General features: G+C 44.5%; 42 protein-coding genes, 3 tRNA genes and 1 riboswitch (1 of these 46 running past the window's edge). Of the genes, 38 read left to right on the top strand and 7 right to left on the bottom strand.

Annotated elements, in window-relative coordinates; translation table 11 throughout:
* A protein-coding gene (locus I2I33_RS08730; protein WP_087420735.1) for a hypothetical protein crosses the window boundary here: on the bottom strand, nucleotides 1–424 show its 5' portion. The gene continues 239 nt to the left of window position 1, outside the view; the window shows 424 of its 663 coding nt (coding positions 1–424); its start codon is at nucleotides 422–424; its stop codon lies beyond the left edge, outside the window.
* An 11-nt stretch (nucleotides 425–435) separates the two neighbouring features.
* On the bottom strand, nucleotides 436–753 hold the full coding sequence (locus tag I2I33_RS08725) for a TusE/DsrC/DsvC family sulfur relay protein (RefSeq protein WP_087420736.1): 318 nt from the start codon (nucleotides 751–753) through the stop codon (nucleotides 436–438).
* A 272-nt stretch (nucleotides 754–1,025) separates the two neighbouring features.
* Here I2I33_RS08725 and I2I33_RS08720 point away from each other — a divergent pair, with 272 nt between their 5' ends.
* Complete coding sequence (locus I2I33_RS08720; protein ID WP_087420737.1) at nucleotides 1,026–3,680, top strand: ATP-binding protein; 2,655 nt, start codon at nucleotides 1,026–1,028, stop codon at nucleotides 3,678–3,680.
* Between the two features lie 501 nt (nucleotides 3,681–4,181).
* Here I2I33_RS08720 and I2I33_RS08715 read toward each other — a convergent pair.
* Nucleotides 4,182–4,255 (bottom strand) — tRNA-Asn (locus tag I2I33_RS08715).
* A gap of 227 nt (nucleotides 4,256–4,482) precedes the next feature.
* Here I2I33_RS08715 and I2I33_RS08710 point away from each other — a divergent pair.
* The 21 genes from I2I33_RS08710 to ribE all read left to right on the top strand — a co-directional run bounded on the left by I2I33_RS08710 (nucleotide 4,483) and on the right by ribE (nucleotide 35,212).
* Complete coding sequence (locus I2I33_RS08710) at nucleotides 4,483–5,052, top strand: RNA polymerase sigma factor (RefSeq protein WP_087420738.1); 570 nt, start codon at nucleotides 4,483–4,485, stop codon at nucleotides 5,050–5,052.
* A gap of 175 nt (nucleotides 5,053–5,227) precedes the next feature.
* On the top strand, nucleotides 5,228–6,388 hold the full coding sequence (locus tag I2I33_RS08705) for a FecR family protein (protein ID WP_087420739.1): 1,161 nt from the start codon (nucleotides 5,228–5,230) through the stop codon (nucleotides 6,386–6,388).
* Nucleotides 6,389–6,489: 101 nt separating this feature from the next.
* Entirely contained in the window at nucleotides 6,490–9,939 is a 3,450-nt protein-coding gene (locus tag I2I33_RS08700) for a SusC/RagA family TonB-linked outer membrane protein (RefSeq protein ID WP_229128242.1), read from the top strand.
* Nucleotides 9,940–9,950: 11 nt separating this feature from the next.
* A complete protein-coding gene (locus I2I33_RS08695) occupies nucleotides 9,951–11,444 on the top strand; it encodes a RagB/SusD family nutrient uptake outer membrane protein (protein ID WP_087420741.1) in 1,494 nt (497 codons plus the stop codon).
* Nucleotides 11,445–11,461: 17 nt separating this feature from the next.
* Nucleotides 11,462–12,154, top strand: coding sequence for a DUF4843 domain-containing protein (locus tag I2I33_RS08690; protein WP_087420742.1), 693 nt, complete (start codon nucleotides 11,462–11,464; stop codon nucleotides 12,152–12,154).
* A 16-nt stretch (nucleotides 12,155–12,170) separates the two neighbouring features.
* Complete coding sequence (locus I2I33_RS08685) at nucleotides 12,171–13,715, top strand: PKD-like family lipoprotein (RefSeq protein ID WP_162613750.1); 1,545 nt, start codon at nucleotides 12,171–12,173, stop codon at nucleotides 13,713–13,715.
* A gap of 289 nt (nucleotides 13,716–14,004) precedes the next feature.
* Nucleotides 14,005–16,659 carry a zinc-dependent metalloprotease gene (locus tag I2I33_RS08680; RefSeq protein WP_195666792.1) on the top strand — a complete coding sequence of 885 codons (2,655 nt, stop codon included), beginning with the start codon at nucleotides 14,005–14,007 and terminating at the stop codon, nucleotides 16,657–16,659.
* A gap of 27 nt (nucleotides 16,660–16,686) precedes the next feature.
* Entirely contained in the window at nucleotides 16,687–19,287 is a 2,601-nt protein-coding gene (locus I2I33_RS08675) for a zinc-dependent metalloprotease (RefSeq protein WP_087420745.1), read from the top strand.
* A 223-nt stretch (nucleotides 19,288–19,510) separates the two neighbouring features.
* Nucleotides 19,511–20,431 (top strand): ABC transporter ATP-binding protein, encoded by a 921-nt coding sequence (locus I2I33_RS08670; protein WP_087420746.1) that lies wholly within the window; start codon nucleotides 19,511–19,513, stop codon nucleotides 20,429–20,431.
* A 21-nt stretch (nucleotides 20,432–20,452) separates the two neighbouring features.
* On the top strand, nucleotides 20,453–22,747 hold the full coding sequence (locus tag I2I33_RS08665) for a Gldg family protein (RefSeq protein WP_087420747.1): 2,295 nt from the start codon (nucleotides 20,453–20,455) through the stop codon (nucleotides 22,745–22,747).
* Between the two features lie 482 nt (nucleotides 22,748–23,229).
* Nucleotides 23,230–25,308, top strand: coding sequence for an alpha-L-fucosidase (locus tag I2I33_RS08660; protein WP_087420748.1), 2,079 nt, complete (start codon nucleotides 23,230–23,232; stop codon nucleotides 25,306–25,308).
* A 12-nt stretch (nucleotides 25,309–25,320) separates the two neighbouring features.
* Nucleotides 25,321–25,641, top strand: coding sequence for a 50S ribosome-binding protein YggL (locus tag I2I33_RS08655; protein WP_087420749.1), 321 nt, complete (start codon nucleotides 25,321–25,323; stop codon nucleotides 25,639–25,641).
* A gap of 213 nt (nucleotides 25,642–25,854) precedes the next feature.
* Nucleotides 25,855–27,891: a M13 family metallopeptidase gene (locus tag I2I33_RS08650; RefSeq protein WP_087420750.1), complete on the top strand. Its 2,037-nt coding sequence runs from the start codon at nucleotides 25,855–25,857 to the stop codon at nucleotides 27,889–27,891.
* Between the two features lie 361 nt (nucleotides 27,892–28,252).
* A complete protein-coding gene (locus I2I33_RS08645) occupies nucleotides 28,253–28,993 on the top strand; it encodes a DUF169 domain-containing protein (protein WP_087420751.1) in 741 nt (246 codons plus the stop codon).
* The gene (locus I2I33_RS08640) at nucleotides 28,993–29,319 is read left to right on the top strand and encodes a hypothetical protein (RefSeq protein WP_087420752.1); all 327 of its coding nucleotides are present in this window, start codon (nucleotides 28,993–28,995) and stop codon (nucleotides 29,317–29,319) included. Before I2I33_RS08645 ends, I2I33_RS08640 begins: the two co-directional genes overlap by 1 nt.
* A 2-nt stretch (nucleotides 29,320–29,321) precedes the next feature.
* Nucleotides 29,322–29,996 (top strand): ABC transporter ATP-binding protein, encoded by a 675-nt coding sequence (locus tag I2I33_RS08635; protein WP_087420753.1) that lies wholly within the window; start codon nucleotides 29,322–29,324, stop codon nucleotides 29,994–29,996.
* Nucleotides 29,977–31,287 (top strand): MutS-related protein, encoded by a 1,311-nt coding sequence (locus I2I33_RS08630; protein WP_162613751.1) that lies wholly within the window; start codon nucleotides 29,977–29,979, stop codon nucleotides 31,285–31,287. The genes I2I33_RS08635 and I2I33_RS08630 overlap by 20 nt, the downstream gene beginning before the upstream one ends.
* An 83-nt stretch (nucleotides 31,288–31,370) precedes the next feature.
* Nucleotides 31,371–31,492: riboswitch (FMN riboswitch) on the top strand.
* Nucleotides 31,493–31,585: 93 nt separating this feature from the next.
* A complete protein-coding gene (gene ribD, locus I2I33_RS08625; RefSeq protein WP_087421283.1) occupies nucleotides 31,586–32,692 on the top strand; it encodes a bifunctional diaminohydroxyphosphoribosylaminopyrimidine deaminase/5-amino-6-(5-phosphoribosylamino)uracil reductase RibD in 1,107 nt (368 codons plus the stop codon).
* Between the two features lie 82 nt (nucleotides 32,693–32,774).
* A complete protein-coding gene (locus I2I33_RS08620) occupies nucleotides 32,775–33,422 on the top strand; it encodes a riboflavin synthase (protein ID WP_087420755.1) in 648 nt (215 codons plus the stop codon).
* A gap of 63 nt (nucleotides 33,423–33,485) precedes the next feature.
* Nucleotides 33,486–34,739, top strand: coding sequence for a bifunctional 3,4-dihydroxy-2-butanone-4-phosphate synthase/GTP cyclohydrolase II (locus tag I2I33_RS08615; RefSeq protein ID WP_087420756.1), 1,254 nt, complete (start codon nucleotides 33,486–33,488; stop codon nucleotides 34,737–34,739).
* Between the two features lie 11 nt (nucleotides 34,740–34,750).
* Complete coding sequence (ribE, locus tag I2I33_RS08610) at nucleotides 34,751–35,212, top strand: 6,7-dimethyl-8-ribityllumazine synthase (protein WP_027202226.1); 462 nt, start codon at nucleotides 34,751–34,753, stop codon at nucleotides 35,210–35,212.
* A gap of 207 nt (nucleotides 35,213–35,419) precedes the next feature.
* Here the strand turns inward: ribE and I2I33_RS08605 are convergent, their stop codons facing one another.
* Nucleotides 35,420–35,611 carry a hypothetical protein gene (locus I2I33_RS08605; RefSeq protein ID WP_087420757.1) on the bottom strand — a complete coding sequence of 64 codons (192 nt, stop codon included), beginning with the start codon at nucleotides 35,609–35,611 and terminating at the stop codon, nucleotides 35,420–35,422.
* Between the two features lie 188 nt (nucleotides 35,612–35,799).
* On the opposite strand from I2I33_RS08605, the gene I2I33_RS08600 reads away from it, so the two are divergent.
* The 8 genes from I2I33_RS08600 (at nucleotide 35,800) to I2I33_RS08565 (ending at nucleotide 47,020) form a co-directional block, all read left to right on the top strand.
* Nucleotides 35,800–36,357, top strand: a complete 558-nt coding sequence (locus I2I33_RS08600) for an RNA polymerase sigma factor (protein WP_087421284.1) — start codon at nucleotides 35,800–35,802, stop codon at nucleotides 36,355–36,357.
* A 112-nt stretch (nucleotides 36,358–36,469) separates the two neighbouring features.
* Nucleotides 36,470–37,636: a FecR family protein gene (locus tag I2I33_RS08595; protein ID WP_087420758.1), complete on the top strand. Its 1,167-nt coding sequence runs from the start codon at nucleotides 36,470–36,472 to the stop codon at nucleotides 37,634–37,636.
* 71 nt (nucleotides 37,637–37,707) lie between these two features.
* Nucleotides 37,708–41,082, top strand: a complete 3,375-nt coding sequence (locus tag I2I33_RS08590; protein ID WP_087420759.1) for a SusC/RagA family TonB-linked outer membrane protein — start codon at nucleotides 37,708–37,710, stop codon at nucleotides 41,080–41,082.
* 17 nt (nucleotides 41,083–41,099) lie between these two features.
* On the top strand, nucleotides 41,100–42,602 hold the full coding sequence (locus tag I2I33_RS08585) for a RagB/SusD family nutrient uptake outer membrane protein (protein WP_162613753.1): 1,503 nt from the start codon (nucleotides 41,100–41,102) through the stop codon (nucleotides 42,600–42,602).
* Nucleotides 42,603–42,622: 20 nt separating this feature from the next.
* Nucleotides 42,623–43,408 (top strand): DUF4843 domain-containing protein, encoded by a 786-nt coding sequence (locus I2I33_RS08580; protein WP_087420761.1) that lies wholly within the window; start codon nucleotides 42,623–42,625, stop codon nucleotides 43,406–43,408.
* Between the two features lie 18 nt (nucleotides 43,409–43,426).
* The gene (locus I2I33_RS08575) at nucleotides 43,427–44,902 is read left to right on the top strand and encodes a PKD-like family lipoprotein (protein WP_087420762.1); all 1,476 of its coding nucleotides are present in this window, start codon (nucleotides 43,427–43,429) and stop codon (nucleotides 44,900–44,902) included.
* Nucleotides 44,903–45,495: 593 nt separating this feature from the next.
* Complete coding sequence (locus tag I2I33_RS08570) at nucleotides 45,496–45,993, top strand: hypothetical protein (RefSeq protein ID WP_087420763.1); 498 nt, start codon at nucleotides 45,496–45,498, stop codon at nucleotides 45,991–45,993.
* On the top strand, nucleotides 45,983–47,020 hold the full coding sequence (locus I2I33_RS08565; RefSeq protein ID WP_087420764.1) for a hypothetical protein: 1,038 nt from the start codon (nucleotides 45,983–45,985) through the stop codon (nucleotides 47,018–47,020). The genes I2I33_RS08570 and I2I33_RS08565 overlap by 11 nt, the downstream gene beginning before the upstream one ends.
* 65 nt (nucleotides 47,021–47,085) lie before the next feature.
* Here I2I33_RS08565 and yidC read toward each other — a convergent pair whose 3' ends face one another.
* From yidC to I2I33_RS08550, 3 genes are all read right to left on the bottom strand, one after another.
* A complete protein-coding gene (yidC, locus tag I2I33_RS08560) occupies nucleotides 47,086–48,936 on the bottom strand; it encodes a membrane protein insertase YidC (protein ID WP_087420765.1) in 1,851 nt (616 codons plus the stop codon).
* A 59-nt stretch (nucleotides 48,937–48,995) separates the two neighbouring features.
* The gene (locus I2I33_RS08555) at nucleotides 48,996–50,603 is read right to left on the bottom strand and encodes a CTP synthase (protein WP_370818997.1); all 1,608 of its coding nucleotides are present in this window, start codon (nucleotides 50,601–50,603) and stop codon (nucleotides 48,996–48,998) included.
* A 187-nt stretch (nucleotides 50,604–50,790) separates the two neighbouring features.
* Complete coding sequence (locus I2I33_RS08550) at nucleotides 50,791–52,650, bottom strand: DUF349 domain-containing protein (RefSeq protein WP_087420766.1); 1,860 nt, start codon at nucleotides 52,648–52,650, stop codon at nucleotides 50,791–50,793.
* A gap of 147 nt (nucleotides 52,651–52,797) precedes the next feature.
* Here I2I33_RS08550 and I2I33_RS08545 point away from each other — a divergent pair, with 147 nt between their 5' ends.
* The 8 genes from I2I33_RS08545 to I2I33_RS08510 all read left to right on the top strand — a co-directional run.
* Entirely contained in the window at nucleotides 52,798–53,670 is an 873-nt protein-coding gene (locus I2I33_RS08545) for a lysophospholipid acyltransferase family protein (RefSeq protein ID WP_087421285.1), read from the top strand.
* A gap of 97 nt (nucleotides 53,671–53,767) precedes the next feature.
* A complete protein-coding gene (locus tag I2I33_RS08540; RefSeq protein WP_087420767.1) occupies nucleotides 53,768–54,775 on the top strand; it encodes a glycosyltransferase family 2 protein in 1,008 nt (335 codons plus the stop codon).
* A gap of 68 nt (nucleotides 54,776–54,843) precedes the next feature.
* Nucleotides 54,844–55,413: an RNA polymerase sigma factor gene (locus tag I2I33_RS08535; protein ID WP_027202215.1), complete on the top strand. Its 570-nt coding sequence runs from the start codon at nucleotides 54,844–54,846 to the stop codon at nucleotides 55,411–55,413.
* Nucleotides 55,414–55,440: 27 nt separating this feature from the next.
* Nucleotides 55,441–55,827: a hypothetical protein gene (locus I2I33_RS08530; protein WP_087420768.1), complete on the top strand. Its 387-nt coding sequence runs from the start codon at nucleotides 55,441–55,443 to the stop codon at nucleotides 55,825–55,827.
* A gap of 23 nt (nucleotides 55,828–55,850) precedes the next feature.
* Nucleotides 55,851–56,312, top strand: coding sequence for a hypothetical protein (locus I2I33_RS08525; RefSeq protein WP_046451355.1), 462 nt, complete (start codon nucleotides 55,851–55,853; stop codon nucleotides 56,310–56,312).
* Between the two features lie 103 nt (nucleotides 56,313–56,415).
* Nucleotides 56,416–56,505 (top strand) — tRNA-Ser (locus I2I33_RS08520).
* A 20-nt stretch (nucleotides 56,506–56,525) separates the two neighbouring features.
* Nucleotides 56,526–56,599, top strand: a tRNA-Pro gene (locus tag I2I33_RS08515).
* Between the two features lie 245 nt (nucleotides 56,600–56,844).
* Nucleotides 56,845–57,671: IS256 family transposase (locus I2I33_RS08510; protein WP_195666791.1), on the top strand; the 827-nt coding region annotated here is incomplete at its 3' end.

The raw sequence follows: 57,671 nt of genomic DNA, 5'->3' as shown, positions 1-57,671 counted from the left end.
CGCACGATAAGTCTCTCAACTCTTTTTTGGCTAGTCGCTTAATGAATAAAGCCAACCCGCAAACGGCAGCAATAAAGATGATTGCAGCCAAGATCATGACGATGAGGTTTGTTGCGTTTTCAATAGGAATTTGAAAGTTGAAAATAACCGCAAGCGTGAAAAGAAGGTACACGGCTATAGCCAAGAAGTTTCCTATATGAAAAAATATACCTGCCGTGTAAGTGGGCAGGTGTAAGTATGCTGATTCTTTTTGCATAGGTGACATAGCTCCGATACAAGAGTAACAGACTGCTTGGGTAATATTCCCTGACTTTTGCGAAAGGTCCTTGGGAGAACCGTGTTTTAAAAGTCGTACAAAATATCCCCCCAGTAGTACTACACAAAAAAGAAGTGCAGCTAACGAGGTCCAAATATACCAAGACATGGTCGTGGGTATTAGACGCACCCGTCGGGTTTCGGTAACCCGGCCACCCGACACGCTCCTCGGGCTGGTCCTAATGGGAACAATTCATAAATGTCTTTCAATTTTAATCCGGTCTCTTTGCAGATGGTACGAACCATCGGGGCATTTCCCTTTTCTTCAAAATTATCACGAATGATTTTGATAATAGCCCAATGTTTGTCATTTAATTCTGTGATTCCATCTGCCTCGGCAAAGAGTTTTGCCACGTCTTCATTCCAGATTGAAGGATCGGTGAGGAAACCGTCTCCGTCCACTTCGAACGTCTTTCCTTGAATTTCTAGTGTTGCCATAATGTTTATTGGTTTTAGATTGATTTGCAATATAATAAATATTTGAAAAAACAACAATGATTTTTGTTGTGGATTGAAGAAATATATGCGATAGGGGGCTTTCCCGCGTGGGAGTAAGGAGTTGGAGGAATGATTCGGGAATTATATTTGAATATTGGATGTATTTTAGGTGTAAATATTGCAAAATAGTTGTATTTGTGCGTGTTTTGTGATAAAAATATTATCTTTACATTTGAAAATATGCGTAGGGTCCCGGAAAAATATATTGGCGTATGAAAGTCTTTTTATTATTTATATTATTCTTTTTGAGCGGGGTGTTGGGATATGTTCAACATGCTGAAGGGGAGACTGGTACACCTCCCGAGATTAGGCAGGTTTTGTTTGTCAGCTCGTATCATTCGGAGCAAATCTGGGGACGCAAGGTGTTGAATGGGGTGAGAAAACAGCTTGACCGAGCAGGGTTTAATGTGGATTTGAGGGTGATTTATCTGGATTCCAAACGACTGACCAATACGGAGGTGAGGAATTCCTTGTTGGAAACACAGTTGCGGGAGGTTAAGGGGAAGTTAGATTTGATTATTGTTTCGGATGAAGAGGCCAATAACGCCCTTTTCTCCCTGGATATACCTTTGGTAAAGGAAACGCCTATCGTGTTTTGTGGAGTTATGCGATATTCGAAGAAACTTGGCTTTGATCAGGTGACGGGAGTTATTTGTGATATTGATTATGAAAAAGTGTTTCTGTTGGGGCGGAAATTATTCCCGGAGGCTCGAAAAGTTTACGTGTTTTCGGATCAATCGGGAGCGGGGCAGGCACATGAGGTTTTGGCTCGGCGGCAATTAGCCAAATATAAGGATCGTTTCCCGGTTATTTTTGCAGGCGACACGATCTCGGGCGTGAATAGTTTTTTAAAGGAGTTGCAAGAGGTTTATCCTCTTTCTTTTGTTATCTTGACCACTTGGCAACAAGGTAAACAGGGAGTGTATCTCGATCCGGATATTTATTATTCCATGTATGCTCATGAATGTCCGGTTCCGATTTTGACGGTGATGGATAACGGTTTGGGAAAGGGAATTTTTGGGGGAATTGTGACGTTTGCCGATCAGATGGGGTCAAAAGCCGGAAAAATCGGGGTGAGAATTTTGAATGGCGAGCAGGCGAAAGTCATACCGATAGATACGGTTCATCCTATTCCGGTTTTTGATGAAAATCAATTGAAACGTTGGCGGGTAGAACGTAAGAACCTTCCGGCTAAAAGTTTGATCGTTAATGAACGGGATGCTTTTTGGCGGACTTACGGAAATTATATTCTGATTGCGGGAATTGCCTTTATATTATTATTGTTACTTGTCCTGTTTCTGGTGTTATCTCACTTGAGATACCGGAAAATGTTGCATCGAAGTATCTTTTTAGAGAAAGCGGCACAGCAGATGGCCGAGATGTTGAAGAAAAAGACTGAAATATTGTCTAATACATTGTCTTCAATGAGTGAAGGTATTTTGGTGGTGGATAAGGAATTGCGGGTGATCGAGTTAAACCATGCCTCGGTGGTCGGTTTGGGATGTGAAGGAGATGTGATTGGTAAACCCTTGAAGGAGGTTTGCGAGATCAACCGGAATCGAGTCGGGGAAGGAATTGAAGATTTCGTGCAGAAGGTGATGAGGGAGAGAAAGCGTCGGGACTTGGCGTTGAACACGGTCTTAATCTCGTGCGGGGCTCCCGTGCAGCAAGTGACAGGGAGTGTTTCTCCCTTGTTGAATGAAAGCGGGGAGGTGAACGGTGCAGTCATTATGTTGCGTGATGTTACTCGAGAGTGGCAGCAACAAACCTTCTTACGTATTTCGATAAATGCCTTGCGAGCTTACTCTTGGTGTTATGACGTGGATAATAATCTCATGACGGTCGGGGAGGGTTTCCCGAAGGATGAGACTTTAAATCGGGATTTGAGTACGATTGAGAAATATATGTCTCATATTCATCCGGATGACCGGAGGGAGTTATCGGTCTGTCTGGAAGGGATTGCCAAGGATGAACTGAAAGAGTTTGTTGTTGTTGTTCGAGTGGATTACTTGTGCCCCGGGGAGTATCGCTGGTTGGAGAATCGTGGAATTGTTGAAACCGTGGAAATGAGTAATGGGCGGAAGGCGAAATACGTGTATGGAATGGGGATAGATATTAATCGTTACAAGATCGTGGAGGAAGAAATGGCGATAGCAATGCGCAAGGCAGAGGAATCCGATCGGTTGAAATCCGCTTTTGTGGCGAATATTTCGCACGAGATCCGGACTCCTTTAAATAGTATTGTTGGTTTTGCCAATTTGATGGTGGAGGAAGGGTTACCCGAGGAGGAGAGAAAATTGAGCAGTGATATGATCACGAGTAATAGCCGGGCGTTGTTGGGATTGCTGGATGACGTGCTTGATTTGTCCCGTTTGGAGGCCGGGATGGATAAGGTATTTCTTAGTGTTTGTGATTTACATTTTTTGGTCCATTCTATGTTGGATGTCGGGCATTTAAATATGGCACAAGGTGTTGAATTGGTGAATGAAGGCCCCCGGGAAAAATTGTTGGTTATGACGGATGAGGTGAAGTTGACAAAGGTATTTATGAATTTAATCGGGAATGCCAAGAAATTTACAGTACGAGGACATATTGCCGTCGGGGCCGAGATTACCTCTGATGGTACATGGGTTGAGTGTCGGGTAGAGGATACGGGGATAGGTATTTCTCCTGAAAATCTGGAACATATTTTCGATCGGTTTTATAAGGTGAATGAGTTTAAGCAAGGTACTGGGCTCGGGCTTTCTATTTGCGAGGCTATTATAGAACTTCTGGGAGGCCGGATCTGGGTGGAGTCAACTCTAGGCAAAGGAACGACGTTTTATTTTAGAATTCCTTACCGGAGGCCGGAAGAGGAGGATATATGATTAGCCCTGTGAGAATCGTGGTGGTAAGGTTGTGGTTTCGCTTTTATTTCGGCCTCATTGCCTGTCACTTTCGTATCAAAGACACTCGCTGAACGTCTTTGATACGTCTTTGATACGAGAATGATACGTCATTGATCCCTGTCTTCTGCCTGAATTCAACGGGTTTTGTTGGTGTTTTTATACTGAATTCTAGTGGACTTACTTTTAATGTTTACTTTTAAAGTGGTTAAATACAATGATTTATTATTGAAGATGAAGTGACCACTTTTTGAAGGAGAGGTGACCACTTTGGTGACCAGTTGATAGCAAATGAAGTGTAAATGATGGCAAATATGGTATTTTAATATCTTGTTTGTCTGAATGTGTTTATGATTTTGGATAAAGTAGCTAAGTTGTTTTAAAACAGGTGTTTATTTAATGGACGGTTTGAATTTTCGCATGAAAATCGAAACTTGCGAGCATGAAAAAAGCCAGTAGAAATACTGGCTTTCAGCTTCTTAGCTCCTCAGGTAGGACTTGAACCTACGACCTACGGATTAACAGTCCGCCGCTCTAACCAACTGAGCTACTAAGGAATTTTCTCAAAAGCGATGCAAATATAGGGGTTTTGTTGAATCCTGCAAAATAAAAAAGGGGAAAAAACAGGTTGATTAGCTAAAAAAAATATAGTAGTAGACGGGAGTTTTGAGAATCAATGAATTGTATTTCGTGGCGTAAAAGGAGAATAGCGTATTTTGTTTTTGGAGAGATGTGAAAAGTGTTGAGTTTTTTAATATATTTGTAAAACATAGAAACGGAAGTGATGGTAGATATAGAATCAAATATACTTCAAAATTTGAACAAGGGTAAAGAAAGTGCGCTGAAAGAGGTTTACCGTTTGTTTTTTCATGCGTTATGTGCGTTTGGAACCCGTTTCGTGAAAGATGATGCGGTGGTGGCTGATATAGTGCAGGAGGTATTTATAAAAGTGTGGGCTAGGAGGACGGATTTTCAGGCTATTTATTCATTGCGTTCGTTCATGTATCTTTCTGTTCGCAATGCTTGTTTAAATTATAACCGGGATCGTGTGAAGGAGAGGAAAATTTCTTTTAATGACGCGGAGTCGGAAAAGTTTGCGGAGGAGCGGGAGGACGTTTTTATGATAGAGGAGGACGTGCATCGCCAGATTCGTAACGAAGTGGAGCGTCTGCCGGAGGCGATGCGGAAAGTTTTTAATTTGACATTACTAGATATGTCTATTCCCGAAATTGCGGAGGCCTTGGATATTTCGGAAAATACGGTGCGTAATCAACGGGCACGGGCCAGGGAAATTTTACGGGCTAGGTTGAAAGACAAAATATTCTTTTTGTTCTTATTATGTGATATTTATTAATCACGATACTCTGAATTGTATTTTTATGGTGGGTTATGTAATTGGCTTCTTTGGCCTACCATAAGGATTTGTCGGTGTTGCAAAATAACAAAATGCTTTTTTTCTCGAAAAAAACTGCATCGGGACTAGTATGCTTTGACAATTTTCGTGTTATAACGATAAAAAGAAGTAGATTATGTCAGAAGAAAATTTAAAGATAGCGGATATTCTTTTTGCCTATATTAAAGGAACGATTTCCGAGTGCGAGCTGGAGGAGTTGACCAAATGGGTGGAGGCTGCGGAGGAGCATCGGGAATTGTTTCAGCAAATAGTGACTTCGGTATCTTATCAGGACAAGGAAGCCGTGTATCGCCGTTTTGACTCGTATTATGATTTTGACCGCTTGCGGGGAGCTATCCGGGGGAGAAAGCGGGGTATGTGGAAATATGTTGCTGCGGCTGCTGTTATTGCATTGCCTTTACTGGTCTCGCTTTTATTACAGATCAGGCAGGAGGGAATTTTCCCGGAAGAGCGTATGCGGGAAATTTCTTTACTACCGGGTAAATCAATGGCAACGTTAACCTTGTCGGACGGGAGTTCCAAGCTATTGAGCCCGGAAAATTTTGATTTGATGGATGGTTCGAAACGGATTGTAAATGATCCCGGCGGGCTGAATTATCAAGTTGAAGATACGAGTGAGTGCATGGAGACGGCATATAACGAAATAACGGTTCCCCGGGGCGGAGAGTATAAGGTGACGTTGGATGACGGAACACGGATATGGGTGAACTCGGAAAGTTACATCCGTTTCCCGGTTGTATTTCATGGTGATGAGCGTCGGATTTGGGTTTCCGGGGAGGTTTTCTTGGAAGTTACGAAAGATTCCGAACGTCCGTTTGTTGTAAACACGGAAAAGTTGGATATCAAAGTTTTGGGAACGCAATTTAATGTCCGGGCTTATCCGGATGAGAAATGTATTCAGACGACTCTTGTGGAGGGATGCGTACGGGTGGATAACTCATTGGGGAAAGTGGCAGTGTTGGCTCCTTCCGAACAATTGTTGTATAATGCCCAGAATGGAAAACATGAGGTACGGGAGGTTGATACCGAATTGTATGTATCTTGGAAAGATGGGGTCTATGTGTTTGTTTCTCAACGATTGGAGGATATTATGTTGCTAATATCGAAATGGTATGATGTTGATGTATTTTACCAGAATTCCACCGTAAAAGATATTATATTTTCAGGACGCTTAAAACGTTACGAGAATGCGGAAACTTTGTTAAAAGTGTTCGAACGCTTGGGGGGAGTGAGATTCTCCATTCAAGGTAAGACCGTTATTGTCGAAGACGAGTAAAAAGTGAATGGAAAGAAGGTGCAACTGCTTTCCATTCATGTACGAACCTCGACCGGGTGCAACCGGACGAGTATTGTTTAATCATATAATAGTACAAATGTATGAAAAAAATTCGAGGATGTTATCCCCGTTCGTCGGGGGTGCGAAAAATCTTATTGACTATGCGTTTTCTAGCTCTTTTTCTTTTTTGTACGGCTATGCATTTATCTGCATCAGTACATTCGCAGAATGTCGTGTTTAGTTTTAACTTGAAAAATGCCACGTTTGAGGATCTCATGAAGGAGATTCGTCAACACAGCGACTATTATTTTATCTATAAGGATAGCGAGGTGGCTCAGGTGACAAAACTAAATAAACGGTTTAAATCCGTGAGTATCGACGAAGTTCTTGAAGAATGTCTGAAAGGAACCGGTTTAACTTATTCTGTCGAAGACCAGTTGATTATTATTAAAAAGAATCAAATTGTGGCCGTGCGGGATACCACTGTGAAGAACGAGGTCCGGTTGATTAAAGGAAGGGTTGTGGATGAGATGGGAAAACCGTTACCGGGTGTGACTGTCGTGATAAAGGGGACTAGTACGGGAGTGGCAACGAGTGCGGATGGCCTTTTTGGGGTAGCTTTACCTGCGGATACCGCCACGCTGGTGTTTACCTTTGTGGGGATGGAGACACGGGAGGTTAAAATATTGCCATTGAAAGTAGGGGAAGTGCGTAAAGATTTGCGCATCGTGATGAAGGAGGATAAGATCGCTTTGGAAGACGTGGTGGTGACCGGCTACGCGAATATCAAGAAATCGAGTTTCACGGGAACGGCCACGCAAGTGAAGCGGGAGGACATTTTGAAAGTGGCGGGTCGGAACGTGATCGATGCCTTGCAGGTGTTTGACCCGTCTTTGCGAATCATGAAGAATAATTTGATGGGATCGGACCCGAATACCTTGCCGGAGTTCTACGTGCGGGGGCGTTCAGGTATTACTGGGGTGAAGGAGTTGGATGCATTAGAGGCTTCCGATGTATCGCAGTTTGCGATAACCAATAACCCGAATACTCCGATATTTATTCTGGACGGGTTTGAGGTATCCGTGGAGAAAGTGTATGACTTTGACGTGAACAGGATCAAGGATATTACGATATTGAAGGATGCTGCCGCCACGGCCATGTATGGTTCTAGGGCTTCTAACGGGGTTGTCGTGATCGAGACAGTTGCTCCCCGTCCCGGGCGCTTCGTGGTGAGTTATAATGGTAATTACGAGATCACGGCTCCGGATTTAAGTAGTTACAATATGATGAATGCTCGCCAGAATCTGAACACAGAATGGGCGGCCGGAATCTATGCAAGCGATCCCGAGAAAAGTAATTATGAGCGAGATAAGGCATACCAGTATGGCATTTATTTGGATAAGAAGAATGTGATTCTGGCGGGAGGTGATTATTACTGGTTGTCACAGCCGTTAACGACGATGTTTAATCACAAGCATAGTGTTTATATCGAAGGAGGGTCTGATGCGATCCGGTTTGGTATCGAGTTGCGCTATGATAACCAGAACGGTGTGATGAAGAGATCTTTACGAGATCGTATCGGTGCCGGCCTGACACTGGAATATCGTTACAAGGGTTTCCAGATGCAAAATAAGATTTCCTATGACATCATGACTTCGAAGGCTTCGCCTTATGGTTCTTTCGGGGACTATACGAATAAGCATCCTTATGAATCGTGGAAAGACAAAAACGGAAAGTTAATCAAGAAATTGCCACAACGTAATTATGGTGAAAGTTTTATCAATCCTTTGTACGAGGCAACGTTGGGAAATTTTAACAAGAGTAATTACAAGGAGTGGACGGATAATCTCGCATTGAATTGGTACGTGAATGATTATCTATTAGTGAAGGGGCAGTTCGCGATCAGTTATAAGTTGGATAAGACCAAGGTGTTTACGGATCCGGAATCGGCCAAGTATGGAGATGGAGTGACAGCATTCTTGCGGGGAGAGTTGACAGAAGCTTCAACAACAACGACCCGGTGGAATACGAACGTGTTTGCCGCTTATAACCGATTGTTCGGGTTGCACAATCTGAATTTCTCTTTAGGATTCAACGCAACGTATTCTAATATCTCGTATTCCTATTCTCATTATCGAGGTTTTCCGGATGCTCATCGGCATTCTCCAGCGTATGCTTACGAAATCGTGACGAAACCAACGTTTACCGACAATAAGACCCGATTGTTTGGAGTGTTCTTAATGTTGAATTATAGCTATAATGATATTTACCTGGCCGATTTCTCGTTCCGTTACGATGGGTCTTCCGAGTTCGGAACGGAAAATAAATGGGCTCCTTTCTGGTCTGTCGGTGCTGGTATAAATGTGCATAATTACGATTTCTTGAAAGGGAACGAGTGGATCAACCAATTCCGGATAAAGGGAAATGTGGGACAGACCGGTAAATCGAATTTCCAGCCTTATATGGCACGAAATACTTACGAGGTCTTGTTAGACGACTGGTATCAGACGGGTATCGGGGCAAATCTGATTTACATGGGGAATGATGATTTGACTTGGGAAAAGCAATTGTCGTGGAATATCGGTACGGATATAATCACGTGGAATAACCGGGTGACTCTGGGCTTTGATTATTATTATAAAAAGACCATTGATTTGGTGACAGAAGTCTCTTTGCCGACATCTTCCGGTTTCACGAAGTACACGGATAATATGGGTGAGATCCTGAATGAAGGGGTTGAACTTGATTTGAACGTGCGAGCTTATAGTGATAAGGATTGGGATGTTATCGTGTTCGGTAACTTGGCTCATAATAAGAATAAGATACTGAAGATTTCGGAGTCGTTGAAACAGTATAACGAACGGATTGACGAGTATTTCCAGAATTATTACTCGATATATGGTACGCCTTCAGAGGATTCGAAGTATGCCAAGCCGTTTATGAAATATGAAGAAGGGAGTTCCTTGACAGCGATTTATGGGATGAAATCGATGGGAATTAACCCCGCTAACGGTCAAGAGGTTTACGTGAAACGAGATGGGACCCTGACATACACGTGGGAATCGAATGAACAGCAAAAGATAGGGGATACCGAGCCGAAGATTCAAGGGGCTTTCGGGTTGAATGTCCGCTATCGGAACTTTACATTTTACACGACCTTCCTCTATGAATATGGTGGTGACGAGTATAACACGACTTTGGTGAATAACGTGGAGAATGCCAATTTGATCAAGTATAACGCTGATAAGCGGGTGAGTTCGGATCGTTGGCAGAATGTCGGGGATGTTGTTCCTCTGAAAGACATAAAAGACCGTTTGTACGTGACCCGTGCAACTTCTCGTTTTGTGCAAAAGAACAATAATGTGGTCTTTAATTCTCTTTCTGTGGGCTATGACGTTGACCCTGTATGGTTGCGGAAAATACACCTGAGTTCGTTGAGGTTACAGTTCAATATGAAGGATATTGCCACGATGTCAACGATCAAGCGGGAAATGGGGTTGAACTATCCGTTTGCCAGGACATTTACGTTTACTTTGAATGCTAGTTTCTAATACTGAAGATTATGAGAAAGTTATATTTAATATTATTGTTGCCGGTCTTTTGGCTGACATCGTGTAACAGTTTTCTAGATGTTTCGGCAGATAATGAATTGTTACAAAAAGAGATTTTTGGAGACTATAAAGGGGTGAGAATGGCGGTGAACGGGGTGTATCGAACTCTCTCATCGACGAGTTTGTACGGACAGAATCTGACGTGGGGATTTGCCAGTGCTATTGGGCATAATTATCAATCCAGTAGTCAGTACTATTTGCCTTACGGGTTGTATGAAGCGGCCTCTTTCGATTGGGAAAATGCCTCTGCTCAAAGTTTAACAGAAAGTATTTGGTCAAAGGGATATAACGTGATCGCTAGTTGTAATGATATTATCCAGCAGGTGATTGCAAAAGACACCAGCTTTTTCGGCCAGGGGAAAATGGAGAAAGATATGATCTTGGGGGAGATGTACGGAGTGCGTGCATTGGTACATTTTGATCTGTTCCGTTTGTTCTGTCCGGCTCCGGTGACAAAGCATACTGGACAGGCAATACCTTACGTGACGAAATATCCGGATTTGCAACCGGGTTATCAAAATTCTCCGGCTTTTATGGATTCTGTGATCATGGATATGACACGGGCCCAGAGTTTATTGGCGGTTGTGGATACCGTGTTTAATCGGCGACAAAATACGAGTATATATTCTAGGGTACGTAGTCTGGATCGTGGTCTGGTTGATTCTCCGGATGACTTTTTCCTGTACCGGGCAACCCGGATGAATTACTTTGCGGCAAATGCTTTACTTGCCCGGATGTATATGTATAAAGGGGATGAGGAGAAGGCTTACGAGAATGCCCGTCTTGCCTATGGTTTCCATTTGCGATGGTTCCGTTGGACGGGTAATTCTAATCAGGGAAGTGTTTCTAATATAAACTTTCTATACCCTAAACGTTATAATGAACTTTTCCTTTGTTTTTCGAATAACGATGTGGTTGATAACGTGGAAAACATATTAAAAGGTTATTCAAGTGCCTTACGGATGAAAAATATGGATGTCCTTTTTGCCGGGGATATGGATGATTATCGTTACACGGGTTTCTACAATAAGACAACCCTTGCGTATGGAGCGCAACGATATGCCACGTGGTTGAGGCTTTCGGGGGCTACTTTTAAAGAAGTATTGGATCAGTTGCCTTTGTTACCCGTGATTCGGGCTTCGGAGATGTACCACATACAGATTGAATATTTACTGAATAAGGGGCGTAAAGGAGAGGCTATCGAATTGTTTAATTCTTTGAGAACAAGTCGTGGAGCCAAGACTAGATTGACTTCTGATATGTCACCTGACGATCTACGATTGAAATTGATGTATGATATTATCCGGGAAACGTTGACTGAGGGGCAGACATTTTTCATGTTCAAGCGTCTGAACCAGGATATTTTTAACGGTAGTGATAATATTAAGATGACCCCGGAAAAGTGGGTGATTCCTATTCCTTATAGTGAATCGGCATATCAATAATTAAAAATCGAATAGTTATGAGAAAGATATATTTGTTGTTAGGATTTATACTTGTTCTGGGGGCCTGTTCGAAGGATGATATAAAAACATACAGAGGTGATAATTATCTTCAGTTCGTGAAGGTGGTAACGGATTCATCCGTCTGTTCGTTCTTGGCTTACCCGAATGATAATGAATTGGAATTTCCCGTGGAAGTGGAGGTGATCGGTTTGCCTTCTGATAGAGAACAGGAATATAAAATCAGCGTGGATCAGGCAAAGTCAACTGCCACGACTGCTAATTACAGGTTGCCGGACAAATTCACGATGAAGCCCGGTAAAGTTCGAGACACGTGTAAAATTACGTTTGTTAAAACAGCGGAAATATCAACTGTTGCGTTACGGTTGACTTTAAAACTGGAACCTACCACTGATTTCCTGTTGGGACAAACCGAATGTCGCTCGGCAATTATCTATGTCTCTAACGTGGTGGCGAAGCCAAATTGGTGGACAGATAACGTGACGCGGAATTATCTGGGTGCGTATTCGGATAAGAAATACCGGTTGTTTATTCAAGAGACGGGTAAAGCGGATATAGATAGTGATAATATAGAAGAACTTCGTTATAACACGATTATATTCAAACATTACCTGCAAAAGAAGAAAGATGCGAACGAGATGGTTCGTGAAGACGACGGAACGGAGATGACCGTGGCATTAGTAGTCGGATAATTAAAATTGAATGTTTATGAAAAGATTTATATTGTTCTCCCTGTTCGTGAGCTTTTGGTTTAGCGCATGTTACGAGGATAAAGGTAAATACAGCCTGATTGATTATAATGATGTTACACTGGATGTCGTGACTTCTTTGACGAAAAAGACGATTATTCTGGGAGATACGGTGCGTATTGTACCGAAGATGACGTGGAAATATCCCGATCGGGACACGTTGGCATACGATTATCGTTGGGAGATGGGATTGGGTAATGTCGTTTCGACGGATCGGAATTTCGAGTATATTCCCGCGAGTTGCGGGCAGTTTGATGTGAATTTCTATATGACGGATCGGAGTAGCGGGATCGAGTTCCATGATAGTCACACGGCGATAGAGGTAAGATCTCCGTATAAGGTCGGATGGCTTATTCTGGCAGAAAAGGACAACAGGACAAGTTTGAGTTACATCCGGCGGGATAGCTGGCAGGATGAGGATAAAAAGACACATTACGAGTGGGTGGCTTATCCGGATGTGTATGCGACGTTGTACCCCGATAATCCGTTAGGTACAGGGCCGTTGAAGTTGGAAAACGTGATGACGGGAGGTGAGGCGGATGAAGTGATGGTCGTGCAGCGTACCGGAGGTTCCTATTACTTGAGCGGGATGGATTTCACGAAGGTGATGGCTCTTCACGAGGAATTCCCCGGAAGTGCATACCCTACCGGCCTTGACCCCGTGGAGGTACGTAATGGCGGATGGCAAGATTTCGTGTTAAGTGCTAATGGTGAAGTTTACTGGAGGAGGAATACGGGTTCCGAGATTCAGCACGTGACAGCTTTTATCGATATTCCGCTTTATTTTTCAGGAACGACGGATGGAGGACGAATCACTCAATTCTTTGATTTGGACACGAAGGATTGTGGTGCCGTGCTGATGTATGATGAAGGCAATAATCGTGTGGTAGGTCGATTGACCAGCTTTAATAGTAATTCGGATAGTGGACCTGTCGAGTTTGTTTATACTCCGGATGATCCGGGTGTGGTAAAACTGACGGATCTGACCGGGTATAAGATTATGCACGTGGGTGATTATGGTGACGGAAGTGGGCTTAATATTATCCTGAAAGAGGAGAGTTCTGGAAACTATTACTATCAAAATATGGAGATTGACAATTGGGATGGGTTCAATATTTTTGATTGTACTCAGGAGCTTTTTGCCGGTAGCAGTGTTATCTCTGACAATACGGTATATTTCCGGATTCGCCCTAGTTCTTATCTTTTCATGGGTGAGGGCAGTAAGTTGTACTTCTATGATGTGAACACGAAGAGCGTAAAGCTATTCACGGATTATACAAGCGGTAATATCGTGGAAATATTGCAGGATGCAAATGCCGGAGAAATCGGTGTGGCACTGGATGATGGAAATTTCTATATCTATAAATTGAGCACGGAAGTGTTGGCGGATGCGAATCCGGGTGAGAAAGGGCTGTTATTCCATGTTTCCGGCTTGGGACGGATTGTAGATATTGAATGGAAATGGGGAGGCTCTTATAATTGGGCGTTCAAGCGTTACGAGTAAAAGTTTTCTTAGGCTTGAGTGTTATGTTTTCTTGAAAAGAGGCTGGCTGAAAAGTCCTTTTTTAAACTCCCTCCCTCCTTCGGAGTACTCCCTCTATAAACAGAGGGAGAGTTAAGTTACTCACCATCTTTGGGAAGAGTTACAGCTCCTCCTCTGTTTATAGAGGAGGTGGCCGAAGGCCGGAGGAGTTTTTAAACAACAAGTAGGATTTTGAGGATGTCCTCTTGGGAAAACCATGTCAAAAGTGAAGGGTGTGTAGCTATTATATGTAAATTAAAATGAGAAGATTATGAGAAAATTATCAGTGAGTTTTTTCTTCATCGTGCTGTTCCTATTTACCTGTGGTGTGCAGGACGGGTTCGCTCGGAAAAAGAAAAAAGGCGTGAAAGAGGTGGAAAAAGAGACACCTTATCAGAAATTATTCAAAGGTAAGACCTGCGAAACGGTAAAAGGATTACTGACTATTCATAAGATGGATGGGAAAGTATATTTTGAGATCCCCCGGAATCTGTTGGAAAAAGATATGTTATTAGGATCAACGATTTCCGAAACGACCAATAATTTGTTCGGGAGCGTGGGAGAGAAACCGACCGACCCCTTGTGCGTGCAGTTTACACAGACGGATTCGATCATTAGTCTGCGGCAAGTGAATCATGGTTACACGACGGAGTTGGCAAACGTGGCACAACGGATTCGGGAGAGTATGAAACCTGCCGTGATGTACAATAGCGGAATATTGGCCTATAACCCGGATAGCACGGCAGTAGTTGTTGAGATGACTGAATTCTTCCTACGGGATGACGAGCAGTTGACTCCTTTCTCTGCATACGCTCCGGCAACTTGGGGCGGGAGATGGATCGTGAAAGAGTTTAAAAAGGATAATTCCCAGTTGGGTCGGATAAAAGCGTTTGAGGATAACGTGAGTGTACAGACGTCTTTGAGTTACGAGGTCAATCTGCGGGACGGGAGGTATTATTACATCTATAAACTTCCGTTCACCTCTTTGATGACACGCAGTTTTATCCTCTTGCCGGAGGAACCGATGCGTCCCCGGATGGCGGACCCTCGTATCGGGATATTTTATCAGGGAGTGTCGGATTTTCGGAATGGGGATTCCGGATTGAAGAATATATATTATGCTCAACGCTGGCGGTTGGAGCCGTCGGATGAAACGGCTTTCCGGATGGGGCGGCTTGTGGAACCCAAGAAACCGATTGTTTTTTACGTGGATAATGCTTTTCCGGAAAGCTGGAAAAAGTATATCAAGGCCGGGGTAGAGGAGTGGAAGGATGCGTTCGAGAAGATCGGTTTTAAGAATGCAATCGTGGCAAGAGATTTCCCGGTGGATGATCCGGAGTTTGATCCGGATAACGTGAAGTATTCTTGCGTGCGTTATTCTCCTTCACAGGTGGCGAATGCCATGGGCCCTTCATGGACGGACCCGAGGACCGGAGAGATTCTGAATGCTTCTGTTTATTTGTATCACAATTTGATCCAGTTGGTGCATGATTGGCGCTTCCTGCAGACTTCTCCGGCAGACCCGGATGCTCGTAAGGTAATTCTGGATGAGGAGGTATTGGGGGATTGTATCCGTTACGTGGTGTCCCATGAGGTGGGTCATTGTCTGGCGTTAATGCATAATATGTCCGGTTCTGCGGCGATCCCGACAGATTCGTTGCGTTCGCCTTCGTTTACTCAAAAATACGGGACGACGTATTCGATCATGGATTATGCCCGGAATAATTATGTCGCTCAACCGGGGGACAAGGAACGAGGAGTGAAACTGACCCCGCCTAAATTGGGTTTGTACGATTATTTCACGATTCAATGGCTATATACCCCTCTGTTAGATGCCAAAAGTTCGAAAGAGGAAGTTCCTACATTAAGCCGTTGGATTACGGAGAAGTCGGGAGATCCGGTTTATCGTTACGGGAAACAACAGATTTCGTCAAGACTGGACCCCAGTTCGGTAGAGGAAGATTTGGGAGACGACGCGGTTAAATCGGCTACTTACGGGGTGAAGAATTTAAAGTACGTGTTAGCGAATATGGGTGACTGGGTGGCACGAGATGATCCGGACTACACGTTCCAGCAGAATATGTACAATGAAATCGTGTTCCAGTACGTGCGTTACGTGAATCACGTGTTGTTGAATATCGGGGGAATATATTTGAACGAGCGGTATGATGGGGATGAATTGCCGAGTTACGCGGTGGTTCCGAAAGAGAGACAGAGACAAGCCGTCGATTTCCTGTTGGGGCAAATGAAAAACTTGGCATGGTTGAACGCTCCCGGTATGCAGCAAAAATTGCCTCTGATGAGTAATATCTCGACCGAGTTGGAAGAGAAAATATTCGGGGCGTTATTATCCCGGAGATGGGCGGTAACTTTGAGTGCGGTGAAGGATGATAACAAGGATACCTATTCCACGAGAGAGTTTTTGACACACGTGCAGGACTTCGCTTTTGCTCCTACCCGTCAGGGAAAGACGCTGACCACGCAAGATAAAAAGATGCAGATGAAGATTTTAAGGCAGATGCTACTCTTCACGGACTTGGGGAAAAAGGGGATGTCCGGGGATCCGTTGTCGTTGGCTGACGGGTGCAAGATGATCGAGGTGCCGGAGCAAGTGAAGTTGATGAGCCGGGAACGGTATGGCGAGTTGCCGTTGGAAGTGCTGGGAGGTTTCTCGAACGTGGAGGCGGTACAGCCTTGCGCGGAGGCCCCCGTGACAAAGTTGCCATTGAATATGTCGGAAAGACAAGGTTTCGGCTATTGGGTGAACGTGAATTCCAATATGGTGGTCGAGCCGTTGGATCATCTGTATTTCGATATGTTGAAACGGATTCAGGTGTTACTAAAGAGCAAGGCAAATACGGGATCAGAGGATACCCGCCAGCACTATCGGTTGTTGTTGTACAAGATAGAACAAGCATTGAAATAGGTTTGATTTTCTAATACGCGAAAGAATATGAGAAATATATTATATATCTGTTTTCTTTCTTTTTTCCTGTTCGGTTGGGGTGTACAAGGACAAGCGAAGAAAAAGAATAAGGAGAAGAAAGAGACATTGACGGCTTACCAGAAATTATTCAAGGGCAAGCAGGTGAAAACGGCTCATGGGCTGATGACGGTTCATAAGATCGAGGATAAAGTGCTGGTCGAATTCCCGGTAAGGTTGTTGGGCAAAGATATGATGCTGACCTCTTCCATCGAGAATATCAGTGATAATGGGGAAGGGGTGGTCGGACAGTTTGCCGGATATGGCTTGCCGTTCTGTTTTACCCGTTTGGATTCGACCTTGCAGGCCCGGATATTCTTAATCGATAAACCTCTGAATAATAGTTTGGAGACAAATTGGAACGAGGCTATCGAGCGATCGAATGCCGGGGGAGTGTATGGCACATTTAAAATAAAGGCTTATACCCCGGATAGCACGGCAGTTGTGGTGGATATGACTCCTTTATTCATGGAGTATTCCCCGTACACGACCCCGTTTACGGCTATCGGGGGAAATTCTTTCTTTGGATTGATTTCCCGGGAGCATGAGTATAAAAAGGAGTGTTCAATGTTGAAAGACGTTGACGCTTTCGATAACAATATCATGGTGACGTGTGAGCTGGGATTTGTCGAGAACCAGTATCTGTTCGGGGCTTTTAAGGTGATTCCCGGGGACGTGAAAGTTTCCGTGACGACGAATAAGATGTTGATGTTGCTGCCGGAAGAACCCATGCGCCCCCGTTTGGCCGATCCCCGTTTGGGAGTCTCTTTCATGGAGGTTTCGCAGGTCGAGAATGACCGGAAGGGGTTGAAATCTACATTTTACACGAAACGTTGGCGGGTGGAGCCGGTAGATGAGGCCGCTCATCGCCGGGGAGAAGTGGTCGAGGTGAAGAAACCGATCGTGTTTTATATGGACACGCTGATGCCCAAGGAGTGGCAGCCTTATATTAAAGAGGGAATCGAGGCATGGAATGAGGCTTTCGAAAAGATTGGTTTTAAGGATGTGGTACGGGTGATGGATTTCCCGAAAGATGATCCGGATTTTAATGCCAACAATATAAAGTATTCCACGATCAGGTATGCCCCGTTGTGGCTTGATATGCAGAATTCGATGCACGTGGACCCTCGTACGGGGGAGATCCTGAATGCCTCTCTTTATATTTATGACGGGTTGGTGTCCGGCTTGAAGACAAATCGGATGTTGACGACGATGGCGACTGATCCGAGTGTTCGGACAACTCGTTTCTCCGAGGAGATGATCGGGGAGCTGATCCGTGTGGAGATTATGCGGGAGGCGGGAATTAATCTGGGTCTGGTGTATAATGCGGGAGCGTCTGCCGTGTATCCGGTTGATTCGTTACGTTCTCCGTCTTTCACACGGGAACATGGTTTGAGTCCTTCTGTGATGGATTACGTGCCGTGTAATTATATTGCCCAGCCGGGGGACGTGGAAAAGGGTGTAAGGATGGTTCCCGGGGGATTGGGAGAATACGATTATTACGTGATCAGGTGGTTGTATGAACCGATTCCGACAGTCACTACGCTGAAGGATGAGTTTGCGACCTTGGATCGTTGGATTCGGGAGGGACGGACAAATCCGAAGTATCGTTTCGGGAAAGTGCCTTATTATTACTATGATCCCCGTTGTTTTACCGGAGACTTGGGAGATGATCATTTGAAGGCTTTGGAGTATGCCGTGAATAATTTGAAGATAACGGTTCGGAATTTCTATGACTGGTATGCCGAGGGGGATGAAGACCTGAGCTTGAGAAGTCAGTTGTATAACTCGTTACGTGGTCAGTTGCAAAAACGGATTAACGATGTGTCCGTGAATCTGGGTGGTTTCTACCAGATGGAGGCTTTCTCCACGGAGAAAGAGCCGAGTTACGTGGTTGTACCCGGTACGATACAGAAAGCGGCTGTGAAATGTATGATCGACATGGCGAAAGATCTTGCTTGGCTGGAAAACAAGGCGGTCGAGAAGAAGTTAGAGATTCGAAACTCCAATGTGGACCAAATTCGGAGTTTTATCCTAGGGACCTTAACGTTCCGGTTGAAGTACGTGGCTCTCGGGGCTGAAAAGGGCGGGGATTATTCGTTGGTCGAGTATGTCGAGGATATTTACAGGAACGTGTGGGATGGGACGTTGAAGAATCGTCCTTTGGAGAAGTACGAGATGGATTTGCAGAAGGAGTTCTTGGGTAGCGTGGTGGCATCCTCTACGATCGCAACGACTGCGGGTAATTTTACACCGAGAAGGGGGATTACAATGGTTGGTCATGAGGGGGCGATTTCTCCGAAGACGATTGATCGAAAACAGTTGGATTTGATACGTGAACAACTTGCTGTTTTACCGGAGAAAGGGATGAATCCGGAAGAACGGAATGGGTTTTACCCCACGATGCGGGTGGTGATACCCGGAGATTATATCCCGGTGAATTACTATTTCGATATGTTGTTCAAGATTCAGGACTTGTTGAAAGGAGCCGTGACGAAGAGTTCCGGGGAAACAAAATTGCATTACGAATATTTGCTGTATAAGATTAATAAGATGTTAGCTAACAAGTAAAAGAAGAGGGGGCTGAAAAGTCGTTTTTTAACTCCCTCCCCCCTTCGGGGTGCTCCCTCTATAAACAGAGGGAGAGTTAAAATACTCTCTATCTTCGGGAAGAGTCACCAGCTCCTCCTCTGTTTATAGAGGAGGTGGCCGAAGGCCGGAGGAGTTTCTTGAAATTAAATGACTTTCGGGTAACCCCGTGGTTGTGTGTATTGTATGAATTTAAAATAAATGTATGGAAGAATCTATTGTAAAAGTGGAGCATTTATCTCATCGTTACAGTATTCAATGGGCGATTCGGGATATTAATATTGAAATTACGCGAAATGGCATTTACGGGTTGCTAGGCTCCAACGGGGCAGGAAAGTCAACCACGATGAACATTATTTGTGGCGTGTTGAAACAGACGGAGGGGGAGGTGTATATTAAGGGAATTAATTTACGGGAGAATCCGGTAGAGGCCAAAAAGCATTTGGGCTTTTTACCGCAGAAACCACCCCTGCATATGGATTTGACGGTGGAGGAGTATTTGGTACATTGTGCCAATATGCGGCTAATTCCCGCTCATGAGGTTCAAGGGGCCGTGAAAGACGTGATGGGGCGTTGTGGAATTTCCCATTTCAGTCGGCGATTGATCCGGAACTTATCGGGAGGGTATCAACAACGATTGGGTATAGCGCAGGCTATCATTCATAATCCGGATTTCGTGGTACTGGATGAGCCGACAAACGGGCTCGATCCGAACCAGATCGTGGAGATCCGGGAACTGATCCGGGAGATCGCGGTGGACCGAACCGTGATTCTATCCACGCATATCCTTTCTGAAGTGCAGGCGACTTGTGATTATATCCGGATGATCGAGGAAGGGCAAGTGGTCTTTTCCGGTACCGTGGATGAGTTTGATAATTATATTGTTCCCAATACGTTATTTGTGTCGTTAATCGCCGCGCCACCAGCAGAGGTGATCCGGGAGATTCCGGGCGTGGTTGCCGTGGATGAACTGGGCGGATCGAAGTTCCGGATTCAGTTTTCGGATGCGCTGGAAGCAACGGAACGTTTGGTCGAGGCCAGCGTGACAAAAGGGTGGCGATTAGTCGAAATCCGTCAGGAAAAGAGCTCCTTGGATGAGATTTTTGCTGAATTATCAAAGAAATAATGACTAAAAACAGATAACGAGATGAAGACAATATATAAAATAGCCCGCACGGAGTTGCAAACCTTGTTTTACTCTCCGATCGCGTGGTTGATTCTGGTGATATTCACCTTTCAAGCGAGTATGGCGTTTACGAATGGCTTGGCGGGTAACGTGAGAAGTCAGGAATTGGGGTACGGGCTTTACAACGTGACGATGGGCGTCTTTGCCGGATGGCGGGGGATGTTTATCGCGATGCAGCAATACTTGTATCTTTATATTCCGTTGTTGACCATGGGGTTGATGAGTCGGGAATTGAGTAGCGGATCGATCAAGTTGCTGTACTCATCCCCGGTTACCAATACGCAGATTATTTTGGGAAAATATCTTTCTATGATGATATACAACTTGGTGTTGATGTGTATTCTGGCCGTGTACCTTGTATTTGCCGCTATTACTATAAAATCGGCAGACGTTCCCTTGATTCTTTCCGGTATGCTCGGGCTTTACTTGCTCGTGTGTGCGTACGCCGCGATCGGGTTATTCATGTCGAGCATTACTTCCTATCAGGTCGTGGCGGCCATGGGAACCTTGGCGGTGTTGGCGGTGCTGAACTTCGTGGGGGATATGTGGCAGGATATTGATTTCGTGCGTGATATAACGTATTGGCTGGCGATTAACGGTCGGGCGCAGGAGTTTATTAACGGTTTGATTTGTAGCGAGGATGTACTCTACTTTGTGATCGTGGTGGCGTTGTTTCTTTTCCTTTCAATTATCCGCTTGCAGTCCCGTAGGCAGAAAACGACGTGGATGACGACTGTCGGGAAATACGGGAGTGTTATCGTGATCGCGATGTTGTTGGGATATATGACTTCCCGGCCGAAGCTGATGTGTTTTTATGACACGACAGCCACGAAACAACGGACGCTGACTCCTAATAGTCAGAGTATCGTGGCCCGGATGGATGGGGGATTGACGATGACAACTTTCGTGAATATCTTGGAGGAGAACTATTGGGCCGGATTGCCCCGTAGCGTGAACGATGATCTGCGACGTTTCAAGATGTACACCCGCTTTAAGCCGGAAATTAAAATGAAATACGTCTATTATTACGATAAGGCGAAGAATCCGGAACTGGATAAGGCTTATCCCAATTTGTCCGACCGGGAGCGAATGTTGAAACGTGCTGAAATCTGGAATTTGGATTCCAATATGTTTATGCGCCCGGAAGAGGTGAGAAAGATAGCTGATCTCGGACCGGAAGGGAATCGTTTCGTACGGTTGCTGGAACGGGACAACGGGGAGAAGACATTCTTGCGGATATTCGATGACATTCAGCGTTTTCCCTTCGAGACGGAAATCTCTGCCGCCTTCAAGCGGTTGGTGATGGAATTGCCTCTTGTCGGTTTCGTGAAAGGGCACGGGGAAAGGGATTGTATTCGGGAAGGAGACCGGGACTACAATCGTTTCGCTCAAGATAAACCGTTCCGCTATTCTTTGGTTAATCAAGGTTTTGACTTTACAGAAGTGACATTGGATAAGCCGATCCCGGAACAGGTGGATATTATCGTGATTGCGGACATGAGAAACCCGATGACGGCGGATGAACAAACAAATCTGGATGCTTATATCGCTCGCGGGGGGAATCTGTTGATCGCGGGGGAGCCTCGTCGTCAGGAGTTTATGAACCCGTTGGTGGAATCTTTCGGCGTGCGGTTTATGCCGGGGCGCTTGGTGAAGAAGAGCGAGCATTTCCAGCCCGATTTTATTATCGCCACGCCGACAAAGGAGGCCGGAGAGTTTTCCTATATCTTCAACCAGATGATTCGTCGGGAATACGTGGTGACCATGCCGAGTACGACAGGGTTGGAGTGTTTCGAGGATAAAGGATTTTCTATCACGCCATTGTTCGTGAGTGACACGATCGGCAGTTGGAATGAATTGGAGACGGTAGACTTTTTAGATGATACGGTTTCTCTTAATCCTTCGATTGGAGAAGTTGAGCGTTCGTATGTCACGGCTTTGGCGATGTCCCGTCCGATGGGAGGGAAAGAACAACGCATTATTATCTTGGGTGATGCGGATTGCCTGAGTAACGGGGAAATCAGTATCGGGCGTAAGGATGTTGCTGCGGCAAACTACTCTTTAATATCCGGTTCTTTCTTCTGGTTATCCAATGAAGAGGTGCCGATAGACGTGCGCCGTCCTACCCCGCCTGATAATAAAGTGTACGTGAGCATGGATTGGATGTATTTCTGGAAAGTGGTACTCATGGGTGTTTGGCCCGGTCTGTTAGCTTTCTGGGCGATCTTTATATGGATTAGGAGACGAGGACGATAAATAGAAGTGAAAATTTAGTGGGGATGTCCAAAAAGTCATTTTTTAACTCCCTCCCCCCTTCGGGGTATTGAGCCTGCAAGCAGTCTCGAATCGGCTCTCGCTCGACAGACAACGAGTAAACTCTCTGTCTGTTCTCGCTTACTCGCCGATTTCCCTCTATAAACAGAGGGAGAGCTGAAATGCTCTCTGTATTCGGGGATAGTCACCAGCTCCTCCTCTGTTTATAGAGGAGGTGGCACGAAGTGACGGAGGAGTTTTTTGAAATAAAATGACTTTTTGGGCAACCCCGTGAGTTTTCCTGTTGTGTTGGGATATCCCGGTTCTTTCCGGGGTATCCCTTAATTTTTTACTATTAATTTTATGTCATAAATTGAGTCGGATCGTGAATAATTTGTAGGTTAATGGGCTTTAAAAACATCAATAAATGCTATATTTACGACCTCTATTTTGTGTAAAGTGTTTAAATTGTAAAAGTGTTTATTATGTTATTACGCGGATGTTTAGTTATTTTGTTGTTAGGCGTGCAATTCGCTTTTGGACAACAGAAACCCAATCCGGATTGGGTGAATCAGAAGTTTTCCATGTTTATTCACTGGGGATTGTATTCGGAGTTGGGGGGAGTTTGGAAGGGACAACCGGTTCGTTCCGGGTATAGTGAGCAGATACAGTCTTTTGCCAAGATCCCGAAGGCGGAGTACGAGGCGGTGGCGAAAGAATTTGATCCGGAGAAATGGAATGCCGATTCCGTGGTGGCTTTGGCAAAGGCGGCGGGGATGAAGTCCATCGTGTTCACGTCAAAGCATCATGACGGTTTTTGTATGTATCATTCCAAGTATACGAAGTATAATATCGTGGATGCAACTCCTTTCAAGCGGGACGTGATGAAAGAATTGTCGGATGCTTGCCGTCGGCAGGGGGTGAAGTTTGCGGTTTATTATTCATTGATTGATTGGAATTTCCCCGGAAATGGCATTACCCCTCATAATGCGGATGCTATCTCGAAGGAACACCATGCGTTCAGTATGCATCAAGTGGAAGAGATCATGACGAATTACGGTCCGATTTCTGAAATTTGGTTTGACATGGGGTCTTTGAGCGGGCAACAGAGTAAAGAGTTGTATGACCTTGTGAGTCGTCTGCAACCGCAGTGTATGGTGAGTGGGCGTTTGGGAAATGACCGGGGAGACTTTGCCGTGATGGCGGATAATGCTTACCCGGATTACAAGATTGGAGTGCCTTGGCAGACACCGGCCTCGTTTTTCGACGAGACATGGAGTTATCGCTCTTGGCAGGGACGGGGGAGTCTGGATAAAAAGATTGATGAGAAGTTACGTAGTTTAGTGAAGGTGGTAAGCCGTGGCGGTAACTTTTTACTGAACATTGGTCCGAGAGGGGATGGTTCCGTGGTAGAATTCGAACGGGATGCTTTATTAGCAATGGGGAAATGGATGAAACGTTACGGGGAAGGAATTTATAATACGACAGCTAATCCTTTTGATCATGCTGTTGAATGGGGGGACATTACTTGTAAGGGGAGTAATCTCTACTTGTTTGTTGAGAAGATCCCGGCTAACCGGGAGATTATTTTGAACGGGTTGATCGGGAAAGCGAAAAAAGCAAGTTTGTTAGTTGACGGGAAGGCCTTGAACTTGAAACAGGATGGGCAGTCCGTGTCGGTAAATATTCCCGGGGATGTGAAACCGGATCGGGGCATGATCGTGGTGAAACTGGAATTTGCCGGAGCCTTCCGGGTTGTTCCCGACCGGATTCTTGAAACGAGTGAATTGTCGGCTGTGAATGCAATTCCCGTGTATGCTTATTCCAGTATGGATTATTATTCCAGTTTTCGGAGTACGGTTGGGTTTAGCTGGCATTTCAGAAAATCCGGAAAGACCATTACCCCGACAATTGTTTACACGGCTGGAGAGCAGGGAAAAGAACTCCGTTTGGCCATTGACGGAAAAGAGCAGGATGTGACTTTGGTGGGCGGGGAGGTTCAAAAGTTGAATAACCACCCGGAGGGGATCACGTGGGGTAAGGTGTATATGTTCGATCCTCAAGAAGAACGCTTTAATGGTACGATTCTTGATCCGAAAGTGAATGCGGCAGCTTGGCGTTTGTGGGATGATTTTAAACCGGGAAAAGCCTTAAATATCCCAATGCAGGAGAAACAGTCGGTGCATATATTACACGAATTAACGAGTGATCGGGAGCAGGATGTACTGGTTGAATTAGGGGTTGCCGACGGGGTGCAGGTAGCCTTGAATGGTAAGGATGTGTTGTTGCGTACGTATGTTGGCGGAGTACCCCGGACAAATGAGGTGATAAAACTACATTTGAAGAAGGGAAATAATCAGTTGGTCGTGAAGTTACACAATCGTTACGGGACAGAAGTAACCTATTTGATGAATCCGAACGTGAAACAAGAAGAGTATAAACTTCGTTTGAAATCAATGAAGCTTTACTCCGGGGAAATTCACGATTGCAGTCTTGGAATGGCTCATCCTGCCAACAAGAATAGCGATATGGGATTACGGGATATACGAGTAGAATTAGAATAATAAAATATAGATATGAAAAAGAGATTACGTAAGAAATTACATAGAGGAGAGTTCCGGGAACTGGGATTTTCTTTTGATGCCAAATTCAAGACAGATACGGAAATGCAAGTGGTTGAAGCATGGTTGCAGGAGTTGGCAAGTTTGTTGAATTCTCATTCTTTGGAAATGGGGGGAGGTTGGAATTCCAATGTTTGTGGGGGATTCATTACCCGTGAACGGGGTAGTGTTACTCCGGAAGAACAGGACATCGTGCGGAAATGGTTTGATGAACACGGGCAGAATTTGGAATCCATTACTGTCGGAGAATTGAAAGATGCCTGGTACGGGTGGTAAAAAAACACCGATCAGTTTTCATTTCATTATAAAATATTATATTTTTGTCTGCGCTTGGGGCTGTAAATACAGCCCCAAGTTTGTAAGGTTCTCGTGGGTTGTTTATGCTCAACTTCTTTTCAGGGTTAACATGAATCGTGTATGTGATTTTATTGGTTGAAAGAACTTTACGGGTATTTTCCGTTATGGCGAGATGACTAGAAAACTGATTATATGAGAACAAAATTTTATTTACCTTTTATTGCTTTAGCATTGATAGCTACAAGTTGCAATAGTAAAAAAGAGGCGACCCAGGAAAGTGGAATCCGCCTTGCGAATCTGGATCAGACGATTAATCCGAGAAATGATTTTTACCAGTATGCCTGTGGAGGCTGGATGAAAGCTAACCCGCTCACGGATGAGTATTCAAGTTTCGGTTCATTCGATCAATTGGCCGAAAATAATCGTACCCAGATCAAAGGATTGATCGAGGAACTGGCTAAACAACAATCTCAGCCGGGCAGTATCACCCAGAAAATCGGGGATTTGTATAATATCGCCATGGATAGTGCTAAATTGAATGCGGACGGGGTTGCCCCGATTAAAGAATACTTGGATAAATTGGCGGCAATCAAAGATAGAAATGGTTTATCTCAGGAGATAGCAACTATGCACCGGGATGGTTTCGGACCTTTCTTCGGTTTGTACGTGGGGGCTGACGACATGAACAGTTCTATGAACATTGCCCAGTTGTATCAAGGAGGTTTAAGCTTGGGGGAACGTGAATATTATTTGGATGGTGATGACCATACGAAGGAAATTCGCACGAAGTTTGAAGAACACGTGGGCAAGATGTTCCAATTGGCCGGGTTTACCGCGGAAGAAGCCCAAAAAGCCGCAAAGAATGTGATGACAGTCGAGACTCGTTTGGCTGAAGCTTCTAAGTCTGCCGTGGAATTGCGTGACCCGTATGCGAATTACAATAAAATTACAGTGGCACAATTGAAGAAAGAAGTTCCGTCAATAGATTGGGATGCTTATTTCACGACGATCGGGTTGAAAGATTTGCAGGATGTGAACGTGGGACAAATGGATGAGATCAAAACGGTTGCCGACTTATTGAAAAAAGAAGATTTGGATGTATTGAAGGCTTATTTACAGTGGAATGTGATTAATACGGCATCTTCTTATTTGAGTGATAACTTTGTTGCACAGAACTTTGATTTTTATGGAAGAACTCTTTCCGGAACGAAAGAAATGCAACCTCGATGGAAACGTGCTGTTAGCGCTGTGAATGGTGTGCTGGGAGAGGCCGTCGGACAAATGTATACCGAGAAATATTTCCCTGCTGCGGCTAAAGAGCGTATGATTAAGTTGGTTGGAAACTTGCAGAAAGCTTTAGGCGAACGGATTCAAGGATTAGAATGGATGAGTGAAGAGACGAAAGCGAAAGCTTTGGAAAAATTGGCCGCCTTCCATGTAAAAGTGGGTTATCCTGATAAATGGAGAGATTATTCCAATCTGGAAATAAAGAATGATTCTTACTGGGCGAATATTATTCGTTCCAATCATTTCGATCATGATAAAATGATTGCCAAGGCAGGTAAACCGGTCGATAAGGACGAATGGTTGATGACCCCGCAAACTGTAAATGCTTATTATAATCCGACGACGAACGAAATTTGTTTCCCGGCAGCTATTCTTCAATACCCGTTCTTTGACATGAATGCGGATGATGCTTGTAATTATGGTGCTATTGGAGTTGTTATCGGTCATGAAATGACTCATGGTTTTGATGATCAAGGGCGTCAATATGATAAGGATGGAAACTTGAAAGACTGGTGGACTCCGGAGGATGCCAAGAACTTCAAGGAAAGAGCCCAAGTGTTAGTAGACTATTTTGGAAATATAGAGGTGTTACCGGGCTTGAAAGCGAATGGAGAACTGACGTTAGGTGAGAATATCGCTGACCATGGTGGTTTACAAGTGTCATTCCTAGCATTACAGAAAGCGATGGCTGAAAAACCGCTTGGAAAAGACGAGCATGGTTTCACCCCGGAACAACGTTTCTTCTTGTCATACGCCAATGTTTGGGCAGAAAACACCCGTGATGAACAAATCCGTTTGCAAACGAAATCCGATCCTCACTCTTTGGGACGGTGGCGTGTGAATGCAGCACTTCCTCACATCAGTATGTGGTATGATGCGTTTGGCGTGAAAGAGGGAGATGCATTGTATTTGCCGGTTGAGAAAAGAGCTTCTATTTGGTAATAGGTTAGTTTTTATGATATTGATTCCCCGGGTTGGCCATGCTGATCCGGGGAATGTTTTATAGGGGCATCTCGCCTGTATTACTGTATACTTGCGTCGGTGTCTCGTTAGTAGGTTAACGATAGGTTAACGAAAGGTCAACGATAGGTTAACGGTGTGGACTATCAATTTATGGGCGATATTTTCTTCATACATCATGTATATATACAGGAGACACCAAGGAGAGTACGGCGAGATTACTAAGCGTGTCTAAAGAAGGTATAAATCGGGAAGGGGCTAGGAACTAGGATTGTTACCTGCATAGATTTGTTTTTAACCAAAAAATAATTTATATTTGCTTGATACTAAAATTAAAAGGGTTATGGACATAGTTAAGCGAGATCAGTTTATTGCTCTTTGGAAGAAATATTTCAATGATGCGGAACTTCCTGTTGCATTTTATTATTCAAAGGAAAATAATAACGCCACGATCGTGAAGAAGGCGATGGGGCATACTTGTATCATAGCCCAGCTTGGGCGAGTTCGTAAAGGTGAATCGCTTTGTTTCTTACCGGATTCTGTGGGATGTGGCGGAGGAAAGTTTTACCTGGGATTCAGTAAAAGTATGAGGGAGGGATTCGAATATTTCCTGTCTCACGGGGAAAACACGCCTCACTGCGAGCGCTATAAACGGACTCCGGAACAGGTGAATGCTTTTTTGAAAACGATCCATGAACTTCCGAGAAAAGGCGATTGCCTGGTGTTTAAACGTTGGGATCACTTGACGGAGCAGGACGAGCCGGAGGCTGTGTTTTTCTTTGCCCCGGCGGATGTTATCTCGGGGCTTTTCACCTTAGCCGGTTTTGACAGTTCGAAACAGGAGGCGGTGATCTCTCCTTTCGGGGCCGGCTGTACCTCTATTATTTACTATCCTTACCGGGAACAAATAGAGGGTACGAAAAGAGCGGTGCTTGGGATGTTCGACCCGTCGGCAAGGTTATGTACGGGTAATAATCTATTGTCTTTTGCCGTGCCGATCTCGAAATTCATGGAGATGATTGACCAGATGGAGGAGAGTTTCCTGATCACGAATACGTGGAAGATGATGCAAAAACGGATGTGATGGACGTGAAACGGGGAGCCCGGTTATGCGTCTCGTTTTACGAGATGTTTGCGGCTTCCGCTCTTGCCGTGTCCTTTGCCTGCGGGCTGATTATGTTCATTTACCGGATGAAATCACCGGCCGTGGTGGCGGTGATCGTTGTGGCTACCTTTTGGTTCAAGGTAGCCACGATGGTATTCATTCGGTTTACTACAAAACGGAAATCAGGACGTTTTTTCTATTATTACAAGAACGTGGGGATGTCGATCCGATGGGTTTGGGGTATGGCTTTGGTGTTTGATTTCCTGACGTACGTGATCTGTATGTTAATCGCTTATCAATTGTAATTATGCATACGCTTGATGTAAGTAATCTCCACCTGGAATACGGGTTTAAGCGTGTCCTGTGGGATGCTTGCCTGCACTGTGAAACGGGGCAGGTTGTCGGTATCCTTGGCCGGAACGGGGGTGGGAAAAGTTGTCTGATGCAAGTTATTTACGGGGAGTTGAGGTTGAAGGATCAATATGTGGCTATCGACGGAAGGGGCTTGTTGACAAGAGAAAGGCGCCCGGAGGATATACGTTATCTTTTGCAACAGAGTTTCGTGCTACCGGGTTTGTCCGTGAAACAGGTGTTTGATGATTTCGGGGTGGCGTTCGAGAGTTTCGTGGAGGACTTTCCCGATTTTGTAGGGACAGCCCGAAAGCGGATGAAGACTTTTTCCACGGGGGAGCGAAGGATGATTGAGGTGTACGCGGTTCTGGCCTCGGATTCGAAATTTTGTTTGTTGGATGAGCCGTTCTCTTTTATGATGCCCCTGCACGTGCAGAAAATGAAAGAGGTGATCCGGCGGGAAAAGAAACGGAAAGGGATTGTAATTACCGATCACTATTTCGAGGACGTGATAGATATTAGTGACGAGTTATTTATGTTGAGAAGTGGTAAGACCTGGCGGGTCAATGGACGTGAGGATCTCGAATTGTTAGGATATATAAGGAATGCAGATGGAATTCAAGATAGATGAACAGACGTTGAACGATCTGGAGTTGTTCAATCAGGCTTTGGATGGGAAAAGTATTTTCTCTTGTTTCAATACCGCTTGCTCTGACGGGGGTAAGGCTTGTATGAGAAAGATGTTAGAAAGGCCGTTGACAGAGGTCAATAAAATCCGGGGTCGAGTAGAAGCAATTCGCTATCTGGGGCAATTGCCATTCTTTTTGGATATTCATCGGGAAGAATTGAGTTTTATCGAGGTTTACCTGCAACAGGAGGATGTGCCTCAACGCAATATGTATCATTTAACGAGTCGGGCGGTGAAAGGATGGTTGAAACCGGATAATGATTGTTATCTGCGCCAACGTGCAGTCCCGTATCTTGGGCGGCTTATCCGTGAGTTGGGGACTTTTATGGACGAGTTGCCAGCGGGGAGAGTGCCGGAGATGGTAAGGGATATGCAACAGAGGGTGAAAGAAACGCTTGCCCGTGAAGGGATGCAATACTTGGTGAATCAGAAAAAAGATTCTTTTTGGACACGAGAAAGCCTGGATCTTTATTTTCGGGGGAAAGAACTTGATGGGGTTCGTGTTGTGCTGGATACCTTGTATATGCTGGATGCTTTACGATCGTTGGGGATTATGACTAAAGGGGAGGAGTTGACGTTTCCGATTTTCACGGAAAGTGGGAGAACGGTGAGGATCGAGGGATTGTATCACTTGTTTTTGAAAAATCCGGTGAAGAATGATGTTTTGCTTGACGAACGGCAGCATCTATGTTTCCTGACAGGGCCGAACATGGCGGGAAAATCAACTTGCATGAAGGCTTTCGGGGTGGCGGTTTATCTGGCTCATTGCGGCTTTCCCGTACCGGCAGATCGGATGGAATTGTCCGTGTTTAAAGGGTTATTTACCACGATTAATTTGTCGGATAATCTGTCATTGGGATACAGTCATTATTATAATGAGGTTGCCCGGGTAAAATATATCGTGGAACAGGTGCGGGATTTACAGGAAGTGGTGGTGGTTTTTGATGAACTATTCCGGGGAACTAACGTGAAGGATGCGTATGATGCCTCTTGTGCGGTAATTGGTGGATTGGCCCGGTTGGAATATGGGGTGTTTATGATTTCCACGCATATTGTCGAGGTGGCGGAATTTTTGAAACCGTTTCCTTCGGTATGTTTCCGTTTCTTTGAAATAGACATGACAACGGGAGAACCCCGTTACACCTATCGCTTGCGGGAAGGAGTTTCCGACGAACGGATAGGGATGTATATTTTGAAGAAAGCGGGGGTGGTGGATTTGATAGAATCGTTATGAACAAGTGAATACAGAAAAAAATCATGAATTATTCTTTACTTGTTTGTTATCATTAGAATTATTTCTATTTTTGCGTTTGTAAAATGTTTCTTCGGGGCAGGGTGCAACTCCCTACCGGCGGTTATAGTCCGCGACTCCCTTTCGAGGGACTGATTCAGTGAAATTCTGAAACCGACGGTTAAAGTCCGGATGATAGAGGAAATATTTAGTTGTAATTGATGTTATATTAATACAATATAAATCTATGCCCCGAATGTGTATGCATTCGGGGCATTTTTGTTTAAAGGAGGTTTTGAACATGGTGAGACAGGAAGACATTGAATATATGCGACGGGCGATGGAGCTTGCCGAACGGGGAGTAGGATTCACGAATCCGAATCCGATGGTGGGAGCCGTGATCGTGAAGGGGGGAAAGGTGATCGGGGAAGGATGGCACGAGAGATGCGGAGAATGGCATGCGGAGAGGAACGCTTTCAAGAATTGTACGGTTCCTGCGGAAGGAGCCACGATGTACGTGACATTGGAACCTTGTTGCCATTATGGAAAGACCCCGCCTTGCACGGAGGCCATTATTGAACATGGGATTGCCCGGGTGGTGGTCGGGATGGAAGATCCGAACCCGTTGGTGGCAGGGAAAGGTATTGCCTTGTTACGAGAGGCTGGGATAGAGGTGGTTTGCGGGGTCGAGGAAGAGGCTTTGCGGGAACAGAATCGAGTATTTTTGAAATATATATCGACAAAGTTGCCTTGGGTGGCAATGAAGACCGCGATGACGTTGGACGGGAAGATCGCGACCCGGACGGGAGATTCGAAATGGATCACGGGAGCGGAAGCGCAAGCTTACGTGCATGAATTGCGGCATCGTTTTATGGCTATATTAGTGGGAATCGGGACGGCCGTGGCGGACGATCCTTTATTGAATTGCCGGATTGAGGGGCGTGGTGTCAGACAGCCGATACGAGTGGTGGTGGATAGTAATGCCCGTTTGTCTTTGGATAGCCAGCTCGTGAAAACGGCCGGAGAGTATCGTACCATCGTGGCTCATACCCGTTTTGCTCCGGAAGAGAGAGTGAAAGCTTTGCGAGAGACGGGTGTGGAGATGTTACTTTGCAAGGAGAAGGAAGGACTTGTGGATGTCAGGAACTTGTTGGAATTGTTGGGGCTGTCCGGAATTGATTCCATTTTGTTAGAAGGAGGAGGAAGTTTGAATTACACATTTTTGTCGGAGGGGCTTGCGGATGAATTGTATGCTTTTATTGCCCCGAAGATCGTGGGGGGAATGAATGCCAAGACTCCGGTAGAAGGTGCAGGGATGGAGAAAATGGCTGACGCTATTAACCTTGAATTGGAAAACGTACTGAACATCGGTCATGATGTCCTTTTAAAACTAAAAGTTAAAAACTAAAAGATAATAGATTTCGTGATTAAAAAAGTGAGGGCATTGAGAGAGGAAATCTAAAATCATAAATTGTAAATCTAAAATTAAGATGTTTACAGGTATAATCGAAGAAATAGGAACCATACGGGGTATCAAGCGGGGAAACCGGAGCGTGGTGCTGGAAGTGCAGGCAAAGAAGGTGTTGGAGGATTTGCACGTGGGGGATAGTATTGCCACGAACGGGGTTTGCCTGACCGTGATCTCTTTTGCTAACGGGAGTTTCTGTGCGGATGTGATGCCGGAGACGATGCAGCGTAGCAATTTAGGAGAGCTGCACGTTGGGGACCGGGTGAATCTGGAGAGGGCGTTGACGTTGAACGGGCGCTTGGGTGGACATATCGTGTCGGGTCATGTTGACGGGCTGGGGAAGATTGTTGGGAGAGAGAAAGACGAGAATGCCATTTGGATCATGATTTCAGCCCCGGCAGAGCTGTTGCGTTATATCGTGGATAAAGGTTCTATCACGATTGACGGGATAAGCCTAACGGTCGTGGCCGTGACGGATACGGGGTTTACGGTTTCTATTATTCCGCACACGCAGGATGAAACGACGTTAGTGAAGAAAAAGATTGGTGACGTGGTGAACCTTGAAAATGACGTGATTGCCAAATACGTGGAGAAGTTAATGCGTCCGACAGCCCCGGCAGAGCCGAAAGGCGGGTTGACGTTGGATTTCTTGTTAGCGAATGGATTTTAGAAAGTTAAAAGATAAAAACTAAAAGATAAAAGTTTAAGGAGATAAATTTAGGAGTATTGAGATATGGAAGAATTTAAATTTAGTACGATTGAAGAGGCTGTTGCAGATTTGAGAGCCGGAAAGATGATTATCGCCGTGGATGACCCGGATCGGGAGAACGAGGGGGATTTGATTTGTGCGGCCGAGTTTGCCACGTTGGAGAACGTGAACTTCATGGCTTCTTATGCTAAAGGATTGATTTGTATGCCGATGAGCAAGGCTTTGACCACGAAGTTGGGGTTGGAACAGATGGTTGCCACGAACACGGATAACCATTGCACGGCGTTCACGGTGTCAATCGATCACGTGGACACGACCACGGGTATTTCCGCGTTGGAGCGTTCCGTGACCGCGATGAAAGCGGTAGAGGATGATGCGAAACCGGAAGATTTCCGTCGTCCGGGACACATGTTCCCGTTGGAGGCAAAGAAGGGGGGCGTGCTGGAGCGTATGGGACACACGGAGGCCACGGTGGACTTGATGCGAATTGCCGGGTTGAAAGAGTGTGGCTTGTGTTGCGAGATTATGCGGGAGGATGGAACGATGATGCGTACACCGGAGTTGATGGAGTTTGCTAAAGCGCATGGAATGAAAATGATCACGGTGGCTGATTTGATCACCTATCGTCGGAAAACAGAGATATTGATCGAACGGGTAACCGAGGCTGATATGCCAACAAAATACGGGGACTTCAAGGCCTACGGGTATGTGAACAAGATTAACGGGGAACATCATATCGCTTTAGTGAAAGGTGACGTGACAGACGGGGAACCTGTATTGTGCCGGGTACATTCGGAGTGTTTGACGGGAGACGTGTTCGGTTCTTTGCGTTGTGATTGTGGAGACCAGCTGGCCGAGGCCATGCGTCGGATCGGAGAGAGAGGTCGGGGAGTATTGTTGTATATGCGTCAGGAAGGTCGGGGTATCGGTTTGATTAATAAATTGAAGGCTTATCACCTGCAAGACGAGGGAATGGATACCGTGGAGGCAAATATCGCTCTTGGGTTTAAGGCCGACTTGCGTGAATACGGTACCGGGGCAGAGATTTTGGCAGATCTGGGCGTGAAGAAAATGATCTTGATGACGAATAACCCGTTAAAAATTAATGGTTTGACCGGATACGGTATTGAAATCGTGGGACGTGAGCCGATTGAAATGACTTGTAACGAGAAGAACGAGTTTTATATGTACACGAAGTACAAGAAGATGGGACACATGATCCACGTGCGTCAACGGGAAGAGATCGAGAAATTGAAAGAAGGATTAGAAAACAAATAAATATAAAGACTATGAATTTACTGGAAGGGAAATTATTGGCAGAAGGCCAACGAATTGGTATCGTTGCAGGACGTTTTAACGAGTTTATCACGAGTAAATTGTTGGGTGGAGCGTTGGATGCTTTCAAACGTCATGGTGGAGATGAGGCAAATATTGACTTGGCTTGGGTTCCGGGTGCTTTTGAAATTCCGTTAGTGGCTAAGAAGATGGCCGAGACGAAAAAGTATGATGCCGTTGTTTGCTTGGGTGCCGTGATTCGTGGGGCAACTCCTCATTTCGATATGGTGGCTAACGAGGCAACCAAAGGGATTGCTAATGTCGGACTGCAAACGGGAACCCCGATTATCTTCGGTGTCCTGACTACCGACACGATCGAACAAGCTGTTGAAAGAGCCGGAACAAAAGCCGGAAATAAAGGTTTCGAGGCGGTAACTACGGCTATCGAAATGATTAATTTGTTGAAACAGATTTGATTTTTATAAATTGGAAAGGGACTGTCCCAAAGGTCATTTTCACTCAAAAAACTCCTCCGTCACTTCGTGCCACCTCCTCTATAAACAGAGGAAGAGCTGGTGACTCTTCCCGAAGACAGGGAGTATTTCAACTCTCCCTCTGTTTATAGAGGGAGTACGGCGAAGCCGGGAGGGAGTTTGAGAAATGACTTTGGGGACAGCCCCTTTTTAGTTTTTGGGCATTCGTATATCTAAGAGTTCTCTAATTTCATTGATGGTGTATGTTTTCACGTCACCATTTGGGGATTCTTCTATCCCACCTTCTATGGATGCCATGTTGTCTGGAGCATTAAACCATGGATCGTTGCTTGGACTTGGGTTTGCGGTATTTTCAAGCTCCAATGATTCTGTTTTTACCATTTCTGTTTTCTGCAAAGGATATGCAATAGTATGATATATGCATGATAATCATCTTGTATTGATGTAAAATCTATTTAACGTGGTTCTTTAAAGCTCATACATATAAAATTTGTTCTTGTTTATTGTTTTGTTTCAATAAATAAGTATTTTCGTACATCTATAATTGTTAATAGTTGAAGGTGGGTTGTATGGGAACATTAAACGAACAGGAGTTAAAGGAAATAGGGTGTCGTGTAAAGAGAGGTGATCATGAAGCTTTTCACACGCTTTATCGCTGTTACTTTGAACGTTATGTTCGTTATGCTGTTCGTTATACCTGCGATGTCGAGGAGGCTACGGATTTGGTACAGAATGCTTTTTTTTCGTTATGGGAGAATCTTTCCCAGTATGACGAGAACAAGAACATTTTTCTTTATCTGTTGATAATCGTGAAAAATAATTGTCTGAATTATTTGCGATCGATTAAAATTAAGGATAGTCATGGAGACAAAATTGTGGAGGCAATGTTGTTTTCGGGGGTAGATGATGAAGGAGTGGATGATGATATTCGGGCCCGATTGAAACAGGTATTACAGGAACTACCGGACAAGGGTAGATTCGTGTTGTTGGAGCATATCGTGGAAGGGAAAAAGGTGAAAGACATTGCCTTGGAGATGGATGTGGCGGAATCTACGGTAAAAACCCATTTGAAACGTTCGTTAAAGTATTTGAGAGAACATCTGTCATTTATTCTTTTTTCCGTGTGATGGTCCTCTTGGAGAAGTGTTCTTGAGATGCAGAACTTTTCTTTGAAAATATTTTAAAACATTGTCCCCCGTTTTGAATCTCCGTGTGTACTTGTGGTAAAATGAATCGAGTATGCGTGAAGATAATTTTATAGAATGGAGAATACTTGCCGGAAAACTTCGGGGAACTCTTTCAAGCAAGGAGGAACAGGAGTTTCAGGCTTGGTATGATGCGAGCATACGACATCGGAAATATTTCGAACGGCTGGGGAAGTTGTGGGATTCGGGGGAAGAGAGCGAGATCCGGGTGGATGTGGAGGCCATGATTCGTGACTTTGACAGACACGTGGAGAAGAGAAAGAGAATTTCGATCCGTCGTCGCTGGATACAAGTGGCAGCCGTGGTAATTCCTCTGATCGTACTGGGGACCGTTATTTATTGGAATCGAGGGATGAAACCGGTAGAACAGGTTGCTGTTAATACGTTGTTGATGCCGGGAGAGAGCCGGGCGAAATTGACTTTGTCCGACGGGCGGGTGGTATTGCTTGATAAGATGCAAAAGGATGAAACCATGATTGATGCGGGTAATTCTTTTATCCGGAGGGGTGAAGGACGGGTGACCTATGTCAAAGGAAGCGAGAAATCCCCGGATAAAGTGGAGTACAACACGATGGAAGTACCTCGGGGTGGCGAATACGTGCTGGAATTGAGTGATGGTACCCGGGTGTGGTTGAATTCTCAGACACGCCTGGTTTACCCGACTTGTTTCGTGGGTTCGGAGAGAGTGATTGAGCTTGATGGAGAAGCTTATTTCCAGGTCGCTCGTGACACGACCATGCCTTTTGTTGTCCGGGTAGGCAAGAATGCAGTACGGGTATATGGAACTTCATTTAACGTGAGTGCTTATCGGGAAGATGCCAATATGATAACAACGCTGGAAACCGGAAGCGTGGGACTTTGGGTTGGGGAGAAAGAATATCGTTTGGTCCCCGGGGATCAAGCTGACGTGACGGTTGCAACCGGAACTGTTGTTAAGTACAGGGTGAATGCGGATGCGTATTGTTCCTGGAGAAACGGAACATTTATTTTTGAGGAAGAACGATTGGAGAGCATATTGAATCGTTTGTCCAGATGGTATAACGTGGATATATTTTATCAGAACGAGTCTATCAAGGATTTGCATTTTACTGGGGATCTGGGGCGGTATGAAGATTTCATGGAGGTGCTGAAGTTAATCGGGTTAACCACGAATGTCGAATTTGTCGTAAATGGAAGGAATATTATCGTGAAATACAAATAAAAAAGAGACCGGTGAAGAAACTGCCATTTCTCTGCCGGTCAAAAATAATCATATTTAATTGAAACAAAGTTATGAAAAAAAACAATGTGTTGTATCCATTGCTTGGTCTGCGGGTACATTTAAATCGATGTTTGCCCATGAAATTGATGACCTTACTGGTTTTCGTCTTTTCTATACCCGCCTTTTCGGCCGCGTATAGTCAAGAAGGTAGTGTTAGTTTTTCTGCGGAAAATATGAGGGTGGAGGAGATAATTAAACACGTGCGGAGTATTTCGGGGTACAAGTTTTTGTTTAATCACGAGGAGTTGAGAACCGCGGGAACGAAGAGCGTGAAGTTTGCCAACACTCCGATTCGTGAGGTGATGAATGAGGTGTTGAGAGGGACGAATTTGACCTATCGCCTGGAGAAGGACGTGATTGTCATTTATCCGATAGTCGTCACGGCACGGGATTCCGTGCAAAAGAGCGTGACAGTAAAAGGGGTTGTCAAGGATGAAAAGGGGGCCACGTTACCGGGTGTCACTGTTTTACTGAAAGGGACCACGATCGGGGTAACAACTGACGAGGATGGAAAGTTTTCTTTAACGATACCGGAATCTCCGAATGCGGAATTTCTTTTCTCGTTCGTGGGGATGATCCCGCAAACCGTTCTTTACCGTAATATGCCGAAGGGTGATTGGACGGTGGTCATGAAAGAAGAGGTGATGGAGGTGGACGAGGTGGTCGTGACCGGATTATTGACCCGCAAGAAAAGCGGTTTCGCGGGAACGACAACCATGATCACGAAGCAGGAATTAGCCAAGGTGTCGACGGGGAATATTTTTACCACGATTTCGGCTATTGATGCGGGATTCAAGATTAACGAGAATAATCTGGACGGGTCTAACCCGAACGTGTTACCCGACTTTACTATCCGTGGTAAAGGGTCTTTTCAGAACGGGTCGACGACCCCTATTTTTATTTTGGACGGTTTTGAAGTGTCTGCCCAAAAAGTTTTCGACATGGATGTTAATCGTATCGAAAGTATTACCTTGTTGAAGGATGCCTCGGCCACGATTCTTTACGGTTCCCGGGCATCGAACGGGGTGATCGTAATCGAGACGACAGCTCCCCAGGCGGGGAAGTTACGAGTGACTTACGATTTCAAACCGACCATCGGGGTGGTAGACCTGACAGATTATGATTTGATGAATGCCCGGGAGAAATTGCAGTACGAGAAAGAGGCGGGGTTGTACGAGTATGAGGGAAGTGTCGGTTACGAGGAGAATAATCGTCGGGAGCAGGCGAAATTGGATGAGTCATATTACACGAAATATAAAAATATTGTAGAGGGAGTGAACACTTACTGGTTATCTCAACCGGTAGAGTCCTCGTTCTCTCATGCTCATTCCATATTCGTGGAAGGTGGGGCGGATAACGTGCGTTACGGTATCGATGCCTCGTACAATCAGAATAAGGGGGTGATGAAGGAATCCGGGCGTGATCGTTTGGGGTTGGGGTTTACCTTGATCTACCGGATAAAGGATAAGGTGACGATTCGGAATTATATGTCCTATGCTCACACGAAGGCTTATAATTCTCCTTATGGCAGTTTTTCCACGTATGCTGCGTTGAATCCCTACGAACGGATTTATGATGAAAACGGGGAGCTGATTGCCAAGTTGAGCGACGGGACGACGAATCCCCTATATGATGCTTTTTTGCCTAATCGCAATTTCACGAAGATGCAGGAGTTCACGGAACAATTGAGCGTGGACTGGTTTATCCGGGAGGGACTACGTTTGAAAGGACAAATCTCGATCGTGAAAGGTGAAACCAGTGGGGAGAACTATAAGTCTCCATTCTCCGCGGAGTTTTTGAATACCGTTTATAATTCAGAAAATCGAATGCAGGAATATCTTCCGATAGCAAAGCGTGGGTATTTGTCCATGACGGACGGGAGTAGCTTGGGGTATAACGGGAATATTACATTGAACTATAATACTCTGTTCGGGGAGAAACATATTCTTTACGCGGGTATCGGGTGTGAGGTGAAACAGGATGATAGTAATTCACATGGTTTCACGTTAACCGGATTCCCGGACGATCGCTATTCCGACCCGGCTTTTGCCATCCAGTTCAAGGAAAATTCAAGAGCTACCAGTGACGAGAGTAAATCCCGTTCCATCGGTTTCTTCGCTAACGGGAATTATATTTATGATGATCGTTATTTTGCGGATGTATCCGTGCGTATTGACGGCTCTTCCAAATTTGGAGTAGACAAACGTTTTGCACCTTTCTGGTCCGTGGGTGCCGGGTGGAACGTGCATAACGAGAAATTCTTTAAATCGACAAAGGTGAGTATGCTAAAACTGCGTTATTCATACGGTGTAACGGGTAACCAGGAGTTCTCGGCTTACCAGGCCCAGACGATGTTCCAGTTCAACACGGATCGTTTGTATAATTCTTCCGTTACGGCGGAGTTGATGGGGTACGGGAATCCGGATCTGGAATGGCAGAACCAGTACCAATCGAATTTCGGGTTGGATTTTGGTTATGCGAAAGACCGTATTCGTGTGCAGTTCAACTATTATTTGAAAAAGACACAGGGATTGTTGACTACGATCACCGTGGCTCCTTCTCTGGGTTTCCCCTCGGATAACTACACGGCAAATTTGGGAGAGATTCAGAATAAAGGGCTGGAGGTGAATCTGAATGCCGTGATTATCCGTGATATGGAAAAGGAATTGGAATGGTCGGTGATGTTTCAGGCTGCCAACAACAAAAATAAGATTAGAAAGATCTCCACTGCCTTGAAAACGGTGAACGATGAGAATAATAAAAATACTCAAGTTCCGGGAGCAGTTTACGAGGAAGGCGAATCGATGAGCGCGATTAAGGCTGTCCGTTCTCTAGGTATTGACCCGACAACCGGTAAGGAGTTGTTCGTGAAGAAAAACGGAGAACTGACTTACACGTGGGATGCGGAAGACAAAGTGATTTGCGGGGACACGGAGCCCAAGGTCTTCGGGAACTTCGGAACCAACCTGTATTGGAAGGGCTGGAATTTGAATATGGTATTTAAGTATAATTTCGGTGCGGATTATTATAATTCGACATTGGCTCAACGGGTTGAAGGTGCCGATCCCGCGAAGAATGCAGACCGTCGGGTGTTGAAGGATCGGTGGAAAGAACCGGGACAACATGCTCTCTACAAAAATATAAAGGATTACAAGACGACTTATATTTCCAGTCGTTTCGTGCAAAAGGATAACACGGTGCAGTTGTCGACGCTCTCTTTGTCTTACGAGGTGAACAAGGCGTGGATCAGTCGGTTTGGAATGAATACGTTGAGGTTGAGCTTTTACATGAACGACGTGTTCCGAGCTTCAACCGTGAAGAATGAACGAGGAATTGACTATCCTTTCCAACGTAGTTTCGTGTTCGGGTTAAATGTCAGTTTTTAATTTAAATGGATCAGGTTATGAAATTGAAATATGTAATTATCGTGTTGATCGCTCTGTTGTCGTTCTCGTCATGTAACGACTGGCTGGACGTGGTTCCGCAGGGACAAGTGCAGGGCGAAGATTTGCTTACGGACGAGAAGGGATATAATTCTGCCTTGGATGGTATTTATTATAAGTTGACTTCGGAGACACTTTACGGGATGGAATTATCGTTCGGGATGATGGACGTGTTGGCTCAATACTGGGATTTGTCCACGAAGACGAAGAATCCTTATTACAAACAATCGTTGTTTGACTACGAGGATGCAACTTCAAAAACTCGTTTCAAGGCAATTTGGTCCATGATGTACCAGGGGATCACGCAGGCCAATTACATTTTGGAATCTTTGGAAGGGAACCGGGACAAGATCAAGTATGCCGAATTGATAGAGGGAGAGGCGTATGCTTTGAGAGCTTTTATCCACATGGAACTGGCGTCTATGTATGGTCCGGTGATTCGCACGGAGGCCGATTTGGATAAGAAATGTATCGCTTACCGCACGGAGTATAACGTGAAGGCACAGGAATTTGAATCTATGCGTTCCGTGTTGACGAAAGCCAAGGAAGACTTGACAAAGGCAGAAGAATTGTTGAAAAATGATCCGATCGTTGAGAATAAACGTTACGGGAACGGAAATAGTTCTATGCTTGATTATCATGCCGTGTTGGAAAGAAGGGGTGACCGGATGAACCTGTATGCCGTGAAAGGATTGTTGATGCGAGTGGAACTGGCATTGATGAATAAAGTGGGGGCCCGGCAGTTGGCCGTGAACTTGATTGATGAGTGTAAATCCACCGAGTTATTCACCCTGACGGACAAGACGGATAAACTGTATGATATTAACATGGGCGAGGAGATGTTGTTGGGATTCTACAAGAATGACCTGTGGGAAGTGGCCCGAGATACTTTCGGAATGGAAAAAGGGAATGCCGAGGCAAATTTCTGTATTACTCCCAACCAGTATGATATATACCTGAATGAACTTTACGGGCGGGCCCCGGATGGTTCGGGTACGGATAATCGTTTGCGTGTTTGGTTCCAGAGGCCTTCTTCCGGTGCGGATTATTACAATTTCCAGAAACTTTACGAAACCTCGCATCCCGGCACGATATATTTGCCTTACTACCCGGAGGTGGCTATCTTGAAACTGTCTGAAGTGTACTATGTTGCCTGCGAAACATCGATTGGAGTGGATAACGGGAAAGCGTTGGAGTATCTGAACGAGGTAAGGGATTCCCGGAATCTGGCTAAATTGGCAGGTCCATACGGAAATGAGGAATTGATGGAATACTTGATGCGGGAGATGCGAAAAGATTTTATAGGGGAAGGTCGGATGTGGCCTATTTACAAGAGGCTGTACCGGGATTTTTACGTGCGTCAAGGGGTAATTATTGCCCCGACGGAGGACAAGTACGTGTTCCCTATCCCGGATGAAGAATACGAGTATTCCCCCAACACGAACCCCAAAGGAGACAAGTAACCTAATAAGCGAGTTATACTATGAAAAAGATAATATTATATATGATCATGGCTATTGCCGGCATGATAGCCGTGTCCTGTGATAAGGCGATAGATGAGTTTGATAACTCAACGAATTATATTTATTTCGATATGCCATTCGTTCTGGATCAATACGGGAGAAAGACAACTGTCCGGGAGGATAGCTTGATGTATTCTTTTGCTATGGACGATCTGTCGGTGACGGAATACACGTTTAAAATTCCGGTAAATTCTGTTGGTCTGGTGACCGATCAGGACCGGGGTTTTAAAGTGGTTGTTGAATCGGGAACCGCTACTGGAAATGATTGGGATGAAACGTCTTTATCCAAAGGGATGATCCCGGCAGGTGAATTGATTGATACTTTGCGGGTGACCGTGAAACGTACCGATGTCTTGAAAAAAGAGTGGAGAACAATCACCTTTCGTTTGGAACAGAATGAACATTTTGCATTGGGAGCCGCGGAGTTGTTGAAGGCTAAAATATCCTTCACCGATATTTTGCAACCCCCAACTTGGTGGGCTACCTGGGAAAGATATTTTGGTGAATTTTCTCGTGAGAAGTATGCCAAGTGGCAGGAGATCTATTATTTGGGAGCCGATCCCAATTTGGAGAAATACGGTCCGGATACCGGTAAACAGTTATACTGGGGACAAATGCCTTATTACACGATGTCCAGTTGGTACCCTTCAACATTTATGTTTATTCGTAAGTTGAAGCAGTATTTTATTGATAACGAGGTGTACCCGGACGGGGATACTTCCAAACCCAGAATCACTCTTCCTTAATCCTTAAACCTGTTTATTATGAAAAAGAATATAACGATATATCTACTTTTGCTGGCAGCGATATTTTTCGCTTGTTCGGAAGATAAAGGAAATTACGATTATGCCCCTGCCAATAATTTGAAAATTAAAGGTATTCCCACGGATACCGCCGTGCAGAGTTACGAGGTATTGAAGTTGGTGCCGGAATTTGAGCGTTCCCTGCTCCCGTCGGAAGAGGGACTCGTGTACAGTTGGACGATCGAGGGAGAGGAAGTTGCCACGACCCGAGATTTGGAATATACGATTCCCGGTAGTTTGAACGTGGGTAAACATGATTGTCGTTACATTGTCACGGATTCGAAGAATGACATGAAATATTTCTACTCTTTTAATATTTCCGTGACGTCGCCTTTCTCCTGGGGATATTATTTCTTGTGCGAGGGGGCGAACAAGGAATCAATTTTGTCCTATTTTTCTGCCAAAGAAGGTACGACGGATTGTATTCACGTGGATAATATCGGGGGATATTCCCTAGGGAGCGAGCCGAAGGCGATCATCGAACAATTCGGTAATATCTCTTCTTTAGGGGATTATTATTACACGTTTTACGTGATCTCCGCCAAGGGGGAGACTCCCACGATTATCACGGATAACGGGGCTTTCATGCCTACCGGGTTGATCACGAATTCCAGTTTTATGTTCGAGGGAGATTCCTATAACCCGACAGATGGCGTGATGATGGCCACGGGTACTCCTTATTTTATCTCGAACGAGAAGATTTATTCCTATAATTCGGGGCTGTTATATCGTCCGGCACAACATGACAAGGAGTATAAGTGGAGTCATCCGGCCTCTTATTATGGCTACGTGTTTGTTTTTGACGAACTGAGCAAGAAGTATTATGTACTGAAGAAGCAGATTAACGATCCGGAGCAGGGCTTGGTGTCAGATAGCTACGCGCTGGATCGGGTTATCGAGATCAAGGAGCAACCGAGTTACGAGGGACAGACTCTTATTACACAATCCGTGGGGATGGATGCCGATGCTCATGTCCTGTCGTTGGCTTTGGCTGAATCTGGAAAAATTAATCTGGTTTCACTGCAATATATTGATTTCAGGGCAGCAAAAGATGAAGACCCTGAAATCAAGGAACAGGGTATATTGAAAACTTCCGAATCTCTCTCTTTGGCGGGGGCGGATGCTAATACACGGGGTATTTTGGTCGGACAGGACTGGTATTTCGTGGTAGGTAACAAAGTGTACACTTCTCCGGTTTTGAAACCGCAACTGGCAGATTTGACAACCTTGCCGGATGACTTGGGGGTACCGGTTGCCGTGGCCGTGTCGTCAAAAGAGACGCATTTGATCATCGCTACTTATGATGCCGGCAGCAGTCACGAGAATAAAGGATCGTTCGCTCTTGTAGATCTTACGACGAAAGAAGTTAAAGTGCATCGTAACGTGATGGGAAAATGTGTGGTGGCAAAAGGATATGATGCGAACCCGTGGTTCTAGTGTAGGTTTTTATAGATGAGAGAAGGTTGTCCGTTATCGGGCAACCTTTTTTCGTGTGTTGCATTTTTGTCCCTTTTCTATGGGCATTCTAACGGATGAATATCCCAGTTCTCTGTTGGTTGGCAGACTGTTAGGCGACAGTTAGGCGCTATCGCCCGATTGTCGCCCGATTATCGCCCGCATATAGCCGCCATTTTAACAGGATATAAGTAAAAATAACATTGTCGGGACTCGGATAATGGAAAGCAATCGGGTGGCAACAGGGGAGCAACGATAAATTTTCGTGGCTACGTTGCCATAGGAATTTCCATAGATTAGGGTATATAGTTACATTTTTGATGAATTTATTCTCATGTTGCTGTTTGCTTTGTTTAAAAATGTTGTATATTTGTGACGCATATCATATTCGAGGGAGCAGTAAACCTGCTTCAATTTCAGTGGCAGGCATTTTTTTGTTTGCTGCTGTTGCCGATATTCGGTTCCGTACCCCCGTGGGGAGCATTAATGTGTCCCCAGCTTCCTCGAAGTGATATGCAACGGGTCAGGCGGGACCGTTCTTTTTGGAATACCCGTCTAAATTAATACATATTATTATGGAAGAAGATGTAAACCGTGTGTCTGCGGTAGACATGGAAGTACCCGGGCGGGTAGCCAATCAGTTATCAATTGAGGAGAAACAAAAATTGATGGAGTATTATTCGAAACAACTCGAAATGATGTATCCGATTGCGTCACCGGGAATGACGGATAAAGCGGGGCTTGTGACTCTCCAGAAAAGAAACACGAGATTGATTGAAATGTTGACATTATTCGATCGTTCGTGGGCAGATGAAATTTCGGTGATTCAAAAAGCTGTTCTGCAATATTTGTCTACCGAGGGTATTTCTAAAAAGGAGCGGTTACGGATTGTAGAAGTATGGGGTGATTGGACTACTTTTTTGTTAGATAATTCTCGCTTTCGGGTGTTGCTTGGTCGATTTTTACAATATCATCAGCGTCAAGCGTGTGAATTGAATGAGTTATTGAAAACGGAGAATACGTCGTTGAACGCGGATGGGCAAACAATTAATAGTCAGGGTTATGGGGAATAGTAATTTTATCCCAGCATCGAATGTGTCGGAAAGATTTACAGATGATGAATGTCTTTCCGATTCCTTAACCGAGAATCGTTTTTACCGACAAATGGTCGAGGATCTTAAAAAATGTAACGTGGATTTGGTTTCTGAAGATCCGTTGGAAACGATCTATAATTGTATTTGCCATCTCAATAATCTTTTCCGGGTACTTCGTCGTCCATGGAGTATCGAGTGTGGAAAAATACAAAAAGCTTGTGCCTATTATGTCGCTAACGCTAAACAGTCAAAGCAAGAGAATGAGGCTGTTATTGATGCGTCAAATGGCTTTATATCTTCGATCTGTTATTTCACGGAATGGTATGATTTTATCTGTCAGATGCAACAATTCCTTTGTCATCAGGAAAAAGAACTGAAGTGGATGTTTAAGCAACAGAAGCAAAAAGTTGTCAGTAATGATAAACCTGTCATGGAAGCCACGACTTATTGTATGACCGTGGGGAATAGTGAAATCTATGGTGTGACGTACGAGCAACTCGAAGAACTTTACAAGACGGTCGGTTTATTCATCAAGCGAGAAAAAGCTCCTTTTGATTGTAATATTAAAGGGTATAACAGATATCCGATTAGTATTGATAAGAGTATAAATTTTGATGCACGTAAGGAAGTGTTTTTTGTTGAATATGGTCTTGACACGTTTGAATCCAGTTTGAATTGTATGTCGGCAGATCAATTGAAAAGGGTGGCGGATATTATTTATGAATTCTTGAAAATGTATGGAGAAAATGGAGATCGGAAGGTTTGTTGGGATGTTGCGGATTATTCTCCTGTTGTGTCTGGTCGGGAAATTTATTTTAGAGTGAATGAAGATTCCCGAGCTTCACATTTCATGACACCACCTTATGTTCGAAAGCGTATTGATAAGGTGGAAGATTGGGGAGTAGAGATCAGTTACGATATTAATGTGAACGAATTGGAATCTGTAAATTTGTCTTTTGAGGAATTCATATCGTTTTATCGACAATTGGGGAGTTTTTTGAATTAGTGAGTCTATAAAACGAGGGAGTGATTATATTTAATCACTCCCTCGTTAATGTTATTTGTAGTACTTTATTTCTTTTTCGGCATTTGTTTCATCCGTTGTTCCTGCATCCGTTGCATTTCTTCCAATTTCTGTTGGAATTTGGATTTCTTCACGGGTTTTGTTTTGGCGAGTTCTATTTGTTTCAATAATTTCTCGTCGTTTACGAATTTCCGGATAGCCCAAGTCTGAACAATCGTGATCAACGTGGCGATGAAGTAGTAGTAACTCAAACCGGATGAATAGCTGTTGAAGATGAACAGGAACATGATTGGCATGATGTACATCATCGTCTGCATTCCTTTCATCTGGTCATTCTGCGGTTGGTTCTTGCTATTGTACCACATGTACAAGATATTCGTGATTGTCATTAACAAACAGAACAGGCTGACATGGTTTCCGTAGAACGGAATGGTGAAGGGCAGCGTGGCGATGGAATCGTATGATGCCAAGTCTGTGGCCCATAAGAAACTCTTCTGGCGCAATTCGATGGCTCCGGGGAAGAAGTAGAAGAGGGCGATCAAGATCGGCATCTGCAAAAGCATTGGTAAACATCCTCCCATGGGGTTCACTCCTGCCTTTTTGTACAATTTCATGACGGCTTGCTGGCGTTCCATGGCCTTATCGGCAGGGATTTTCTTGTTGATCTCGTCAATTTGCGGTTTCAAAACTCGCATCTTGGCCTGTGACATATACGATTTATAAGTCAGCGGGAAAAGAACAAGTTTAATGATCAGGGTCAACAGTAAAATGATAAGACCGTAGTTCAAGGTCACGTGCGATTCCAGGAAGTTGAAGATTGGAATTACGACGTAACGGTTAAACCAAGCGATCCATTTCCAACCCAAGTTAATCAACTGGGGAAGTTCAATATCTTTGCCGTATTCTCTCAAGACCGGATAGGAGTTCGGACCGAAAAAGAAACGCATATCGTATTTTTCAATGGCTTTCCCGGAGTAAGGTAATGAAATTTCAGCATCTGCCGTTTTCAAAAAGCCCGGGTTCGTGTTGTTGGCCGTGGAGACCAACACGTTCGGGAATGACTCTTTTGCGATAAGTACGGAGGAGAAGAATTGTTGTTTGTAAGCCACCCATTTCACGCTCGTCGGCAAGTCTACTTTCTCGTCTCCGGTCAGGGAAAGATGTTCTACATCATTATTTGAGAAGTTGTAGTACACCCCGGTATAACGGCTTTCAAAGTCTCTACTTTTTTCAAGTTGAGGCATATCCACTCCCCAGTATAGCGTGAGGAAGTTGGTGTTCGAGGCAATAACGTCATTCAGATTGTACGTGTTGATGTTGAAATCAACCATGTAAGAATCCGGGGCTAATTTGTACTCGAATTCGAGGTATTTATTTTCATCCACGTAAGCCCGCATCGTGAGAACTTGTTCGGCCCCTTCGGCATTGAGTTCTTTTTGATTCGTGTTTGGAACGAAAACCAGATCTGCCGTGTTGATTTGCTTGTTCCGGGCGTAGAAGTTCAGGCCCATGGAACTCTTGTGGTCTTTCCACAGAATCAACGGGAGAGAGTCGTGTGTGCGGTATCCTTTTAGATCAACATAGTCAATGCATCCCCCTTTGGTGTTGATGTGTAATTTGATTTTGTTATTTTCCAGGGTGTATTGTTCAACCGGCAGAGAATCTTGTTTGAAGATAGCCTCTGTTCCGGCTTGCAGTGCCTCTGTATTTTGTTGTTGTGCTGCAAAATCTGCCTGACGTTCTTTCTCCAATGCAGCGGCCCGTTGGGCTTCAACCCGTGCAATGGAGTCCCGGACATGCATGGCTTTCAGTTCCTCTTTGGAAGGACTCATGAAATAAGAGTAGCCGATTAGTATGAGCGCGATGACTACTAAACCGGTTATTGTATTTCTATCCATATTTTAATTTTAGGTTTTTAATTTTTAACTGTTATCTTTTAGTTTTTATCTTTTAACTTTTATGATAGACAGGCTTTCACAAACGCCACGAATAGAGGATGCGGGTTTGTTACCGTACTCTTGTACTCGGGGTGGAACTGTGTACCCACGAACCATTTATGGGTCGGGATTTCCACGATCTCAGTTAATCCCGTGTCCGGATTAACTCCTGTCGTGATCATACCGGCCTGTTCGAATTGTTCGGTGTATTTGCCGTTGAATTCATAACGATGGCGGTGTCTTTCCTCAATATCTTTTGTTCCGTAGGCTTCAATAGCTTTAGACCCTTCTTTCAACACACATTTGTATGCTCCCAGACGCATGGTTCCCCCTTTGTCTGTAACTTCTTTCTGAGACTCCATCAAGTCGATGACCGGGTATTTGGTTTTCGGGGCCATTTCCGTGGAATCGGCTCCGTCCAAGTGAAGAACGTTACGAGCGTATTCGATAACGGCCATTTGCATTCCTAGGCATATTCCCAGGAAAGGGATATTGTTGGTACGGGCATATTCGATGGCAAGAAGTTTTCCTTCAATTCCTCGTTGTCCGAATCCGGGAGCCACGAGAATTCCGTCAACATCTTTGAATATGTCACACACGTTTTCCACGTTGATGTCGTGCGCGCTGTGTACCCATTTAATATTTACCTTACAATCGTTAGCCGCTCCGGCGTGGATAAATGATTCCACGATAGATTTATAGGCATCGTGTAACTCCACGTATTTCCCGACGAGGGCGATGGTGACTTTGCGATTATAGTTTTTGAATTTGTACAAGAAACGTTCCCATGATTCCAAGTCCGGTTCGTGTTTTAAAGGTAATCCAAGCTGGGAAAGAACGATTTCATCCAGTTTTTCTTCCCGCATTTTGATCGGTACCTTGTAAATCGTGTCAACGTCTATGGATTGGATAACGGCTTTCGGGTCAACATTACAGAAAAGAGCAACTTTTCTTCTCAGATCAGAACCCAGTTCATGTTCGGTGCGCAACACGATGATGTCCGGCTGTACCCCGTTTTCGAGAAGGGCTTTAACCGAGTGTTGCGTGGGTTTGGTTTTCAACTCGCCTGAGGCACTCAGGTAGGGAACCAAAGTCAAATGGATGAACACGGATTTTTCGCCCAGCTCCCAGCGTAACTGGCGAACGGCCTCGATGAACGGTAAGGATTCTATGTCACCTACCGTACCCCCGATTTCCGTGATTACCACGTCGTAATCCCCTTTTGCCCCGAGGAGTTTTATATTTCGTTTGATTTCATCCGTGATATGCGGGATGATTTGTACTGTTTTACCTAGATAATCACCGCGACGTTCTTTCGTGATCACGTTTTGATAGATACGTCCAGTCGTGATGTTGTTCGCCTGGGACGTCGGGATATTCGTGAACCTTTCATAGTGTCCCAAGTCCAGATCGGTTTCTGCCCCGTCATTGGTCACGTAACATTCGCCGTGTTCATAAGGATTCAAGGTTCCGGGATCGACATTGATATACGGGTCCAATTTCTGGTTTGCAACTTTATAACCTCTTGATTGAAGCAGTTTTGCTAATGAGGAAGCAATAATTCCTTTTCCTAAAGAAGAAGCAACTCCACCCGTAACGAAAACATATTTTGTTGACACGATATAAATATTTTATAGTTATTTCTATATTATACATCCAACGGTTTGAAAATACTTGAACTTTTTGTTATTCAATGAATAACAATCAAATGGAACAAGTATGTTGAAACTTAACGACAAAAGTAAGAAAAAATATCATACAAACATAAAAAGAGGCACTTTTGAAATGCCTCTTTTTGTGTTTGATGGTCTCAACTTAAATCATGCCATCGATGAGTCTCAGTTTTTCTTGCATCAATGCCAGTTTGTGGCGAGCGCTCTCGATCTTGTTGGAAAATTCTTTGACCAGACTCTCGGAATTGCTTGATTTGGAGAAGAATCCAATATTGTTTTCCCAAGCGTGAAGGTCTGTTTCCAGTTGCTTGATCTTGTTGACTAATTTTTCTCTTTCTTGAATGATCTTGCTGTCCTTGTCATCACTGTTGTCGAACGTGTTGATTTTGGACTTGAATCGTTCGATGTTTTTCTCGAATTCGTCGATGTCAAGCTGATCAAAGTGATCGTTGATTAGTTTACGGAATTCGTTTTGAACGGTTTCTTTTTCTTTGATCGGAACAAATCCGATTTCAGCCCAGCGAGTTTGGAAGGCTTTCAATGCCTCGATGTCATCATCGTTATTACCGGTCAATTTGAAATTGCGTACTTCTTCGATCAGTTCTCGTTTCAGTTCAAGATTCTTTTCCTGATCGGAAGAGACATGTTTGAATTGAGCTGATTTTCGATCAAAGAAATGGTCACAAGCAGACCGGAAACGGTTCCATATCTTGTTGGATACTTTTTTGGATACGGGGCCGATTGTTTTCCATTCTTTTTGGTACTCGATGATTTTCTTCGTGGTCGTAGCCCAATCCGTGCTATCCTTTAACGCCTCGACTTTCTCGCAAAGTTCTATTTTCTTGGTCAGGTTTTTATTCTGCAAGGTCTGTATTTCCTGGAAGTATTGACGTTTTCTCTCGAAGAAAGCATCGCAAGCAGCCCGGTAACGTTTATACAGGCGATTGCGTTCCTTGATCGGAATTGTCCCGGCATGTTTCCATTCGGTTTGCAGGGCAAGAACGGTATCCGTGGCCACGTTCCATTCGGAGAGTTTTTCGAAGGAAACAGATGCGTAATTTTCCAGTTTCACGCAAATCTCTTCTTTGATTTTCAAGTTGTTGTCCTGTTCTTCCCGGAGGTTGTCAAAGAAACGGTGGTAAGCGCTGTTGATCTTGTCCGTCACTTCTTTGAATCGGTTCCAGGTTTCTTCTTGAACTTCTTTGGCAACCGGTCCGATCTCTTTCCATTGCGAATGGAGTGATTGCAGTTGTCGAAAGGCATTCCCGATGTTATTGTCTTCGAGTAAAGCGTTGGCTTGTTCAATCAAGGCATTCTTGGCATCGAGGTTTTTTTTCAGATCAAGATCCCGCAACTCCTTGTTAATTTTGATATAATTGAAGAAGTTCTCCACGTGATGGTGATATGTTTCCAGCAAATCACTTGCTTGAGCTTGCGGAACCATACCCGTGTTTCTCCATCTGTCTTGCAAATTTCTGAAATCTTGGTATGTTTTGTTCAGTGATTCCTCGTGTTGAATCAGATCTTTTAACTCCTCGATAATCTGGAGTTTTTCTTTCAAGTTCTGTTCTTTCTCTCCTTCCAGTTTTTTGTAATATTCCGATTTTTTCTCCCGGTAAGTTCTGTACACGCTATAAAAGCGTTCTTTAGAATTGTCCTGATAGTCGAATGCCTCAGCCGGACTCCCGTCTTTGGTAAAATCGGCTAATGCTTTATCGTATTCTTTTTGGTACTGGGCCTCGAAAACTTGGGGTAGGGAATCCAGCACCTTCAGGCGTTGCACGGGGAAATCGTCGATTAAAGACTTCATGTGAGAAATAATCTCGTCCGTGTTAAAACTGGAGAAATCCCATGCCGGAACTTCCTTTTCGGGGGCTTTCTCTATCGGTGTAGGTTGACCCTGAACTGAAACCTCTTCTTGTGTTTCATCATTTAAAGTATCCGGAGAAATTGGCTCGTTGTTATTCAACTCTTCGGCTTGTTGTAAGTTTTCTTGCTCCATAACTGTTCGTATTTTTACGCATTCAACTCACGAAATTAATGATTAATTCTGATAATGCCAATTTATAATGAGTAAAAAAAGCGAGAGGAAGTTCTTTTTGGATTTCAATTGTAAAGCACGTATCTTTGACATTTATAATTGATGCTTATGTTTTCGTATATTCTGTATGGTTTTGTATGGTTGATTAGTTTTCTTCCGTTCCGGGTCCTTTATCTGGTGGCGGATTTGAACTATTTGTTGCTTTACTACGTGATTCATTATCGGCGTAAGGTTGTGAGGACGAATTTATGTAATTCTTTCCCGGAGAAAAGCTTGCGGGAGATCAAGGCGATTGAACGGAAATATTACAAGCATTTGGCTGATTTGTCTATCGAATTATATAAACTGTGGCACATGTCCGAGGGCTCGATCCGGAAACGTTGTGTGTTTAAAAACACGGAGTTACCGCAGTCGTATTTTGACGAGGGAAAGAGCGTGATCGGGGTGTTAGGGCATTATGGTAACTGGGAGTGGATGTCTTCATACAGTTTGTGGGAATCGGGGGCGGATTTCTTGGCCTTGTATAAACCGATTCGTGATAAAGTGACGGATCGCATGATGAAACAAATCCGTTCAAGGTTCGGGGCGGTACTCGTGGCAAAGGATGACACGTTAAGGGTTATCGCTCGTTACCGTTCGGAGAGTCGTTTGTTTCTGGCTGGTTTTATCGGTGACCAGACTCCTAACGGGCGTAATTTGAATTTCTGGACGCGCTTTTTAAATCAAGATACCCCGGTTTTACTCGGCACGGAGCGGATTGCCCGGAAGTATAATATTCCGGTGGTTTCGGTGCGTATGCGTAAGGTGAAACGTGGGTATTACGAGGTCGAGTTCGTGGATGTGTGTGCCAACCCGTCCGAGTTACCCCAAGGGAAGTTGACGGAAATGCATACTCGATTGTTGGAATCTTTTATACAAGAAGAGCCAGAGTTTTGGTTGTGGTCGCATAAAAGATGGAAACATAAGAGAGTTGAAAACTAAAAGCTAAAAGTTAAAAACTAAAGGAAATTTAAAGTAGGGAATCAAAAAGCGTTGTCCTTGTGCGATGGAAATCTAAAATCATAAATCTAAAATTAGAATGGCGAAACGGGTGGCTGTTATTATATTGAATTGGAACGGGGAGGAGTTATTACGGGAGTTTTTACCTTCGGTCGTGAAGAACACGAATTCTGATTTGGGGCGTGTCGTCGTGGTGGATAACCATTCGACGGATGGTTCCTGGATATGTCTGGAACAAGAGTTTCCGGACGTGGAACGGGTGCTGTTCGAGGATAATTTCGGATTCGCCGGGGGATATAACCGGGCAATCGAGATGATCGAGGCGGAATACGTGGTTCTTTTAAATAGTGACGTGGAGGTCGCTCCCGGTTGGTTGGAACCGTTGGTCGCCGTGTTGGACCGGGACGAGAGGGTGGCGGCCGTGCAGCCGAAGATATTAGCGTACCGGGATAAAAAGAAGTTCGAGTACGCCGGAGCAGCCGGGGGATATATTGATTATTTAGGCTTCCCGTTTTGCCGCGGGCGTGTGATGGATACCACGGAGCAGGATGATGGGCAGTATGATGATGAGGTCGATGTTTTTTGGGCAACGGGGGCCTCTCTATGTATTCGGCGGGACGTGTACCGTGCGGCCGGAGGGTTGGACGAGGCTTTTTTCGCGCACATGGAAGAGATTGATCTTTGCTGGCGATTGAAAAATGGAGGGTATACTTTAAAGGTGGTTCCTTCTTCTGTCGTCTACCATTTGGGGGGAGGCTCGTTGCCGATGAATCATCCGAGAAAATTGTTTTTGAATTACCGGAATAATTTATTGATGTTGCATAAGAATCTGTGTGCTAAACAGCGTAAGAAAATCTTTTTTGCACGAGTTTTGCTGGACACGATGGCGGGAGGGCTTTTCCTGTTGAAAGGTCAATGGTCTAACACCCGTTCGGTAATCCGGGCATACAAGGCTTTCCGGGAGATGAGGAAAGCCTATCCGGTTCCTGAAAGTTCCATGAGTCTTTCGGGAATATATCCCCGGAGTATCGTGTTGGAATATTTCTTGCGGGGTAAAAAGAAGTTCTCGGATTTAAATTTTAAATGATGGTAAATAAACCTTTGACATAAAATGTTGTCATAGGGGTGTAGGCTTTAACGATATGATTAGAAAGCATGAACGAGATAAGTGATGAAGATATTGTAAGAATGTTTCATTCCGGAAATGGAGAGGAAAAAGCTTTTCGGTTACTTGTAGGAAAGTATAGCGAGAGGCTTTACTGGCATATCCGTAAAATCGTGATAGGGCATGAAGATAGCGACGATGTGTTGCAGAATACCTTTATCAAGATTTGGAAGGGGTTGAGGGAGTTTCGTTACGAGGCGAAATTGTTTACATGGATGTACCGGGTGGCGACGAATGAGGCGATTAATTTTTTGAGCGAAAAACGTCGGAAGACTTATGGAAACTCGCAGGAGATTACTCCCATGCTAGAAAATCAGTTGGAAAGTGATAGTTTTTTCTGTGGGGATTCGATCCAGCGGGAATTGCAGAAAGCCGTGTTGAAATTGCCGGAGCGTCAACGTCTGGTATTTAATATGAAGTATTTTGATGACATGAAATATGAGGATATTGCCGAGGTACTGGATGTCGCCGTGGGAACGCTGAAGGCAACTTATCACAATGCGGTAAAGAAAATAGAGGAAAGTTTGAAGATTTCGGATACTTTACCCTCGTTCGAATAGTTATTGGATAATAGAAAATGGAAGGTTATGGATAATTTGGATGAGAAATATAAATCAAAGAACCCGTTCTCGGTGCCTGATCGTTATTTTGACACGTTGGGCGACCGGGTGATGGACCGGATAAAGGATGAGGAAGGGAAGACACGGGAAACGAGTTTGTTTCAGACGTTAAAACCTTATCTCGGTTTAGCGGGATTATTCGCTTTCGCAATGATCGTCATACAGTTGCTGGTCCCTAATCTGGTGGATGAAAATCGGATGTTGTCAAAAAATGGAGAGCAGGCGAACATGACGGCACAAGCAGAGGATGAGAATATTTTCGATGCGGATTTTAACCCATCTCGTGAAGAGATCATCGAGTATCTGTCACAAGAGACTGATCCGATTGAGTTTTTATACGCGGAGCGTAGGTAGAATTGAATGTACAAGCAAGATATATGAAAAAGATAAGTTTGATTATATTGATGGTCGGGTTTGGTTTTTCTTTATTTGCCCAAAGCGGGAAATTGAGTGAAGACAAACGGAAAGAGTTCGAGGCTCAAAAAGTAGCCTTTTTTACTCAAGAGATGGATTTGACCCCGGAAGAGGCCACTAAGTTCTGGCCTTTATATAATGAGATGCAGCAGAAAATTCGTGTCGAGAATGATAAAATACGAGATTTGACCTGTCGGAAAGATAAAAAAGAGGTCCCGGAAGTGACGGAACAACAAGCTTTGAAGAATTTGGAGATCATGTTATCTGCCGAACAGGCTGTACGAGATATTAAGAAAGAATATATCGAGAAGTTGACCAAGGCTCTGTCCGCCAAGAAAGTGTGGATGATGATTGAGGCCGAGCAGAAATTCCATCATCAATTGTGGAAGAAGATGGGGAAATATCCTGCACCCGCGCAGAAATAGTCGATCAAGTGGGGAAATTCGTGGCTGAACGTGAAAAAAAAGAAAAAAATCACGCCAAAAGCTTGCAAGAACAATAAAAAGCACTACTTTTGTCAGCGCAATTGGAGAGATGGGTGAGTGGCTGAAACCAACAGTTTGCTAAACTGTCGTACGGGATACTGTACCGGGGGTTCGAATCCCCCTCTCTCCGCCACCAATTTTGAAGCTCATTTTCGGGGCGTAGCGCAGTCCGGTAGCGCATCTGCTTTGGGAGCAGAGGGTCGCAGGTTCGAATCCTGTCACCCCGACAGATAGACAGCCACGAGAGTGACTGTTTTTTTATGTCTTTAATTCTTGTTTTCCTGTATTTTCCTTAGTTCTATTATGTCGTACAAGTCTTTTGGACGTCCAGCCTTGATCTTGCTATTAATTAAATCATTAAATGCGATTACCTCGTAAGAGAAGGTTTGACCGTTTATCGGATAGTGTTTCAAAAAGTGTGTAAATTCCGAATTGATTATTTTTGTAATGCAATTTTCAAAAATGAATTATTATGGAATTTACACATGAACAAATCTCGGAAATAATTTCCGAAATCACAAACGGTGAACTAGGTTTACAAGGCTTGGTCAAACAAGGCTTAGAGAGTTTAATGTTATCGGAACGTGATCTTCATAACGAGACACGTGGTGACGTGAGTAACGGTTTTCGTGGTCGTCGAGTATGTCATGGCGGTAAGGTCTTCGAACTTCGGGTTCCCCGTAGTCGTAACAACCATTTTTACCCGATGTTACTGGGGGTGCTAAAAGACCAGGAAGAAGAGGCTCAAAAGCTAGTGAGTAGCCTTTATTGCAGCGGTTTAACCACGGAACAGGTGGGTAAAATTTACGAGCAATTTTACGGTAAACATTACAGTAAAAGCCAGGTTAGCCGCTTGTTGAACACGGCCCGCGAGGATGTAAATGCCTGGCTAGGTCGTGAACTGGATCATCGTTACCCGATAATTTACATCGATGCCACCTATGTCCTCACCCGTCGTGATGATTCCGTTTCCAACGAGGCTTACTACACGGTTTTAGGGGTGAAAGAAGACCGAACCCGCGAGGTGCTGGCCGTGGTGAACTTCCCCACGGAAAGTGCCACGAACTGGAAGGACGTGTTTGAAGACCTCAAGGAAAGAGGCGTGGCCGTGATTGATCTCCTGGTGTGTGATGGATTGCCCGGCATTGAAAATGTACTGGCAGACACCTTTCCCAAGGCAGATTTACAATTGTGTACCGTGCACCTGAAGAGGAATATCGCCGGGAAAGTCAAGCCCAGGGACAAGAAACAGGTCATGGAAGAACTTAAACAGATCTGTGCTCCCGACCAGTGGGAGAT

The sequence above is a fragment of the Butyricimonas sp. BSD2780061689_150309_C8 genome (genome assembly GCF_015560935.1).
GTDB lineage: Bacteria > Bacteroidota > Bacteroidia > Bacteroidales > Marinifilaceae > Butyricimonas > Butyricimonas paravirosa.
The sequence above is the reverse complement of the archived record's forward strand: the minus strand, read 5'-3'. Positions and strand labels throughout refer to the sequence as shown.

Excerpts from the sequence above, each read along its gene's own strand:
- I2I33_RS08570 (WP_087420763.1), top strand. The coding sequence starts at position 45,496 with ATGGAAGAAGATGTAAACCGTGTGTCTGCGGTAGACATGGAAGTACCC.
- I2I33_RS08700 (WP_229128242.1), top strand. The coding sequence starts at position 6,490 with ATGAAAAAAATTCGAGGATGTTATCCCCGTTCGTCGGGGGTGCGAAAA.
- I2I33_RS08585 (WP_162613753.1), top strand. The coding sequence starts at position 41,100 with ATGAAATTGAAATATGTAATTATCGTGTTGATCGCTCTGTTGTCGTTC.
- I2I33_RS08660 (WP_087420748.1), top strand. The coding sequence starts at position 23,230 with ATGTTATTACGCGGATGTTTAGTTATTTTGTTGTTAGGCGTGCAATTC.
- I2I33_RS08640 (WP_087420752.1), top strand. The coding sequence starts at position 28,993 with ATGGACGTGAAACGGGGAGCCCGGTTATGCGTCTCGTTTTACGAGATG.
- I2I33_RS08550 (WP_087420766.1), bottom strand. The coding sequence starts at position 52,650 with ATGGAGCAAGAAAACTTACAACAAGCCGAAGAGTTGAATAACAACGAG.
- I2I33_RS08620 (WP_087420755.1), top strand. The coding sequence starts at position 32,775 with ATGTTTACAGGTATAATCGAAGAAATAGGAACCATACGGGGTATCAAG.
- I2I33_RS08655 (WP_087420749.1), top strand. The coding sequence starts at position 25,321 with ATGAAAAAGAGATTACGTAAGAAATTACATAGAGGAGAGTTCCGGGAA.
- I2I33_RS08695 (WP_087420741.1), top strand. The coding sequence starts at position 9,951 with ATGAGAAAGTTATATTTAATATTATTGTTGCCGGTCTTTTGGCTGACA.
- I2I33_RS08615 (WP_087420756.1), top strand. The coding sequence starts at position 33,486 with ATGGAAGAATTTAAATTTAGTACGATTGAAGAGGCTGTTGCAGATTTG.
- I2I33_RS08690 (WP_087420742.1), top strand. The coding sequence starts at position 11,462 with ATGAGAAAGATATATTTGTTGTTAGGATTTATACTTGTTCTGGGGGCC.
- I2I33_RS08525 (WP_046451355.1), top strand. The coding sequence starts at position 55,851 with ATGAAAAAGATAAGTTTGATTATATTGATGGTCGGGTTTGGTTTTTCT.
- I2I33_RS08665 (WP_087420747.1), top strand. The coding sequence starts at position 20,453 with ATGAAGACAATATATAAAATAGCCCGCACGGAGTTGCAAACCTTGTTT.
- I2I33_RS08530 (WP_087420768.1), top strand. The coding sequence starts at position 55,441 with ATGGATAATTTGGATGAGAAATATAAATCAAAGAACCCGTTCTCGGTG.
- I2I33_RS08680 (WP_195666792.1), top strand. The coding sequence starts at position 14,005 with ATGAGAAAATTATCAGTGAGTTTTTTCTTCATCGTGCTGTTCCTATTT.
- I2I33_RS08645 (WP_087420751.1), top strand. The coding sequence starts at position 28,253 with ATGGACATAGTTAAGCGAGATCAGTTTATTGCTCTTTGGAAGAAATAT.
- I2I33_RS08725 (WP_087420736.1), bottom strand. The coding sequence starts at position 753 with ATGGCAACACTAGAAATTCAAGGAAAGACGTTCGAAGTGGACGGAGAC.
- I2I33_RS08670 (WP_087420746.1), top strand. The coding sequence starts at position 19,511 with ATGGAAGAATCTATTGTAAAAGTGGAGCATTTATCTCATCGTTACAGT.
- I2I33_RS08635 (WP_087420753.1), top strand. The coding sequence starts at position 29,322 with ATGCATACGCTTGATGTAAGTAATCTCCACCTGGAATACGGGTTTAAG.
- ribD (WP_087421283.1), top strand. The coding sequence starts at position 31,586 with ATGGTGAGACAGGAAGACATTGAATATATGCGACGGGCGATGGAGCTT.
- I2I33_RS08590 (WP_087420759.1), top strand. The coding sequence starts at position 37,708 with ATGAAAAAAAACAATGTGTTGTATCCATTGCTTGGTCTGCGGGTACAT.
- I2I33_RS08685 (WP_162613750.1), top strand. The coding sequence starts at position 12,171 with ATGAAAAGATTTATATTGTTCTCCCTGTTCGTGAGCTTTTGGTTTAGC.
- I2I33_RS08575 (WP_087420762.1), top strand. The coding sequence starts at position 43,427 with ATGAAAAAGAATATAACGATATATCTACTTTTGCTGGCAGCGATATTT.
- I2I33_RS08600 (WP_087421284.1), top strand. The coding sequence starts at position 35,800 with ATGGGAACATTAAACGAACAGGAGTTAAAGGAAATAGGGTGTCGTGTA.
- I2I33_RS08675 (WP_087420745.1), top strand. The coding sequence starts at position 16,687 with ATGAGAAATATATTATATATCTGTTTTCTTTCTTTTTTCCTGTTCGGT.
- I2I33_RS08580 (WP_087420761.1), top strand. The coding sequence starts at position 42,623 with ATGAAAAAGATAATATTATATATGATCATGGCTATTGCCGGCATGATA.
- I2I33_RS08535 (WP_027202215.1), top strand. The coding sequence starts at position 54,844 with ATGAACGAGATAAGTGATGAAGATATTGTAAGAATGTTTCATTCCGGA.
- yidC (WP_087420765.1), bottom strand. The coding sequence starts at position 48,936 with ATGGATAGAAATACAATAACCGGTTTAGTAGTCATCGCGCTCATACTA.
- I2I33_RS08630 (WP_162613751.1), top strand. The coding sequence starts at position 29,977 with ATGGAATTCAAGATAGATGAACAGACGTTGAACGATCTGGAGTTGTTC.
- ribE (WP_027202226.1), top strand. The coding sequence starts at position 34,751 with ATGAATTTACTGGAAGGGAAATTATTGGCAGAAGGCCAACGAATTGGT.
- I2I33_RS08710 (WP_087420738.1), top strand. The coding sequence starts at position 4,483 with ATGGTAGATATAGAATCAAATATACTTCAAAATTTGAACAAGGGTAAA.
- I2I33_RS08720 (WP_087420737.1), top strand. The coding sequence starts at position 1,026 with ATGAAAGTCTTTTTATTATTTATATTATTCTTTTTGAGCGGGGTGTTG.
- I2I33_RS08545 (WP_087421285.1), top strand. The coding sequence starts at position 52,798 with ATGTTTTCGTATATTCTGTATGGTTTTGTATGGTTGATTAGTTTTCTT.
- I2I33_RS08540 (WP_087420767.1), top strand. The coding sequence starts at position 53,768 with ATGGCGAAACGGGTGGCTGTTATTATATTGAATTGGAACGGGGAGGAG.
- I2I33_RS08605 (WP_087420757.1), bottom strand. The coding sequence starts at position 35,611 with ATGGTAAAAACAGAATCATTGGAGCTTGAAAATACCGCAAACCCAAGT.
- I2I33_RS08565 (WP_087420764.1), top strand. The coding sequence starts at position 45,983 with ATGGGGAATAGTAATTTTATCCCAGCATCGAATGTGTCGGAAAGATTT.
- I2I33_RS08705 (WP_087420739.1), top strand. The coding sequence starts at position 5,228 with ATGTCAGAAGAAAATTTAAAGATAGCGGATATTCTTTTTGCCTATATT.
- I2I33_RS08650 (WP_087420750.1), top strand. The coding sequence starts at position 25,855 with ATGAGAACAAAATTTTATTTACCTTTTATTGCTTTAGCATTGATAGCT.
- I2I33_RS08595 (WP_087420758.1), top strand. The coding sequence starts at position 36,470 with ATGCGTGAAGATAATTTTATAGAATGGAGAATACTTGCCGGAAAACTT.